Annotated in this window: 50 protein-coding genes and 1 tRNA gene (1 of these 51 cut by a window edge); 14 read left to right on the top strand and 37 right to left on the bottom strand. The window is 66.9% G+C overall.

Going from position 1 to position 53,646, the window contains the following annotated elements; genetic code table 11:
- Together mutL and ACCC97_RS06080 are read left to right on the top strand one after the other, a co-directional pair.
- Positions 1–1,870: DNA mismatch repair endonuclease MutL (mutL, locus tag ACCC97_RS06085; protein WP_413331870.1), on the top strand; the 1,870-nt coding region annotated here is incomplete at its 5' end.
- Between the two features lie 190 nt (positions 1,871–2,060).
- The gene (locus tag ACCC97_RS06080) at positions 2,061–3,011 is read left to right on the top strand and encodes an alpha/beta hydrolase (RefSeq protein WP_237726147.1); all 951 of its coding nucleotides are present in this window, start codon (positions 2,061–2,063) and stop codon (positions 3,009–3,011) included.
- Between the two features lie 48 nt (positions 3,012–3,059).
- On the opposite strand, the gene ACCC97_RS06075 is transcribed toward ACCC97_RS06080, so the two are convergent.
- Genes ACCC97_RS06075 through ACCC97_RS06065 form a run of 3 tightly spaced genes read right to left on the bottom strand, consistent with a single transcriptional unit; the run spans position 3,060 to position 6,220 of the window.
- Entirely contained in the window at positions 3,060–5,306 is a 2,247-nt protein-coding gene (locus ACCC97_RS06075) for a molybdopterin cofactor-binding domain-containing protein (protein ID WP_413312514.1), read from the bottom strand.
- Positions 5,307–5,316: 10 nt separating this feature from the next.
- On the bottom strand, positions 5,317–5,790 hold the full coding sequence (locus tag ACCC97_RS06070) for a (2Fe-2S)-binding protein (protein WP_007836578.1): 474 nt from the start codon (positions 5,788–5,790) through the stop codon (positions 5,317–5,319).
- Positions 5,791–5,824: 34 nt separating this feature from the next.
- The gene (locus ACCC97_RS06065; RefSeq protein WP_413331869.1) at positions 5,825–6,220 is read right to left on the bottom strand and encodes a c-type cytochrome; all 396 of its coding nucleotides are present in this window, start codon (positions 6,218–6,220) and stop codon (positions 5,825–5,827) included.
- A 245-nt stretch (positions 6,221–6,465) separates the two neighbouring features.
- Between ACCC97_RS06065 and miaA the strand changes: the two genes are divergently transcribed.
- A complete protein-coding gene (gene miaA, locus ACCC97_RS06060) occupies positions 6,466–7,500 on the top strand; it encodes a tRNA (adenosine(37)-N6)-dimethylallyltransferase MiaA (RefSeq protein WP_413331868.1) in 1,035 nt (344 codons plus the stop codon).
- Positions 7,497–8,150 (top strand): ABC transporter ATP-binding protein, encoded by a 654-nt coding sequence (locus ACCC97_RS06055; protein WP_413312522.1) that lies wholly within the window; start codon positions 7,497–7,499, stop codon positions 8,148–8,150. Before miaA ends, ACCC97_RS06055 begins: the two co-directional genes overlap by 4 nt.
- Position 8,151: 1 nt before the next feature.
- On the opposite strand, the gene ACCC97_RS06050 is transcribed toward ACCC97_RS06055, so the two are convergent.
- Positions 8,152–9,114 carry a threo-3-hydroxy-L-aspartate ammonia-lyase gene (locus ACCC97_RS06050; protein WP_413331867.1) on the bottom strand — a complete coding sequence of 321 codons (963 nt, stop codon included), beginning with the start codon at positions 9,112–9,114 and terminating at the stop codon, positions 8,152–8,154.
- A gap of 112 nt (positions 9,115–9,226) precedes the next feature.
- On the opposite strand from ACCC97_RS06050, the gene ACCC97_RS06045 reads away from it, so the two are divergent.
- From ACCC97_RS06045 to ACCC97_RS06020, 6 genes are all read left to right on the top strand, one after another.
- The gene (locus ACCC97_RS06045) at positions 9,227–9,931 is read left to right on the top strand and encodes a GntR family transcriptional regulator (RefSeq protein ID WP_413331866.1); all 705 of its coding nucleotides are present in this window, start codon (positions 9,227–9,229) and stop codon (positions 9,929–9,931) included.
- Positions 9,928–10,803 carry a phytanoyl-CoA dioxygenase family protein gene (locus tag ACCC97_RS06040; protein WP_413331865.1) on the top strand — a complete coding sequence of 292 codons (876 nt, stop codon included), beginning with the start codon at positions 9,928–9,930 and terminating at the stop codon, positions 10,801–10,803. Before ACCC97_RS06045 ends, ACCC97_RS06040 begins: the two co-directional genes overlap by 4 nt.
- Before the next feature lie 5 nt (positions 10,804–10,808).
- Positions 10,809–12,182 carry an NAD(P)H-dependent oxidoreductase gene (locus tag ACCC97_RS06035; RefSeq protein ID WP_413331864.1) on the top strand — a complete coding sequence of 458 codons (1,374 nt, stop codon included), beginning with the start codon at positions 10,809–10,811 and terminating at the stop codon, positions 12,180–12,182.
- A 105-nt stretch (positions 12,183–12,287) separates the two neighbouring features.
- Entirely contained in the window at positions 12,288–12,653 is a 366-nt protein-coding gene (locus ACCC97_RS06030; protein WP_007836593.1) for a YciI family protein, read from the top strand.
- 55 nt (positions 12,654–12,708) lie between these two features.
- The gene (locus ACCC97_RS06025) at positions 12,709–13,941 is read left to right on the top strand and encodes an RNA polymerase sigma factor (protein ID WP_413331863.1); all 1,233 of its coding nucleotides are present in this window, start codon (positions 12,709–12,711) and stop codon (positions 13,939–13,941) included.
- Positions 13,942–14,045: 104 nt separating this feature from the next.
- Positions 14,046–16,652 (top strand): FtsX-like permease family protein, encoded by a 2,607-nt coding sequence (locus tag ACCC97_RS06020; RefSeq protein WP_413331862.1) that lies wholly within the window; start codon positions 14,046–14,048, stop codon positions 16,650–16,652.
- Between the two features lie 27 nt (positions 16,653–16,679).
- Here the strand turns inward: ACCC97_RS06020 and ACCC97_RS06015 are convergent, their stop codons facing one another.
- Complete coding sequence (locus ACCC97_RS06015; protein ID WP_413331860.1) at positions 16,680–19,178, bottom strand: penicillin acylase family protein; 2,499 nt, start codon at positions 19,176–19,178, stop codon at positions 16,680–16,682.
- 97 nt (positions 19,179–19,275) lie between these two features.
- On the opposite strand from ACCC97_RS06015, the gene ACCC97_RS06010 reads away from it, so the two are divergent.
- From ACCC97_RS06010 to ACCC97_RS06000, 3 genes are all read left to right on the top strand, one after another.
- On the top strand, positions 19,276–20,352 hold the full coding sequence (locus tag ACCC97_RS06010) for a PLP-dependent cysteine synthase family protein (protein WP_413331859.1): 1,077 nt from the start codon (positions 19,276–19,278) through the stop codon (positions 20,350–20,352).
- Positions 20,349–21,428 (top strand): lipocalin-like domain-containing protein, encoded by a 1,080-nt coding sequence (locus ACCC97_RS06005; protein WP_413331858.1) that lies wholly within the window; start codon positions 20,349–20,351, stop codon positions 21,426–21,428. Before ACCC97_RS06010 ends, ACCC97_RS06005 begins: the two co-directional genes overlap by 4 nt.
- 90 nt (positions 21,429–21,518) lie before the next feature.
- Positions 21,519–21,977 carry a YXWGXW repeat-containing protein gene (locus ACCC97_RS06000; RefSeq protein WP_007836611.1) on the top strand — a complete coding sequence of 153 codons (459 nt, stop codon included), beginning with the start codon at positions 21,519–21,521 and terminating at the stop codon, positions 21,975–21,977.
- Positions 21,978–22,039: 62 nt separating this feature from the next.
- Here the strand turns inward: ACCC97_RS06000 and ACCC97_RS05995 are convergent, their stop codons facing one another.
- From ACCC97_RS05995 to ACCC97_RS05950, 10 genes are all read right to left on the bottom strand, one after another.
- Positions 22,040–23,026, bottom strand: a complete 987-nt coding sequence (locus ACCC97_RS05995) for a branched-chain amino acid ABC transporter permease (protein WP_413331857.1) — start codon at positions 23,024–23,026, stop codon at positions 22,040–22,042.
- 10 nt (positions 23,027–23,036) lie between these two features.
- Positions 23,037–23,912, bottom strand: coding sequence for a branched-chain amino acid ABC transporter permease (locus tag ACCC97_RS05990; protein WP_056596243.1), 876 nt, complete (start codon positions 23,910–23,912; stop codon positions 23,037–23,039).
- Positions 23,913–23,954: 42 nt separating this feature from the next.
- Positions 23,955–25,148 carry an ABC transporter substrate-binding protein gene (locus ACCC97_RS05985; RefSeq protein WP_413312542.1) on the bottom strand — a complete coding sequence of 398 codons (1,194 nt, stop codon included), beginning with the start codon at positions 25,146–25,148 and terminating at the stop codon, positions 23,955–23,957.
- 46 nt (positions 25,149–25,194) lie between these two features.
- Positions 25,195–26,391 carry an ABC transporter substrate-binding protein gene (locus ACCC97_RS05980; protein ID WP_007834406.1) on the bottom strand — a complete coding sequence of 399 codons (1,197 nt, stop codon included), beginning with the start codon at positions 26,389–26,391 and terminating at the stop codon, positions 25,195–25,197.
- Positions 26,392–26,431: 40 nt separating this feature from the next.
- A complete protein-coding gene (locus ACCC97_RS05975) occupies positions 26,432–27,139 on the bottom strand; it encodes an ABC transporter ATP-binding protein (RefSeq protein WP_413312543.1) in 708 nt (235 codons plus the stop codon).
- A complete protein-coding gene (locus ACCC97_RS05970; RefSeq protein WP_007837720.1) occupies positions 27,139–27,909 on the bottom strand; it encodes an ABC transporter ATP-binding protein in 771 nt (256 codons plus the stop codon). Before ACCC97_RS05970 ends, ACCC97_RS05975 begins: the two co-directional genes overlap by 1 nt.
- A 246-nt stretch (positions 27,910–28,155) precedes the next feature.
- Complete coding sequence (locus ACCC97_RS05965) at positions 28,156–29,718, bottom strand: DHA2 family efflux MFS transporter permease subunit (protein WP_007837722.1); 1,563 nt, start codon at positions 29,716–29,718, stop codon at positions 28,156–28,158.
- Positions 29,719–29,755: 37 nt separating this feature from the next.
- Positions 29,756–31,078, bottom strand: a complete 1,323-nt coding sequence (locus ACCC97_RS05960; RefSeq protein WP_413312545.1) for an efflux RND transporter periplasmic adaptor subunit — start codon at positions 31,076–31,078, stop codon at positions 29,756–29,758.
- A 48-nt stretch (positions 31,079–31,126) separates the two neighbouring features.
- Positions 31,127–32,602 carry an efflux transporter outer membrane subunit gene (locus ACCC97_RS05955; RefSeq protein WP_413331856.1) on the bottom strand — a complete coding sequence of 492 codons (1,476 nt, stop codon included), beginning with the start codon at positions 32,600–32,602 and terminating at the stop codon, positions 31,127–31,129.
- Positions 32,595–33,134, bottom strand: coding sequence for a MarR family winged helix-turn-helix transcriptional regulator (locus ACCC97_RS05950; RefSeq protein ID WP_042674198.1), 540 nt, complete (start codon positions 33,132–33,134; stop codon positions 32,595–32,597). The genes ACCC97_RS05955 and ACCC97_RS05950 overlap by 8 nt, the downstream gene beginning before the upstream one ends.
- Before the next feature lie 76 nt (positions 33,135–33,210).
- Here ACCC97_RS05950 and ACCC97_RS05945 point away from each other — a divergent pair, with 76 nt between their 5' ends.
- Positions 33,211–34,995: an ABC transporter transmembrane domain-containing protein gene (locus ACCC97_RS05945; protein ID WP_413331855.1), complete on the top strand. Its 1,785-nt coding sequence runs from the start codon at positions 33,211–33,213 to the stop codon at positions 34,993–34,995.
- Between the two features lie 22 nt (positions 34,996–35,017).
- On the opposite strand, the gene ACCC97_RS05940 is transcribed toward ACCC97_RS05945, so the two are convergent.
- From ACCC97_RS05940 to pnp, 22 genes are all read right to left on the bottom strand, one after another.
- Positions 35,018–35,470, bottom strand: coding sequence for a DUF1178 family protein (locus tag ACCC97_RS05940; RefSeq protein WP_007837732.1), 453 nt, complete (start codon positions 35,468–35,470; stop codon positions 35,018–35,020).
- Between the two features lie 7 nt (positions 35,471–35,477).
- Complete coding sequence (locus ACCC97_RS05935) at positions 35,478–36,089, bottom strand: NUDIX domain-containing protein (RefSeq protein ID WP_413331854.1); 612 nt, start codon at positions 36,087–36,089, stop codon at positions 35,478–35,480.
- Positions 36,090–36,093: 4 nt separating this feature from the next.
- Positions 36,094–36,399, bottom strand: coding sequence for a DUF2818 family protein (locus ACCC97_RS05930; RefSeq protein WP_007837735.1), 306 nt, complete (start codon positions 36,397–36,399; stop codon positions 36,094–36,096).
- Positions 36,400–36,414: 15 nt separating this feature from the next.
- The gene (gene nuoN / locus ACCC97_RS05925; RefSeq protein WP_413312550.1) at positions 36,415–37,902 is read right to left on the bottom strand and encodes an NADH-quinone oxidoreductase subunit NuoN; all 1,488 of its coding nucleotides are present in this window, start codon (positions 37,900–37,902) and stop codon (positions 36,415–36,417) included.
- Between the two features lie 24 nt (positions 37,903–37,926).
- The gene (locus ACCC97_RS05920) at positions 37,927–39,405 is read right to left on the bottom strand and encodes an NADH-quinone oxidoreductase subunit M (RefSeq protein WP_007837739.1); all 1,479 of its coding nucleotides are present in this window, start codon (positions 39,403–39,405) and stop codon (positions 37,927–37,929) included.
- Between the two features lie 24 nt (positions 39,406–39,429).
- The gene (gene nuoL, locus ACCC97_RS05915) at positions 39,430–41,460 is read right to left on the bottom strand and encodes an NADH-quinone oxidoreductase subunit L (protein WP_413331853.1); all 2,031 of its coding nucleotides are present in this window, start codon (positions 41,458–41,460) and stop codon (positions 39,430–39,432) included.
- Positions 41,461–41,467: 7 nt separating this feature from the next.
- Entirely contained in the window at positions 41,468–41,776 is a 309-nt protein-coding gene (nuoK, locus tag ACCC97_RS05910; RefSeq protein ID WP_007837741.1) for an NADH-quinone oxidoreductase subunit NuoK, read from the bottom strand.
- Positions 41,773–42,426 (bottom strand): NADH-quinone oxidoreductase subunit J, encoded by a 654-nt coding sequence (locus ACCC97_RS05905; protein WP_007837742.1) that lies wholly within the window; start codon positions 42,424–42,426, stop codon positions 41,773–41,775. Before ACCC97_RS05905 ends, nuoK begins: the two co-directional genes overlap by 4 nt.
- Before the next feature lie 29 nt (positions 42,427–42,455).
- Positions 42,456–43,001 carry an NADH-quinone oxidoreductase subunit NuoI gene (nuoI, locus tag ACCC97_RS05900; RefSeq protein WP_007837743.1) on the bottom strand — a complete coding sequence of 182 codons (546 nt, stop codon included), beginning with the start codon at positions 42,999–43,001 and terminating at the stop codon, positions 42,456–42,458.
- Positions 43,002–43,018: 17 nt separating this feature from the next.
- Positions 43,019–44,098 (bottom strand): NADH-quinone oxidoreductase subunit NuoH, encoded by a 1,080-nt coding sequence (gene nuoH, locus ACCC97_RS05895; RefSeq protein WP_007837745.1) that lies wholly within the window; start codon positions 44,096–44,098, stop codon positions 43,019–43,021.
- A complete protein-coding gene (gene nuoG / locus ACCC97_RS05890; protein WP_413331852.1) occupies positions 44,095–46,260 on the bottom strand; it encodes an NADH-quinone oxidoreductase subunit NuoG in 2,166 nt (721 codons plus the stop codon). The genes nuoH and nuoG overlap by 4 nt, the downstream gene beginning before the upstream one ends.
- Positions 46,261–46,280: 20 nt before the next feature.
- On the bottom strand, positions 46,281–47,621 hold the full coding sequence (gene nuoF, locus ACCC97_RS05885; protein ID WP_007837749.1) for an NADH-quinone oxidoreductase subunit NuoF: 1,341 nt from the start codon (positions 47,619–47,621) through the stop codon (positions 46,281–46,283).
- A complete protein-coding gene (nuoE, locus tag ACCC97_RS05880; RefSeq protein WP_007837751.1) occupies positions 47,621–48,163 on the bottom strand; it encodes an NADH-quinone oxidoreductase subunit NuoE in 543 nt (180 codons plus the stop codon). Before nuoE ends, nuoF begins: the two co-directional genes overlap by 1 nt.
- A 10-nt stretch (positions 48,164–48,173) precedes the next feature.
- The gene (locus ACCC97_RS05875) at positions 48,174–49,427 is read right to left on the bottom strand and encodes an NADH-quinone oxidoreductase subunit D (protein ID WP_007837753.1); all 1,254 of its coding nucleotides are present in this window, start codon (positions 49,425–49,427) and stop codon (positions 48,174–48,176) included.
- A 1-nt stretch (position 49,428) separates the two neighbouring features.
- Positions 49,429–50,040: an NADH-quinone oxidoreductase subunit C gene (locus tag ACCC97_RS05870; protein ID WP_007837755.1), complete on the bottom strand. Its 612-nt coding sequence runs from the start codon at positions 50,038–50,040 to the stop codon at positions 49,429–49,431.
- 13 nt (positions 50,041–50,053) lie between these two features.
- Positions 50,054–50,533 carry a NuoB/complex I 20 kDa subunit family protein gene (locus ACCC97_RS05865; RefSeq protein WP_007837763.1) on the bottom strand — a complete coding sequence of 160 codons (480 nt, stop codon included), beginning with the start codon at positions 50,531–50,533 and terminating at the stop codon, positions 50,054–50,056.
- 15 nt (positions 50,534–50,548) lie between these two features.
- A complete protein-coding gene (locus ACCC97_RS05860; RefSeq protein WP_042674206.1) occupies positions 50,549–50,908 on the bottom strand; it encodes an NADH-quinone oxidoreductase subunit A in 360 nt (119 codons plus the stop codon).
- 67 nt (positions 50,909–50,975) lie between these two features.
- Positions 50,976–51,060 (bottom strand) — tRNA-Leu (locus ACCC97_RS05855).
- A 120-nt stretch (positions 51,061–51,180) separates the two neighbouring features.
- A complete protein-coding gene (gene secG / locus ACCC97_RS05850) occupies positions 51,181–51,582 on the bottom strand; it encodes a preprotein translocase subunit SecG (protein WP_413312555.1) in 402 nt (133 codons plus the stop codon).
- A 36-nt stretch (positions 51,583–51,618) separates the two neighbouring features.
- On the bottom strand, positions 51,619–52,383 hold the full coding sequence (gene tpiA / locus ACCC97_RS05845; protein WP_413331851.1) for a triose-phosphate isomerase: 765 nt from the start codon (positions 52,381–52,383) through the stop codon (positions 51,619–51,621).
- Between the two features lie 13 nt (positions 52,384–52,396).
- The gene (locus tag ACCC97_RS05840; RefSeq protein ID WP_413312556.1) at positions 52,397–53,395 is read right to left on the bottom strand and encodes an NAD(P)H-quinone oxidoreductase; all 999 of its coding nucleotides are present in this window, start codon (positions 53,393–53,395) and stop codon (positions 52,397–52,399) included.
- A gap of 89 nt (positions 53,396–53,484) precedes the next feature.
- On the bottom strand, positions 53,485–53,646 hold the 3' end of the coding sequence (pnp, locus tag ACCC97_RS05835) for a polyribonucleotide nucleotidyltransferase (protein WP_413331850.1). Its footprint extends 2,139 nt past the window's final position; the window shows 162 of its 2,301 coding nt (coding positions 2,140–2,301); its start codon lies beyond the right edge, outside the window; it ends in the stop codon at positions 53,485–53,487.

The raw sequence follows: 53,646 nt of genomic DNA, 5'->3' as shown, positions 1-53,646 counted from the left end.
CCCCACCGAACGCCGCCCCATCCGCGAACTCCCCGACGAGCTGATCAGCCAGATCGCCGCTGGCGAAGTCGTCGAGCGCCCCGCCTCGGTGGTGCGCGAATTGCTGGACAACGCGCTCGACGCCGGCGCCGGCCAGATCACGGTGCGGCTGGCCTCGGGCGGCGTGCGGCTGATCTCGGTCGAGGACGACGGCCTGGGCATCCCGCGCGAGGAACTCACGGTGGCCCTGCGCCGCCACGCGACCAGCAAGATCGCGAGCCTCAACGACCTCGAAACGGTCGGCACCATGGGATTCCGGGGCGAAGCGCTGGCCGCCATCAATGCGATCGCCGAACTCAGCATCCTTTCGCGCTTCGCCGGTTCCGACGGTGCCTTCGCACTCGACGGCCGCACCGGCGAATTGCGGCCCGTGGCCCGCTCCACCGGCACCACGATCGAGGTGCGCGAGCTGTTCTTCGCAACCCCCGCGCGCCGCAAGTTCCTGAAGACCGACGCCACCGAACTGGCCCATTGCATCGAGGCGGTGCGCCGCCACGCGCTGGCACGGCCGGAGGTGGGCTTTTCGGTCTGGCATGACGGCAAGCTGGTCGAGCAGTGGCGCGCCGCCACCACGCGCGAGCAGCGGCTGGCCGATGCACTGAGCGACGATTTCGTGGCGCAGAGCGTGGCCGTCGAGCGCGAAGGCGGCCCGGTGCGCGTGATCGGCCGCGCCGGCATTCCCGATGCGGCGCGCTCGCGCGGCGACCAGCAGTTCTTCTACGTCAACGGCCGCTTCGTGCGCGACAAGGTGCTCTCGCACGCGGTGCGCAGCGCGTACGAAGACGTGCTGCACGGACAGCGCCAGCCGATCTATGCGCTGTACCTCGAAATCGATCCGGCGCGCGTCGACGTGAACGTGCATCCGACCAAGATCGAAGTGCGCTTTCGCGACGGGCGCGAGGTGCACCAGGCGGTGCGCCACGCCATCGAGGACGCGCTGGCGGCTCCACGCGCGGGCGACGCCGTGGTGGCCGCGGGCGCACCGCAGCCGTTCTTCAAGCAGGCCCCGCTGCCATCGAACGCCAGTTGGGCGCAGCCCGCCATCAATTTCACGGCGCGGGAACGCGGCGCCGGCGACTTCGAGGCCATGTGGCCCAGGCGCAGCGAGCAGTTGGCGCATACGGCGGAGCCCACCGCCTCGCTCCTTTGGCCTTCCGCCAGTGCGGTTGCGACGACGTTCCCGCCATCCGCAGGGCTGCCCGCGGACGACCGCGCCGACACCGCCCCCCTCGCCACCAACGAGGAGGCCTGGCCGCTGGGCCGCGCGCTGGCCCAACTGCAGGGCATCTACATCCTGGCCGAGAACAGCCAGGGCCTGGTGATCGTCGACATGCACGCTGCGCACGAGCGCATCGTCTACGAGCGACTCAAGACGCAGCTCGAAGGCGCAGCCATCGCCAGCCAGCCGCTGCTGATCCCGGCCACCTTCGCCGCCACGCCGCAGGAAGTGGCCACGGCCGAAGCCTGCGCCGAAGTGCTGCCGACGCTGGGCCTGGAAATCACCCCCTTCTCGGCGCGCACCCTCGCGGTGCGTGCCGTGCCCGGAACACTGGCCGACGGCGATCCGGTGGAACTGGCGCGCAGCGTGCTGGCCGAGCTGGGCCAGCACGACGCGAGCACCGTGGTGCAACGCGCCCAGAACGAACTGCTGTCCACCATGGCCTGCCACGGGGCAGTGCGGGCCAACCGAAAGCTCACCATCGACGAGATGAACGCACTGTTACGCCAGATGGAAGCAACAGAACGTTCGGACCAATGCAACCACGGCCGGCCGACCTGGCGCCAGCTGTCGATCCGCGAGCTCGATTCGCTGTTCATGCGTGGCCGATAGGCAGATCCGCGTTTTTAGGCCTTTTTTCTAGGGTTTTCCGCCGTCATCGGAATTGTGGGCACGTACGTTGCATAGGTTCGTCAAGACGCCAGCGAGCGTTGTTTCGGGGGGTTACCAAAGTGCAGTGTCGGCGCACCTCGGTGAAAGCAGATGAACTTTTCAGCCGGCTCTGCTGTCCTTCAACCCCATGATGAAACGCTGGACCCTCCTCGCGTCTGTCCTCTCGCTGTGTGCCCTGCTGGCCGCCGGCTGCTCGACGCTCGACGAGCGGCAGCGCGAATGGATCTTTCAGCCCAGCGATAGCAGCTGGGGCAATACCGCCACCATGGCCAAGGGCATGGAAGACGTGTGGATCGATTTCCAGTCGTCCACCACCGGTGAGCCCGCCCGCCTGCACGGCCTGTGGCTGGGCGGCGCGCCCGAGACCACCGACACGCCCGTGCTGCTGTACCTGCACGGTGCCCGCTACAACGTGGCCGGCTCGGCGCCGCGCATCCAGCGCATGCACGAGCTGGGCTTCTCGGTTCTGGCGATCGACTACCGCGGCTTCGGCAAGAGCTCCAAGGGCCTGCCCTCGGAAGAGTCGGCCCGCGAGGACGCCCGCGCCGCCTGGACCTGGCTGGCTGCGCGCCATCCCAGGCAGCACCGCTACATCTTCGGCCACTCGCTGGGCGGCGCCATCGGCATCGACCTGGCGGCGCATGTGAACGACGAAAGCGGCACCATCGTGGAGAGCACTTTCACTTCCATCGCCGACGTGGTCAGCGGCTTCAAATGGGGCTGGCTTCCCTTCGGGGCCCTCATCACGCAGCGCTTCGAGGCCATCAACACCGTCAAGGACATCGGTGCGCCGCTGCTGGTGGTGCATGGCACGGCCGACAGCCTGATCAACCCCACGCTGGGCCGCAAGCTCTACGACGCGGCCACCGTGCCCAAGCTGTTCGTGCTGGTCGAAGGCGGCTCGCACCACAACACCAACTCGGTCGGCGAGGCGCAGTACCGCGCGGCGCTGGCACAGCTGTTCCGCATGAAGCCCGAGGGCATGGTGGCGCGCAACCAGCCGAAGCTGTCGCCGCCCTCGCTGGCTCCGCAGGACGTGCACGGCGAGGCGCGCGCGAGCAGCGTGCCCGCGGCGATCTAGCCCGGGGCTGCGTTCGAAAGGACAACCCCCTTCGAACGCAATCCCGTATCAGGCCAGGTTGAAAGGCAGTTGCCGCAAAGGCTTGCCCGTCAGCTGCGCGACGGCATTGGCGAACGCGGGCGCCAGCGGCGGCAGGCCGGGCTCGCCCATCCCCTTGGGCGCATCGGCGCTGGGCACGATGTGGATGTCGAACTCCGGCACCTGCGTGATGCGCGCCACGGTGAAGTCGCCGAAGTTGCCCTGCTGCACCACGCCGTCCTTCAGCGTGATCGCGCTGCCTTGCAGGCAGGTCGACAGCCCCATCACCGCCGCGCCCTGCACCTGCGCCTCCACGCTGCGCGGGTTGACGGCGAGGTTGCAGTGCACGCCGCTGGTCACGCGGTGCAGCACCGGCTGGCCGTCCTTGACCGAGGCTTCCACCACGTAGGCCACCACAGATTCGAAGGACTCGTGCACCGCCACGCCCCAGGCGCGGCCATCCGCCAGCTTCTTCTTGCCGTAGCCGCTCTTGTCCACGGCCAGCTGCAGCGCGGCGCGATGGCGCGGGTGCTTGTCGCCGAACAGCTGCATGCGGTAGGCCACCGGGTCCTGCCTGGTGCTGCGGGCGATCTCGTCGATCAGTGTTTCCATCACGAAGGCGGTGTGGGTGGAACCCACGCTGCGCCACCACAGCACCGGCACGTTGACCTGCGGATGGTGTACCGTGAGGCGCATCGGCACCGGGTACGGATCGCGCATGCCCTCGACGGCCGTGGCGTCGATGCCATCCTTCACCATCATCCCGGCGAACACCGTGCCCGCGGTGATGGACTGGCCCACGATGACGTGGTCCCAAGCCAGGATCTTGCCTCGCTCGTCGAAGCCGATGCGCGCGCGGTGCAGGTGCATGGGGCGGTAGTAGCCGCCCTTGATGTCGTCCTCGCGGCTCCACAGCAGGCGCACGGGCGCGTCGAGGCCTGCCGCGCGCGTGGCCTTGGCGATCTCGCAGGCCTCGACCACGAAGTCGCTCGAGCCCACGAAGCGCCGGCCGAAACCGCCGCCCGCCATCTGCACGTTCACCTTCACCTGCGAGGGATCGAGCTTCAGCGTGCGTGCCGCAGCCTGGCCGTCGAGGTCGGCGCTCTGGGTGCCGACCCACAGTTCGGCGCGTCCGTCCGACAGCTTCACGGTGCAGTTCAGTGGCTCCATCGGCGCGTGCGCGAGGTACGGAAACACGAACTCGGCCTCGAGCTTGCGCGGCGCGGTGGCCAGCGGTGCCATGTCGGCGTCGAACTTGCGATTGCCGGGACGGCCGGCGAGGTCACGGTATTGGACCAGCTGCTTGTCGCTGTCCACCTTTTCCACGGCGGCCGTGTCCCATTGCAGCTTCAGCGCGTCGCGGCCCAGCTTGGCCGGCCAGTAGCCGTCGGCCACCACGGCCACGCCTTCGGCGCCGCGGTCCAGCGGGATGCGCACCACGGCCTTCACGCCCTTGACGGCGCGCGCGGCGCTGTCGTCCACCGAGGCCAGGCGGGCGCCGAACACCGGCGGATGCGCCACCACGGCCGTGAGCTGGCCCGGCTGCCGCACGTCGATGCCGAAGTCCTGCTTTCCGCTGCTCTTGGCGCGCGCGTCCAGGCGCGTCGTTGCGCGGCCGATGATCCGGAAGTCCTTGGGGTTCTTCAACGTGACCTTCTCGGGCACCGGCAGCGCCATGGCCGCCTCGGCCAGTTCGCCGTAGCCCAGTTTGCGGCCGCCCGGGCCCAGCACCGTGCCGGCCTGCGTGCGCAGCGTGGCCGGGTCGACCTTCCAGCGCGCCGCCGCAGCCGACAGCAGCATGGCCCGGGCGCGGGCGCCGAGTTCGCGGTACTGCGTGAAGCTGTTCTTGATCGAATTGGAGCCGCCGGTCAGGTGCATGCCGAACAGCGGGTCTGCGTATGCCGCATCGTTCGTGCCGTTGCGGCTGCGCACCAGCGCCCAGTCGGCGTCCAGTTCCTCGGCCAGGATCATCGGCAGGCCGGTCTGCACGCCCTGGCCGAATTCGAGCCGGTTGATGGTCACCGTGACTTCGCCGCTGGGCGCGATCTGCACGAAGGCCGAGGGTTGCTGCGTCGGCTTGAGGCCGCCGGCCGCTGGCTTTGCACCATCGGCCTGCGCCATGGCCAGGTGGGGAAAGGCGCCGAGCGCGAGGCCGCCGGCACCGGCCATCTTGAGGAAGCTGCGGCGAGGCAGCGTGGCGGGCTCTTCGGCCGAAGCCTGGGCCATCAGGCGCTGCAGGGCGCGCGGCAGGTCGTGGTAGTCGATGGAGGGCAGCATGAGGACTCCTTCAGGCGAGGGTTCGGGCCGCATCGGCCACGGCGGCGCGGATGCGCGCATAGGTGCCGCAGCGGCAGATGTTGCCGGCCATGGCCGAGTCGATCTCGTCGGCGCTGGGCTGCTTGCCCGCGGGGAGCGACTTCAGGAACGCGGTCGCGCTCATGATCTGGCCGCTCTGGCAGTAGCCGCACTGCGCGACGTCGTGCCGCACCCAGGCGGCGTGCACCGCGGCGCCGACCTTGTCGCTGCCGTCGGTGGCGGCCTCGATGGTGGTGATCTTCTTGCCTTCGGCCGCGGCGATGGGCGTGATGCACGAGCGGATGGCCTGGCCGTCCATGTGCACGGTGCAGGCACCGCACAGCGCGGCACCGCAGCCGAACTTGGTGCCGGTCATGCCCAGCGAGTCGCGCAGGGCCCAGAGGATGGGGGTGCCGGGATCGGCATCGACCGTGTGTTCACGGCCATTGACGTGGAGCGCACTCATGTTCTTTTTCTCCGTGGGTGGTTGAGGGTCGGATTCACTTGGCGCCGTCGAGCAGCCACTGGGCCAGCGACTGCAGGTCGGCATCGGGCACCTGGGCCTGCGGCGGCATCGGCATCGCGCCCCATTTGCCCGAGCTGCCTGCCTTGATGCTTGCGGCCAACTGTGCGGCCGTGCCCTTGCCGTCGCCGTATTTGGCGCCGATGTCTTTCCAGGACGGGCCCACCACCTTGGTCGCGGGCTGGTGGCATGCGACGCATGAATACTTTTGCGCCAGCGCCTGGCTCGCTGCGGCGTGCAGTGGCCACACGGCGCCCGCACCAAGGCCCAGGACCATTGCGAAGGAGGCGACAAGGGAGCCCGGCGCCCTCGCGGCGCGGTCCGTGCCGCATGGCTGAATCCGCTGGAGTTCGGTCGTTTCTGTTTTCGTCATGGCATCGTGAGAAAAAGGAATTGTCTGATTCGACGGATGGCCCTCTGCGCATGCCGCGGCATGCGGGCCGGCACGTCGCCGGCCAGTGTCGGGCGAAGACCCGTCGGCCGCTAGCCTGATTCGCGCGTGTTCTTGCCTGAAACTCCAAGACTGCGCCGTCAACGCGTGGGCCCGGGAAGCGCGGCCGCGGGCCATCCGCCCCGGTCCGCAAACCGGCACGCGCCATTTGCTACCCTCGGCGCATCATGTCTCCCAGCTTCGCACCGGCCGCCGAGGCCCCCTCTCCGGCTTCTCCGGCATCGCCCGCCGCTGCGCGCTCCGATCCGCCGCGCTACGTGGCGCTGGCCGGCCCCACCGCTTCGGGCAAGACGGCCGCCGCGCTGGCGCTCGCGCGCATCCAGCCGGTGGAAATCGTCTCGGTGGATTCGGCACTCGTCTACCGCGGCATGAACATCGGCACCGCCAAGCCCACGCCCGCCGAACAGGCCGCCGTGCCGCATCACCTGATCGACATCCTCGATCCGCGCGAGAGCTACAGCGCCGCCGCGTTCGTGGCCGACGCCACTCGGCTCATCGGCGAGATCCGCGCGCGCGGCGCGCTGCCGCTGCTGGTGGGCGGCACGATGCTTTATTTCAAGGCGCTGTTCGACGGCATCGACGCCATGCCCACGGCCAATGCCGCAGTGCGCGCGCGCATCGATGCGGAAGCCGCCACGCTCGGCTGGCCGGCCATGCACGCGCGGCTCGCGCAGGTCGACCCGGTCACGGCCGCGCGGCTCGCGCCGCAGGACAGCCAGCGCATCCAGCGCGCGCTCGAAGTGTGGGAGAGCAGCGGCCAGCCGCTGTCGAGCTTTCATGCGAGCGACAACAAGACCGCCAAGGCTGTCGAAGGCGGCGTGCTGTTCTCGCTCGAACCGGTCGACCGCGCCTGGCTGCACACGCGCATCGCCGAGCGCTTCGACGCGATGCTTGCGGCCGGCTTCCTCGACGAAGTGCGCTCGTTGCGCGCGCGCGGCGACCTGTCGACCGAGCTGCCCTCGATGCGCTGCGTTGGCTACCGGCAGGCGTGGGAAACGCTCGATGCCTGCGGCAACGCGGCGCCCTCCGCCAAGGCCATGGCCGAGCTGCGCGAACGCGGCATTGCCGTCACGCGCCAGCTTGCCAAGCGGCAGATCACCTGGCTGCGCAGCATGCCGCAGCGCACCGTGATCGCCTGCGACGCGCCCGACGCGGTGCAGGCCGCCGTTCAACTGATCGCCAAGACCACAAGCCCCGGATGACGCTGCGCATTTCCAACCTCGGCAAGCACTACGGCGATGCGCCTGTCTTCGAGAACGTGACGCTGGAGGTCCGGCCCGGCGAGTTCGTCGCCGTCGTAGGCGAATCGGGCGTCGGCAAGTCGACGCTGCTCAACTGCATGGCCGGCCTCGACAGCTGGGACCAGGGCACGGTCACGCACGAAGGCACCGACATCGGCGCGCTCGACGGCGAGGCCTGCGCGCTCTGGCGGCGGCGGCACGTCGGCTTCGTGTTCCAGGCCTTCCACGTGCTGCCGCACCTCGACGTGGCGCAGAACGTGTCGCTGCCGCTGATGCTGCTCGGCGCACAGCAGAAGGACGACGCCCGCGTCGCGCACATGCTCGAATCGGTGGGCCTGCCCGGCATGGGCGCTCGGCTGCCGCAGACGCTGTCGGGCGGCCAGTTGCAGCGCGTGGCGATTGCGCGCGCGCTGGTGCACCGCCCCGCCCTGCTGCTGGCCGACGAGCCCACGGGCAACCTCGATCCGTCCACCGCTGCAAAGGTGATGGAACTGCTGATCAGCCAGACCCGCGAGCACGGTGCATCGCTGGTGCTGGTGACGCACTCTGAGAGCGCGGCGGCCCGGGCCGACCGCCTGCTGCACCTGACGGCCGGCGGAATACGCGCCTGAACTACTGCGGCGCGATCAGCGCGGCGTAGCGCGACAGGTCGACGTTGCCGCCGCTGATTACGATGCCGACGCGCTGTCCGGCGACGGCCTTGCCGGCCGCAATGGCGCCTGCAAAGGCAAGGCAGCCGGTCGGCTCCACCACCATCTTCATGCGCTCGGCGAAGAAGCGCATCGCGTCGACGAGCTGCTCGTCGGTGACGGTGAAGATGTCGTCCACGTCACGGCGGATGATGCCGAAGGTGTACTCGCCCAGGTGCTGCGTCTGTGCACCGTCGGCAATGGTCTTCGGCGTTTCGATGTGCACGATCTTCCCCGCACGGAACGACTGCTGGCCGTCGTTGCCCGCCTCGGGCTCGACGCCATAGACCCTGCAGTTCGGCGCCAGCGCGCGCGCCGACAGCGCCGAACCCGACAGCAACCCGCCGCCGCCCAGGCACACGAACAGGTGGTCGAGCGGGCCGGTTTCCTCGATCAGTTCCTTCACCGCCGTGCCCTGCCCCGCGAGCACGTCGGGATGGTCGTAGGGCGGGATCATCGTCATGCCGCGCTCCTGCGCGAGCCGCTTCGTCAGCGCCTCGCGGTCTTCGGTGAAGCGGTCGTACATCACCACTTCCGCGCCGTAGCCCTTGGTGGCGGCGACCTTGGCGGCTGGCGCGTCCTTGGGCATGACGATCACCGCCGGCATCGCCAGCAGGCGCGCCGACAGCGCGATGGCCTGCGCATGGTTGCCCGACGAGAACGCGATCACGCCGCCCTTGCGCTGCGCGGCATCGAACTTCGACAGCGCGTTGAACGCGCCGCGGAACTTGAATGCGCCCATGCGCTGGAAGTTCTCGCACTTGAAGAAGAACTCGGCGCCCCAGCGTTCGTTGGCGGTGGCCGAGCGCAGCACCGGCGTGCGGTGGGCATGGCCTTCGAGCCGCGCGGCCGCGGCAATGACGTCGTCATAGGTAGGTAATTGCATGGGCCGAGCTTAGCGGGGGCTCGCGTTTTTTTGCAGCCCCGATGGGTAAAAACCCGGGATGCATGCTCGCGCAATTTCTGTACTCTGTATACAGAGTTCGAAGAAAGCCGACATGCCCGCCCAGCTCCTCAGCATCGAAGTCGCTCCCGACCTCGTCGACCAGGTCTACCGCGCCCTGCTCGGCGCCATCAGCAGCGGCACGCTCGCGCCGGGCGAACGCATCACGCAGGAAGACATCGCTCAGCGCCTCTCGGTGTCTCGCCAGCCCGTGCTCCAGGCGCTGCGGCTGCTCAAGAAAGACGGCTTCGTGCTCGACGCGCCCGGCCGCGGCGTGCTGGTGGCGCCGCTGGAAGCTGAGGCGATGCGCCAGGTCTACCAGGTGCGTGGCGCGCTCGACGTGCTGGCCGCACGGCTCGCGGCGCGCCAGCGTTTTCGCATCGACCTGAAGCTCATCGAACGCGGCCGGCGTGCCGCGCGCGGGCGCAATGTCGAAGCCATGATCGATGCGGACGTGGCCTTTCACCAGGCCATCTACGAGGCCTCGGGCAACCCGCTGATCGGCCAGAGCGCCGACCCGCATTGGCGTCACCTGCGCCGCGCGATGGGCGCGGTGCTGCAGGCGGAGCCGCAGCGCGAATCGCTGTGGGACGAGCACGAGGCGATCGCCGCGGCCATTGCCGCCGGCAACGCGGACCGCGCCGCACGCCTGAGCGAAGAACACGTCTCTCGGGCCAGCCAGGCATTGAGCGAACGGCTCGCGCAGCAACTGGCGCGCACCGCATCCACCACCACGCAGAAAAAAGGAGACAAGGCATGAAGCTGCCCCCCGAGCAACGCGCGCAGTTCGAGCGCGACGGCTATCTGTTCTTTCCCGGCCATTTCTCGGCTGAAGAAACCAGGGTGCTGACCGACGCGGTGCCCGATCTCTACAGCAGGCGCGAGGCCTTCAACGTGCGCGAGAAAGGCTCCGACGCCGTGCGCACGAACTTTGCCGCGCACCTCGTCAGCGAGCCCTTCGCCCGCCTGGCGCGCCATCCGCGCATGGTCGGCCCGGTGACCGACCTCTTCGACGAAGAGGTCTACATGCACCAGTTCAAGATCAACGGCAAGATGGCCTTCGAGGGCGACGTGTGGCAGTGGCACCAGGACTACGGCACCTGGCTCAACGATGACCTGATGCCCACCGAACGCGCGATGAACGTCGCGATCTTTCTCGACGAGGTGACCGAGCACAACGGCCCGCTGATGTTCATTCCGGGCAGCCACCGCAAGGGCGTGGTCGATGCGAAGCATGACCTCACGACCACCAGCTACCCGCTGTGGACCGTGGACAACGACCTGATCCGCCAGCTGGTCGATCGCGCGGGCGGCAAGCACGGCGGCATCGTCTCGCCCAAGGGCCCGGCCGGCTCGATGATCCTCTTTCACAGCTGCCTCGTACATGCATCGGGCAGCAACCTCTCGCCCTTCAACCGCGTGGCGGTGTACCTGAGCCTGTGCGCCGTCAGCAATCACATCCGGCGCCACAAGCGGCCCGAGTACATCGCGCACCGAAACTTCACGCCCATCGAGATGCTGCCCGACGACTGCCTGCTGAAGCCCTACCCCGTCGAGGTGCCGTGGAAGAACGGCCTGCCAGAGAGCGCATTGCGCACCTCGCTCGACGTGCTCGACACCGTGGAGGCCTGAACGACATGAGTCTGCACGCCCGCCTGCAGCAGCGCGCCGCAGAAGGCCGCCCCGTCCGCATCGGCCTGATTGGCGCCGGCAAGTTCGGCGCGATGTACCTCGCGCAGATTCCGCGCACGCCCGGCGTGCAACTGGTCGCCATTGCCGACCTCTCGCCCGACGCGGCCCGTGTCAACCTCGAACGCGTGGGCTGGAAGGCGGGGCGCGCCGCCGCGGCTTCGGCGCAGGAAGCGCTGAAGCAAGGCACCACCTGGATCACCGACGACTGGCAGGCCGTGACGCGCGAGCCATCGATCGACATCGTGGTCGAGTGCACGGGCAACCCGATCGCCGCGGTCGACCACTGCCTGGACGCATTCGCGCACGGCAAGCACGTGGTGAACGTGACGGTCGAGGCCGATGCCTTCTGCGGCCCGCTGCTCGCCCGCCGGGCACAGCAGGCCGGCGTGGTGTATTCGCTCGCCTTCGGCGACCAGCCCGCGCTGATCTGCGACCTGGTCGACTGGGCGCGCACCTGCGGCTTTCCGGTGGTGGCGGCCGGGCGCGGCCACAAGTGGCTGCCGCACTTCACCGAATCGACTCCCGAGACGGTGTGGGGCAACTACGGCCTCACGCCCGAGCAGGCCAGGCGCGGCGGTCTCAACCCGAAGATGTTCAACAGCTTTCTCGACGGCTCCAAGCCTTCCATCGAAAGCTCGGCGGTCGCCAACGCCACCGGCCTCACCGTGCCGTCGGACGGCCTGCTCTACCCGCCCGCGAGCGTGGAGGACATTCCCTTCGTCACGCGGCCGAAGAGCGAGGGCGGCGTGCTGGAGCGCAAGGGCATGGTCGAGGTGGTGTCCTCGCTGGAGGCCGACGGGCGGAAGATCCCGTACGACATCCGCATGGGCGTGTGGGTCACGGTCGAGGCCGAGACCGACTACATCCGGAACTGCTTCGAGGAATACAACGCCCACACCGACCCCAGCGGGCGCTACTTCACGCTCTACAAGCGCTGGCATCTGATCGGCCTCGAAGTCGGCATGTCGGTGGCCAGCGTAGCGCTGCGCGGCGAGCCCACCGGTGTCGCCACCTGCTGGAACGCCGACGTGGTCGCCACCGCCAAGCGCGACCTGCCGGCAGGCGAAATGCTCGACGGCGAAGGCGGCTACACGGTGTGGGGCAAGCTGCTGCCGGCCGAGCGCTCTCTGCGCCTGGGCGGCCTGCCGCTCGGGCTGGCGCACAACGTCAAGCTGGTGCGCCCGGTGAAGAAGGGCCAGAGCCTGAGCTGGGCCGACGTGGCGATCGACAGGACGACCGCAGCCTACAAGCTGCGCAGCGAGATGGAGGCGATGTTCGCGCCTTCGGGGCGGGCATTGCACCCGACGGCAATCGCGTAAAAAATCTTCTGCTCGGCACGCCCTGCGTGTCGAAATGACCGCCGGCGGGCCGTCATTGTGGTGAGCGATCCTGCTCGACAGCCTTTTCCATGACGGAGAGACACCATGCAGTACATGTTGATGTTCTATCAGCCCGCGGCCGAATTCGAACAACGCGAAGATGCGTCCTCGCAGGCCTACCGGGCCAGCTGGGTCGCGTACGCCGACGCCGTGCGCCAGGCCGGCATTTCGCTCGGCGGCCACGGCCTTTTCCCGCCCATGACCGGCACCACGCTGCGCGTGCGCGGCGACAAGCGCCAGGTGCAGGACGGCCCCTTCGCCGACACCAAGGAGCAGCTCGGCGGCTACTTCGTGGTCGACGTGCCCAACCTCGACGTGGCACTCGAGTGGGCGGCGCGTGCCCCCTGCGCCACCAGCGGTGGAGTGGAGGTCCGGCCCGTCTTCACGGCCACGGCTGTAGCAACGGCATGAGCCGCCGGGCCGCTCCCAAGGCGAATACCGCAGCGCGGAGCGCGGAGGTTCTCGGGTGAGCAATCCGGCAGCTCGCCAGGCCGCCGAGCGTGCGGCGCGCGATTCGTATGGCCGGCTGCTGGCCATCCTGTCGGCGCGCACGCACGACATCGCCGCATCGGAAGACGCATTGGCCGACGCCTTCGCGCGAGCACTCGAGCGCTGGCCGGCCGATGGCATTCCCGCACAGCCCGACGCATGGCTGCTGAGCGTGGCGCGGCACCGCAAGCTCGACGCCTGGCGCCACACCCGCGTACAGGACGCGGCCACGCAAAGCCTGATGTTGCTGGCCGGCGAGGTCGACGAAGGCACCACCGACGGCACGGCCGTGCCCGACGAGCGGCTGCGCCTGCTTTTCGTGTGTGCGCATCCGGCCATCGACGCGGCCGCGCGCGCACCGCTCATGCTGCAGACCGTGCTCGGGCTCGACGCCGCGCGCATGGCCGGCGCCTTCCTCACCGCGCCGGCCACGCTGGGCCAGCGGCTGGTGCGCGCCAAGGCCCGCATCCGCGCGGCCGGCATTCCCTTCGAATATCCGCGAGCGCGCGACCTGCCGCAGCGGCTGCAGGACGTGCTCGACGGCATCTACGCCGCCTACGGCACCGGCTGGGACGACGTGGACGGCGCCGACGCCCTGCCCCGCGGCCTCACGGCCGAGGCCATCGACCTCTGCCGCATCCTCTGTGGCCTGATGCCGAACGAACCCGAGCCGCTCGGCCTGCTCGCGCTGATGCTGTTCTGCGAGGCCCGCACGGCCGCGCGCCGCAGCGATGCCGGCGCTTATGTGCCGCTCGATCAGCAGGACATCACGCGCTGGGACCATGAACTGCTCACGCAAGCTGAACACCATCTGCGGCGAGCCTGCGCCATGCAGTCGCTCGGCGCCTACCAGCTGGAGGCGGCGATCCAGTCGGCACACTGCGAGCGCCGCGCCGGCGCACCGGTGCCGCCCGAAACACTGGTGGCCCTGTACGAGGGCCTGCTGGCGCTGCGGCCGAGCGTCGGGGCACAGGTCAGCCGCGCCTGCGCGCTCGCCAATGCGCGCGGATCTGAAACCGGCCTGCGGGCGCTCGATGCCATTGCGGCCAATGAGGTGACGAACTACCAGCCCTTCTGGGCGGCGCGCGCCCATCTGCTCGCGGCCGGCGGTGCACGGGCGGCGGCACGGCAGGCCTACGACCGGGCCATCGGGCTCAGCGCCAGCGCGGTGGTGCGTGCGTATCTGCATGCGATGTCGGACCGGCTCTGAGCGGCCGACTCTTCATCAACGCCGCCGTCACTCCCGCGGCGCGGCCACCGGCTCAGTCTCGCGCACCAGCAGCTTCGATCCGCGCACATCGCGACAATCGGCCCATGCGCGCATTGCTCACCACCTTCTCCTGGCAGGAACTCCGCCATCACCCCTGGCGCAATGCGGCGGCCGTGCTGGCGGTGATGCTGGGTGTGGCGCTGGCCTTCTCGGTGCAGCTGATCAATGCGTCGGCGCTCGACGAGTTCGCGAGCGCGGTGCGCTCGGTCAACGGCCAGCCCGACCTGGAAGTGCGCGCCGTGCAGGGTGGCTTCGACGAGGCCGTGTTCGCGCGGCTGGCCCGTCATCCGCAGGTGACGCTGGCGAGCCCCGTGGTCGAGCTCCAGGGCCTGGCGCTGGCGGGCGAGCGCCAGGTTCCGATGCGCGTGATCGGCGTCGATGCGCTGGTGCTGCCTGCCATCGCCCCGGCGCTGATGCCACAGGCCGCAGCCGGTGCCGATCGCTTTGCGCTGTTCGCACCGGGCCATGTGTTTCTCAACACCGCGGCGCGCACCGCGCTGGGCCTGCCCGCGCAAGCGCCCGGCGGTGGCGTCGTGGAGACGATGCAGCTGCGCAGCGGCGATGCCTGGCAGCGGCTCGACGTGTCCGGCCACGTCGCCGCCAGCGGCTCGGCGCTCGCGGTGATGGACATCGCGGCCGCGCAGGAGCTGTTCGGCCAGGTCGGCCGGCTCAGCCGCATCGACCTTCGGCTGGCACCCGGTACCGACAGGGCCGCCTTCATGGCCTCGCTGCAGCAGTCGCCGGGCTGGCCCGCAGGCGTGCAGTTCGCCGAGCCCGGCGATGCGGCCGAGCGCGTGAGCAACCTGTCGCGCGCCTACCGCGTCAACCTGACGGTACTGGCGCTGGTGGCGCTCTTCACGGGCGCGTTCCTGGTGTTCTCGGTGCTGGCGCTCAGCGTGGCCAAGCGCGCGCAGCAGTTCGCGCTGCTCGGCGTGCTGGGCCTGACGCCGCGCGAACGGCTGCGGCTGGTGCTGACCGAATCGCTGGTGCTGGGTCTGATCGGCAGCACGGCCGGGCTCGTGCTCGGCACCGCGCTCGCGGCCTTTGCGCTGCGGGTGCTCGGCGGCGACCTGGGCGGCGGGTATTTCGAAGGCGTCGCGCCCAAGCTGCACTGGAGCAGCGGCGCGGCGGCGCTCTACGGCGGACTCGGCGTGGTGGCCGCATTGGTTGGCGGCTGGTGGCCCGCGCGCGCGGCGCAGGCGCTGCCCGAAGCGCAAACACTCAAGGGGCTGGGCGCGGCGCCTACCCAGGGCAACAGCCACTGGCTGGCGCTGGGGCTGATCGCGCTCGGCGCGGTGCTGGCCAACGTGCCGGCCATCGGCGGCATTCCAGTGGCCGCGTATTTGTCGGTGGCCTGCCTGCTGGTGGGCGGCATCACCGCCCTGCCCTGGCTCATCGCGCTGCTGTACGACCGCATCGCGCCCGCGTTCGCGCAACGCGTGCTGCCGATGCTGGCCATCGAGCGCGCGCGCCGCATGCGGGGCACGGCGGCCGTGGCAGTGAGCGGCGTGGTCGCGAGCCTGAGCCTCGCGGTCGCGCTCACGGTGATGGTCGCCAGCTTTCGCGATTCGGTCACGCACTGGCTCGACGTGGTCCTGCCGGCCGACCTGTACCTGCGCGCCACTGCGGGTGGGCGCGGCGGCAACGCCGGCAACAGCAGCAGCACCGACACCGCGACCTTCCCGCCCGCCTTCGTGCAGGCGCTGGCGCAGTTGCCCGGCGTGGCGCGCACGGGCACGCTGCGCACGAAGACACTGCAGCTCGACGCGACCCGGCCCGCGGTCACGCTGATCGCGCGCAGCCTCGAAGGCGGCGCCACGCAGTCGCTGCCGCTGGTGGGCGTCGCGCTGCCGGTGCCCGAGGGGCAGGTCGGCATCTACGTGAGCGAGCCGATGGTCGAGCTGTACGGCGCGAAGCCGGGCACCGCGTTCGCGCCGCTGTCGGCCGCAATGGGCGTGGCAGCCGGCACGAAGAAGCCGCAGGTGTTCTTCGTGGCGGGCGTGTGGCGCGACTATGCGCGGCAGTTCGGCACGGTCACGATGGACGCGCGCGATTTCGAACGCATCACCGGCGAACGCAACGTGAGCGACGTGGCGCTGTGGCTCGCGCCCGGTGCGTCGGAAGGCGCGGTGCAGGCACAGATGCGCGCACTGGCGGCGCGCCAGGAAGGCGGCTCTGCGGAGTCCGTCGAGATCGCCTCGGTCGGCCAGATCCGCACGACCTCGCTGCGCATCTTCGACCGCAGCTTTGCCGTGACCTACTGGCTGCAGGCGGTGGCCATCGCCATCGGCCTGTTCGGCATCGCCGCGAGCTTCAGCGCGCAGGTGCTGGCACGGCGCAAGGAGTTCGGCCTGCTCGCACACCTGGGCTTCACACGGCGGCAGGTGCTGGCGGTAGTGGCGGGCGAAGGCGCCGCGTGGACGGCCATCGGCGCGGTCGCGGGGCTGCTGCTCGGGCTGGCCGTGTCGGTGGTGTTGGTGAAGGTGGTGAACCCGCAGAGCTTCCACTGGAGCATGGACCTGCTGGTGCCGTGGCTGCGGCTGCTGGCGCTGTGCGGCGCGGTGGTGGTGGCGGGCACCGTCACCGCCTGGCTGGCAGGGCGGGCGGCGGCCGGCAGGGATGTGGTGTTGGCGGTGAAGGAAGACTGGTAGGCAGGTGCTTCGCCTGCCGCCCCGGCCTCAGCGGCCTGGCGTCAGCTGGATGCGCTCCACGGTTTCCTTCTCGACCGCGGCGCGGGTATAGACCAGCGGCACGTACTTGCCCTCCAACCACAGTGGCGCCAGGTCGCGGTAGTTGGGGCTGTCGGGGTTGCCCGACTGGCCCGGCGTGTTGATGACACGCGACGCGTCCCAGTTGCCCACGTCGAGCACCATGCGGAACGAGGCGCCCGCTGTCAACTTGTAGTCGCTCGGCCGATAGGTGGCGGCCATCGGCGTGAAGGCCGAGCCGGACATGGGCCAGTCGCCCACGTCGAGCTTCTTGCGCGTGGCCGCATCGACCACGCCACCCAGCGGATGGCGGAACTCGGCGCGATGCAGCGTGCCCCACTTCCATGCGGCGGCATCGGGGCCGAGCCTGGCGCTGAGTTCCTGCATGGCGAGCGGCAGGGTCTCGAGCAACAGCGCGTCGCGTTGCTCGTTCGTGACCCAGCCGGACGGGATCTCGAGCAGCAGCACCATGCGCGTGTTGTCGCCGGGCCCGGCCAGCGCGGCGCCCGCATCGCCCGCGCCGGCTTTGAGCACGGCCGCGCGCAAGGGCTTGCTGCTCCAGACTTCGTACAGCGCGGCGGCGGCGCTGTCGCGGTCCATGGCGCCGTCCCAGCCCTGGAGCATGCGCAGCGCCGAAGCGGTCTGCGGATCGTCGCTGCGCAAGCCGGCCAGCAGCTTGAGCAGCCGCTGCGCGGGCGTGGCGACGATGTCGTTCTGCATGCGCTGCGAGTCCTCGACGGTAAAGCGCGAACCCGCCGCCACCTTGGCCGCGAACAGCGCCTTGAGGCGGCGTGCGCGGGCCGCGTCGCTCCACTCGTAGCCGACGCCCTTCTTCGCGGCGGGGTGGTCGGGCGGAATGTTGTTCTCGTTGGCCGTCACGACATAGCCGCGCGCGGGGTTGAACTCCGAAGGCAACTCGTCGCCGTTGCGAAAGCCCGACCACTCGTAGCGCCCGTCGCCGGGCACCGGCATCAGGCCGTCCCAGTTGGGCCGGATGGGCGTGAGGCCGCCGGGAATCCAGCCGACGTTGCCGCTGGTGTCGGCGTAGACCTGGTTTTCGCCTGGCGCGCCCCAGCGGTTCATGGCCGCGCGAAACTGGTCCCAGTTGCGCGCGCGCATGTAGTCCATCGAACCGAAATACGGCGCCATGCCAGGCTCCAGCCACGCGGCGCGCAACGCATACGCGCGCTGCTTGCCGGGCTCGGCCAGCAGCACGGGGCCGTGGCGGGTGAAGGTGTTGACCACCTCGCGCGGCGCGCTCTCGCCCTTCACCTCGATGCGCTCCGTGACGCGCGTCATCGGCTCCCAGCGGCCCTGGTAGCGGTACTCGCCGGGGTCGCTCGGGTTGAGCTGGTACACGTACAGGTCTTCCTGGTCCATGTAGAAGCGCGTGAGGCCGAAGGCGATGGTGCCGTTGTGGCCGATCGACAGGCCCGGCAGGAAAGGCTCGCCTGCGCCGATGGCGTCCATGCCAGGCGCGCTCAGGTGCGTCATGTAGCGCAGGCTCGGCGCGCCGTGCAAGCGGTGCGGGTCGTTGGCCAGGATGGGCCGGCCGGTGGCGGTGAGCTTCGGCGAGATCACCCAGTTGTTGCTGCCGTAGGCGCCAGTCGGGTCGCCCTGCGACGCTTGCTGCTGCTCTTCTCCCAGCTGCGCCGTGGCTTCCGCGCTGCCGGGCAGCAGGGCCACGGGCACGACAGTCGCGCCCGCGTTCACGCCCAACCGCGTATTGGCCTTGGTGAACTGCGGCGGCTCGGTGGCGCGCAGGTAGGCCGCGCGCAATTCGGTGGCCGGAATGCCGCACGGGTCGAGCCCCGGCGGCACGCGCGGCGTGACGGGCGGATCGAGCTCGCGGCGCAGCCAGTCGGCCTTGACGCCGGCAGCGCCCCCGCAGAACGCGCGGGCGCGTTCGATCTCGGAAGTGAAGTTGAGCGTGAGGCCGTGGTGGCGGATGCGCACCACGTCCTCGGGCGACCATGTCGCGGGCTGGTAGCCGAGCAGCGCGAATTCTGCGGGCAGCAGTGCGGGCTGTGCGCGCACCTGCGCCACGTAGGCGTTGACACCCGCGGTGAAGGCTTCAGCCACGCGCTTGGCGTCGGAGCCGTAGGCGAGCCATTCGCGGTACATGTCGCCGCGGTAGAGCACGGCGCGCGCGGCGCGATCGCTCTCGACCCAGGCCGGGCCGAAGTCCCTGGCCATTTCGCCGAGGCCGCGTTTGCGCCACAGGTCCATCTGCCAGAGCCTGTCGCGCGCGGCGATGTAGCCCTGCGCCACGAAGGCGTCGTAGAGCGTGCCCGCATAGAGATGCGGCACGCCCCAGCGGTCGATCAGCACCTCGGCGGGCTTCTCGAGCCCCGGCACTGCGAACGACGAGGAGGGCCGCGTCGGCATGCCGTTGCCGGAGGGGCTGCTGGCGCAGCCGGACAACGCGAGGGCCGCGAGCGCAACGGCGCCCAGGTTCGTTTTTTTCATGTGTCTCCGTCTCCTCTGCCTTGTGAGCGGCAGCGCACAGTATCCCGATTTACGGCCGCGCCGGGTTACAAACCATGACTTGTAGACTGAGGCCGATATGCAGCAAATACTTTCTTCTTCGTCCTGCAACGCCTGGCTCGACAGCGCCATCCGCCGCATCGAGGCCGACTACCAGCGCAGCGCCGACACGCACCTGATCCCGCTGCCCCTGCCCTCGCTCGCGGCGCACGGCATCGACCTCTACCTGAAGGACGAATCGACGCACCCGACCGGCAGCCTCAAGCACCGGCTCGCGCGTTCGCTCTTTCTCTACGCGCTGTGCAACGGCTGGGTGCGCGAGGGCACCACCATCGTCGAGGCCTCGAGCGGCTCCACGGCCGTGAGCGAGGCCTACTTCGCGCGGCTGCTGGGCCTGCCCTTCATCGCCGTGATGCCGCGTACCACCTCGCCCGAGAAGGTCGCGCAGATCGCCTTCTACGGCGCGAGCTGCCACTTCGTGGACCATGCCGCCCAGGTGTACGAAGAGGCGCGCGCGCTGGCCGAGCGCAGCGGCGGCTACTACATGGACCAGTTCACGTATGCCGAGCGCGCGACCGACTGGCGCGGCAACAACAACATCGCAGAGAGCATGTTCCAGCAGATGGCGCGCGAGCGGCATCCGGTGCCGAAGTGGATCGTGGTGGGCGCGGGTACGGGCGGCACCAGCGCGACCATCGGGCGCTACCTGCGCTATCGCTGCCACGACACGCAGGTGTGCGTGCCCGACCCCGAGGGCTCCGTGTTCTCGGCCTACCACCGCACGGGCGATGCCTCGCTGACGGACGCGGGCTCACGCATCGAAGGCATCGGCCGGCCGCGCGTGGAGCCCAGCTTCATCCGCACGCTGGTCGACCGGATGATCGAAGTGCCGAACCTCGACTCGGTGGCGGCGATGCATGCACTGTCGGCACTGCTGGGCCGCAAGGTCGGGCCGTCGACGGGCACCAACTTCATCGGCATGCTGGCCGTGGCGCACGAAATGCGCGCGGCGGGACAGCAGGGCTCCATTCTTTCGCTGCTGTGCGATGCGGGCGAGCGCTATCTGCCGAGCTACCACGATGCGGCCTGGGTGCGGAATGCCTTCGGCGACATCGCGCCGGCGCAGCGGCGCATCGATGCGCTGGTGGCGGCATGAGGCCTCCTCCTTCGCCGCTGTTCGGCCTCTCGCGGCGCGGCCTGCTGCTGGCGGCGCTCGCGGCCGGGCCGCTGACGGCGTGGGCACTGCCCGAGCGCCGGATGGAGTTCCCGCGCGACTTCGGCAGCCACCCCGACCTGCACACCGAATGGTGGTACGTCACCGGCCACGCGAAGACTCCGGGCGGACGAGAGTTCGGCTTCCAGGTGACCTTCTTCCGCTCGCGCGTCGACGCCACGCAGGGCATGCGCTCGGCCTTCGCCGCGAAGCATCTCGTGTTCGCGCACGCGGCCGTCACCGACCTCGAAGGCCGCGTGCTGCTGCACGACCAGCGCATCGCACGCGCGGGCTTTGGCGTGGCCGAAGCCCGCACCAACGACACCGACGTGCGCATCCGCGACTGGTCGCTGGTGCGGGAGAACGGGCTCTACGTTGCGCGCGTTCCGGCCGGCGAATTCACGCTCGAGCTGCGCTTCACGCCGACGCAGCCGGTGCTTCTGCAAGGCAACGCCGGCCTCTCGCGCAAGGGCCCCGAGGCATCGCAGGCGAGCTACTACTACAGCGAGCCGCAGCTCAAGGCCCAGGGCAGGCTCACGCTCAAGGGACAAGCCTTCGATATCGCCGGCGCCGCGTGGCTCGACCACGAATGGAGCGAAGCGCTGATGCACCCCGAGGCCGTGGGCTGGGACTGGATCGGCATGAACCTCGACGACGGCAGCGCCCTCACCGCCTTCCGCCTGCGGCGCAGCGACGGCAGCGCGCTGTGGACCGGTGGCTCGTTCCGCCAGCGCGATGGCGCGGCACGAACCTTCAGGAATGACGAAGTGCGCTTCGAAGCCCTCAAGACCTGGAACAGTCCGCGCACGCAGGCGAAGTACCCGACGCAATGGCGCGTGCAAACGCCCGCCGGCAACTTCGAAGTGCGCGCCTTGCTCGACGACCAGGAACTCGACAGCCGCGGTTCGACCGGCGGCGTGTACTGGGAAGGCGTGAGCGAACTGCTCGATGTCCAAGGCCACCGCGTGGGCCGCGGCTATCTGGAAATGACCGGCTACGCCGCACCGCTGAAGCTGTAACTGTTGTAGCCGCGCACAAGGCCTGACAACCGATTCCTTGCCGCCTGCGTTGGGAATCGTGCCCCACTCATTTAAAACGGAGGATCATCCATGAAGATTCGAATCGCAGTGCTGGCCGCGGCCGGCGCCCTTTCCATCCTTGCAAGCCCCATTGCCGCCAACGCGCAAGTCTCGGTCAACATCAACGTGCCCGGACTGGTGATGACGGCACCGCCGCCGCCGCGCTACGAGCCTCTGCCCCCGCCACGCGGCGGCTTCGTCTGGGTACCGGGCCGCTGGGCCTGGGACGGCCGCGCCTACGGATGGCGCCCGGGCGGCTGGCAGCCCGAGCGCGCGGGATACGCCTATGCCCCAGGCCGCTGGGTCGAAGACCGCGGCGGCTGGCGCTGGACCGAAGGCGACTGGCGCCGGCAAGAAGCCCGCCGTGAAGCCCGCCGCGAGCGCGAATGGGAAGACGACCACCGCCACCACGACGGCGGCCATCGGCACGGCCATGACCGCGATCGCGATTTCTGCCCGCCCGGCCAGGCGAAAAAAGGCAACTGCTAATTACCGATTGCTGATCCGCAAACACAAAGGGAGCCCAGGCTCCCTTTTTTGTTGGCCGCGCATTACTTCGCCCGCCGCCTGTCGATGAACGCGATGATCTCGCCCATGATCCCCTTGCGGAAGGCCAGCACGCAGATCACGAAGATCAGGCCCGTGACCATGGTCACCGACTCGCCCAGCGTGTTGAACCAGTCCACCGTCGTGATGCGCGCAAGCAGGTTGCCGAGTTCGCCGATCTTGTTCTCGAGCAGCACCACCACGGCCGAGCCCACCAGCGGACCCGAGAGCGTGCCCAGGCCGCCCACCAGCGTCATCAGGATGACCTGGCCCGAAGCGGTCCAGTGCACGTCCGACAGCGTGGCGAAGCCCAGCACCAGCGTCTTGAGCGAACCGGCCAGTCCCGACAGCGCCGCCGAGATCACGAAAGCCAGCAGCTTGAAGCGGCTCACGTCGTAGCCCAGCGACAGCGCGCGCGGCTCGTTCTCCTTGATGCCCTTGAGCACCTGCCCGAAGGGCGAGTGGATGGTGCGCACGATCAGCAGGAAGGCCGCGACCACGATGACCAGTGCCACGTAGTACATCGTGAGGTCGTTGGACAGGTCGACCAGGCCGAACAGCTTGCCGCGCGGCACGCCCTGCAGGCCGTCTTCGCCGCCGGTGAACTTGGCCTGCAGGGCGACGAAGAACATCATCTGCGCGAGCGCCAGCGTGATCATCGCGAAGTAGATGCCCTGGCGGCGAATGGCCAGCACGCCGAAGATCCAGCCGAGGAAAGCGCCGCTGAGCGTGCCCGCGATCAGGCCCAGTTCAGGCGTGAGCCCCCAGACCTTGATGGCATGGCCCGCCACGTACGCGGAGCCGCCGAGGAAGGCCGCGTGGCCGAACGACAGCAGGCCCGTGAAGCCCAGCAGCAGGTTGAAGGCCGCGGCGAACAGCGCGAAGCACATGAGCTTCATCACGAACACCGGGTAGGCGCCGAAGAACGGCGCCGCGACGAGCGCCACCAGCAGAAGTGCGTAGACGATGAGGGAGATTTTTTTCGTGTTCATGCCACTCGCCTTATTTTTCTTTGCCGAACAGGCCGGCGGGGCGAATCAACAGCACGATGACCATGATCACGAACACAACCGTAGACGATGCCTCGGGATAGAAAACCTTGGTGAACCCTTCGATCACGCCGAGCCCGAGACCCGTGAGGATGGCGCCCATGATCGAACCCATGCCGCCGATCACGACCACCGCGAACACCACGATGATGAGGTTCTGCCCCATCAGCGGCGACACCTGCATCACCGGTGCAGCGAGCACGCCGGCGAAGGCCGCGAGCGCGCAGCCGAAGGCATAGGTCAGCGTGATCATCAGCGGCACGTTGACGCCGAAGGCCTCCACCAGCCGCGGGTTCTCGGTGCCGGCGCGCAGGTAGGCGCCCAGGCGGGTCTTCTCGATCACGAACCAGGTCGCAAAGCAGATCACCAGCGATGCAACGACCACCCAGGCGCGATAGTTCGGCAGCACCATGAAGCCCAGGTCGGTGGAACTCGACAGCGCATCGGGCGCGTCGTAGGGCAGCCCCGACACGCCGTAGACCGAGCGGAACACGCCCTCGATCAGCAGCGTGAGGCCCAGCGTGAGCAAGAGGCCGTAGAGGTGGTCGAGCTTGTAGATCCAGCGCAGCAGCAGGCGCTCGATGAGCACGCCGAAGATGCCGATGACGATGGGCGCCGCGATCAGCATCACCCAGTAGTTGACGCCGAGATACTCCATCGCCATCCATGTCAGGACGGCGCCCAGCATGAACAGCGCGCCATGCGCGAAGTTGATGACGTTGAGCAGGCCGAAGATCACCGCCAGCCCGAGGCTCAGGATGGCGTAGAACGAGCCGTTGACCAGCCCCAGGAGGAGCTGGCTCAACAACGCAGGAAGGGAAATGGTCATAAGTGTTTCAACGAACCCGGGCGGCTGCGCGCCCGCGGGAGATCACTTCCAGAGGGCACACTTGCTCTCGGCCTTCGTCGTGAAGACCTCTTCGCCCTTCAGCTTCTGGACCACCTTGTAGTAGTCCCACGGCTGCTTGGATTCGGCCGGCGACTTGACCTGCACAAGGTACATGTCGTGCACGAAACGGCCGTCGGCGCGGATGCTGCCCTTGGCATAGAAGTCGTCGACGGGGGTCTTCTTGAGCGCCTCCATCACCTTGTCGGCATCGACCGTCTTGGCGGCCTGCACGGCCTTCAGGTAGGTCATGGTGGCCGAATAGTCGGCGGCCTGGATGTCGGTGGGCATTCGCTTGGTCTTCTCGAAGAAGCGCTTGCCAAAGGCGCGCGTCTTGTCGTCGAGGTTCCAGTCCCAGCTGGTGGTGAGCAGCAGGCCTTCGGTGTTCTTCAGGCCCAGGCTGTGCACGTCGGTCACGAACACCAGCAGGCCGACCATCTTCATGGTCTTGGTGATGCCGAATTCCTTGGCGGCCTTGATCGAGTTGATGGTGTCGCCGCCCGCATTGGCCAGCGCCAGCACCTGGGCCTTGGAGTTCTGCGCCTGCAGCAGGAACGAGGAGAAGTCGGAGGTGTTGAGCGGATGCTTCACGCTGCCCACCACGGTGCCGCCCTTCTCCTTCACGACCTTGGACGCGTCGGCTTCCAGTGCCTGGCCAAAGGCATAGTCGGCCGTCAGGAAGTACCAGCTCTTGTCGCCGCGTGCGATCACGGCGCTGCCCGTGCCCTTGGCCAGCGCCACGGTGTCGTAGGCGTAGTGCACGGTGTAGGGGCTGCACTGCTCATTGGTGAGCGCCGAACTGCCGGCACCGTTCACGACGAACACGCGCTTCTTCTCCTGCGCCACCTTGGCCATGGCCAGCGCCGTGCCCGAGCTGGTGCCGCCGAACAGCATCGTCAGGCCCTGCGTGTCGATCCATTCGCGCGCCTTGGAAGCCGCGATGTCGGCCTTGTTCTGGTGGTCGGCCTGCAGCAGCTCGATGGGCATGCCGTTGACCTTGCCGCCGAAGTCGTCGATGGCCATCTGGATCGCGAGGGCGCCGTTCTTGCCCTCCACGTCCGCGTAGAGGCTCGACATGTCGGTGATGAAGCCGATCTTGACCTTGTCCTGGGCCTGGACGGCGCCCGCGGCAAGCGCCATGGCAAGGGACAGGCCGGAAAGCACGAACGTCTTTTTCATGGTCGGGAACTCCTGGAGAAGGAACGGAAAGTCGTGAGGGCGAGCATCACTTCCAGCTGGCGCACTTGGTTTCTGCCTTGGCCGTGAAGACCTGGTCGCCCGGCAGGGTCTTGAGCACCTTCAGGTAGTCCCAAGGCTTCTTCGATTCGGCGGGCGACTTCACTTCGACCAGGTACATGTCGTGGATGAAGCTGCCGTCGGCGCGGATCTGACCCTTGGCGTAGAAGTCGTCAACCTTCATGCTCTTGAGTTGCGCCATCACCTTGTCGGAGTCGGTCGTCTTGGCGGCGGCCACGGCCTTCAGGTAGGTGGTGGTGGCCGAGTAGTCGGCAGCCTGCACGTCGGTGGGCATGCGCTTGGTCTTCTCGAAGAAGCGGTTGGCGAACTTGCGCGTGTCGTCGTTCAGGTCCCAATACCAGCTGGTGGTGTGCAGCAGGCCTTCGGTGTTCCTCAGGCCCAGGCTGTGGATGTCGCTCAGGAAGACCAGCAGGCCGGCGGTCTTCATGGTCTTGTTGATGCCGAACTCCTTGGCGGCCTTGATCGAATTGATGGTGTCGCCGCCGGCGTTGGCCAGGCCGAGGATCTGCGCCTTGGAGTTCTGCGCCTGCAGCAGGAACGACGAGAAGTCGGATGCGTTCAGCGGATGGCGCACCGCGCCCACCACCGTGCCGCCCTTCTCTTTCACCACCTTGGTGGTGTCGGCTTCGAGTGCGTGGCCGAAGGCGTAGTCGGCCGTCAGGAAGAACCAGCTCTTGCCGCCGCGATCGACCACGGCCGCGCCGGTGCCCTTGGCCAGCGCCACGGTGTCGTAGGCATAGTGGACGGTGTAGGGGCTGCACTGCTCGTTGGTGAGCACCGAGCTGCCGGCGCCGTTGTTGAAGTACACGCGCTTTTTCTCTTCCGCCACCTTGGCGGTGGCCAGCGCGGTGCCGGAGTTGGTGCCGCCGAAAACCATGGTCACGCCAGCGGTGTCGATCCATTCGCGCGCCTTGGAAGCGGCGATGTCGGCCTTGTTCTGGTGGTCGGCCGTCAGCAGTTCGATGGGTTGGCCCAGCACCTTGCCGCCGAAGTCGTCGATGGCCATCTGGATGGCGGTGGCGCCGCCCTTGCCTTCTAGGTCGGCGTAGAGACTCGACATATCGGTGACGAAACCGATCTTCACTTTTTCCTGCGCCTGCACAGCGCCTGCGCTCAAGGCGAGGATGGCGACGGCGGTGGCGATGAGTCCGAGTTTCTTGTTCATGGTGTTGGGTCTCCTGAAAAATCTTGTTGGGTGTTCGAGTTCAGACGCCGAGCAGTTCGGTGAGCACCGGCATCTTGGCTTCAAGTTCGGCCGCGCCGAATTTTTCGACGATGCGGCCATGCTCCATCACATAGAAGCGGTCCGCCAACGGCGCCGCGAAGCGGAAGTTCTGCTCCACCATGACGATGGTGTAGCCCTTGGCGCGCAGCATGGTGATCATTCGGGCCAGCGCCTGCACGATGACTGGCGCGAGGCCCTCGGAGATTTCGTCGAGCAGCAGCAGCTTGGCGCCGGTGCGCAGGATGCGCGCCACGGCCAGCATCTGCTGCTCGCCGCCCGACAGGCGCGTGCCCTGGCTGTGGCGGCGCTCGGCGAGGTTGGGGAACATGGCGTAGATCTCTTCGACCGACATGCCCTGCCCCGCGCCTTTCAGCTCGGGCGGCAGCAAGAGGTTTTCTTCACACGAAAGGCTCGCGAAGATGCCGCGCTCCTCCGGGCAATAGCCGATGCCGAGGTGCGCGATGCGGTGCGTCGGCATGCCGATGGTCTCCTTGCCGTTGACCTCGATGCTGCCCTTGCGCGCGCCGGTGAGCCCCATGATGGCGCGCAGCGTGGTGGTGCGGCCCGCGCCGTTGCGGCCCAGCAGCGTGACGACTTCGCCCGGCTGCACGACCATGTCGACGCCATGCAGCACGTGCGATTCGCCGTACCAGGCTTGCAGGCCCTTGATCTGAAGTGCCGCGGTCATCAGTGGGCCCCTTGCAGCTGGCCGTCGGTGGTGCCCATGTAGGCCTCCATGACCTGGGGATTCGCGGAGACTTCGGCGTAAGGTCCTTCGGCCAGCACGGCGCCGCGCTGCAGCACGGTGATGGTGTCGGCGATGGTGGAGACCACGCTCATGTTGTGTTCGACCATCAGGATGGTGCGTCCGGCCGACACGCGCTTGATGAGTTCGGCCACGCGGTGCACGTCTTCATGGCCCATGCCCTGCGTGGGCTCGTCGAGCAGCATCAGCTCGGGCTCCATGGCCAGCGTGGTCGCGATCTCGAGCGCGCGCTTGCGGCCGTACGGCAGGTTCACGGTCTGTTCGTCGGCGAGTGCCTCGAGGCCCACTTCGGCGAGCAGTTCGCGGGCGCGCGCGTCGAGCGGCTTGAGCGACTTCTCGCTCTTCCAGAAGTGGTACGAAGTGCCCAGCCGGCGCTGCAGGCCCAGGCGCACGTTCTCGAGCAGCGTGAGGTGCGGGAACACGGCAGAGATCTGGAACGAGCGGATGATGCCGCGCCGCGCGATCTGCGCGGGCCGCTCGCCGGTGATGTCCTGTCCGTTGAAGAGGATCGTGCCGGTGGTCGGCTCGAGGAACTTGGTGAGCAGGTTGAAGCAGGTCGTCTTGCCGGCGCCGTTCGGGCCGATCAGCGCATGGATCGAGCCGCGCACCACCGAGAGATTGACCTTGCTGACGGCAGTGAACCCCTTGAATTCCTTGGTGAGCTCGCGTGTTTCGAGGATGACGTCGCTCATCTCGCGAGGTCGCCCGGATTCGGAAAAAGAAAGTCGGTCATGCGGTCCATCCCAATGCGCCACCATTGAGCGCGGACCGATTGTTCGTGCGTGCCACTCGCTTGGATACTGGGGCAAATGCCTATGCTGCAGTGCAACCTGCACGGACCTGTGCGGCATCCGAATCGGGACTGTCGTCGCAGCGACAAAGAAAACCCCCAGGCTCCTTGCGGAGGCTGGGGGTCGATGAGGCGATGGTGTGCGCGCTCAGTGCGCGCCGGCTGCGGCGTCGCTGCCGGCACCGCCGCGCTGCGGCCGCGCCAACCACACCAGCGGGATCAGCAGCAGGAACAGGATCGCCGACGCATAGAAGATGTCGTTGGTCGCCAGCATGAACGACTGCTGGTCGACGATGCGGTTCAGCTGCCCCAGCACCTGCTCGCTGCTGAAGCCGCTGCCCGCGAGGCCCGACATCGCGCTGGTCGCCGCGTTGTTGCCCTGGTTCACGGTCTCCGCCAATTGCGAGTGATGCAGCGCCGCGCGGTTCTCCCACAACGTGGTGGTGATCGACGTGCCCATCGCGCCCGCGGTGATCCGCAGGAAGTTCGACAGTCCCGACGCGGCCGGAATGCGGTCGGGCGTGAGGCCCGACAACGTGATGGTCACGAGCGGAATGAAGAAGAACGCCATCGCGATGCCCTGGATGATCGTCGGGATGATGATCGTCACGAAATCGGCCTGCGTGTTGAAGTGCGAGCGCATCCACAGCACCAGCGCGAACACCAGGAACGAGAAGGTCGCATAGCGGCGCGGGTCGATCTTGGCCACCGTGAGCCCCACCACCGGAGAGAAGAAGATCGCCAGCAGCCCGACAGGCGCCATGATCATGCCCGCCTGCGTCGCGGTGTAGCCCATCCACTGCTGCAGCCACAGCGGCAGAAGCACCACGTTGCCGAAGAACAGGCCATAGGCCACGGCCGTTGCCACGGCGCCCGACCAGAAATTGCGGCGCTTGAACAGCGACAGGTCGACCACCGGATGCTTGTCGGTCAGCTCCCACACCAGGAAGAACGCGAAGCCGACCACGGCCACCACCGCCAGCGTGATGATCTGCGCCGAGTGGAACCAGTCGAGTTCCTTGCCCTTGTCGAGCATCAGCTGCAGCGAGCCCACCCACAGCACCAGCAGCGCAAGGCCGATGGCGTCGATCGGCACTTTGTGCGTGGCGCTCTCGCGGTGACGGTACAGCGCCCAAGTGATGGCCGCGGCGACGATGCCCACGGGGATGTTGATGTAGAAGATCCACGGCCACGAGATGTTGTCGGTGATCCAGCCGCCGAGCAGCGGCCCCATCACCGGCGCGACCAGCGTGGTCATCGACCACATCGCCATCGCGAGGCCCGCCTTGGCGCGCGGATAGCTCGACAGCAGCAGCGTCTGCGACAGCGGGATCATCGGGCCCGCAACGAAGCCCTGCAGGGCGCGAAAGGCGATCAGCGTCGTCATGTTCGGCGCCAGGCCGCACATCAGCGAGGTGATCATGAACAGGATCACGCTGGCCATGAACAGGCGCACCTGTCCGAAGCGCTGCGTCATGAAGCCAGTGAGCGGCACCGCGATGGCGTTGGCCACCGCGAAGCTGGTGATGACCCAGGTACCCTGCGTGGTGCTCACGCCCAGGTCACCGGAGATGGCAGGCAGCGACACGTTCGCGATCGACGAGTCGAGCACGTTCATGAAGGTTGCCGCAGACAGCGCGACCGTGCCCCAGAGGCGGGCTGCGCCCTCGAGCGGCGGATGCGCGACGTAAGCAGGAGCAGCGGTGGCCATGGGCGAACTGTTTACCTGAGGAAGAAACTCCGGGCGATCAGCCCGGTTGCCCCTGCGCGGCCACCGACGTGGCAGGCGCTGTCGGGTTCTTCGCCGGTGCGGCAGCTGCCGTGGCCGACGCGCTGCGGCCGAGGTTGGCCGCGACGATGCGCTCCACTTCGGCGTCGGCGCCGCGGTCGAGCTGGCTGTAGACCTGCGTCTGCGTGAGCGCAGCGGCGCGCGGCGCGTCGGCGAGCATCTTGCCGCTCTTCGAGGAGATGTCGATCTCGGCATCCATCGACAGGCCGATGCGCAGCGGGTTGGACTTGAGCTGCTCCGGGTCGAGCGCGATGCGCACGGGCACGCGCTGCACCACCTTGATCCAGTTGCCGGTGGCGTTCTGCGCGGGCAGCAGCGCAAACGCGCTGCCCGTGCCCACGCCGAGGCCCGCGACCTTGCCGCTGTATTCGATCTTCTTGCCGTAGACGTCGGCCGTGAGCTTCACGGGCTGGTCGATGCGGATGTTGCGCAACTGCACTTCCTTGAAGTTGGCGTCGACCCACAGCTGGTTGAGCGGCACGATCGACATCATCGGCGTGCCGGCGGCCACGCGCTGGCCGAGCTGCACGGTGCGCTTGGCGACGTAGCCGTCGACCGGCGCGGGCATGGCCACGCGCTGCGTGGCGAGGTAGGCCTCGCGCACCTTGGCGGCAGCGGCCAGCACGCTGGGGTGCTGGGCCACGCTGGTGCCTTCGGTCAGCGACTGGTTGCTGACCAGGGCTTCCTTCGCGGCGACCACGCCGGCCTGCGCCGCTGCGAGCTGGCTCTTGGCGGTGTCGAGCTGCGTTTCGGCATGGTTGAGCTCTTCCTTCGACACGGCGCCGTTGCCCGACAGCGCGCGGCGGCGCTGCAGGTCGTCCTGCGCCTTGGCGATGTCGCTCTGCGCCTTGACGATGTCGGCCTGGCGCAGCGTGACCTGCGCGGCCAGCGAGCCGTTGTTGGCGTACAGCGTGCGCACCTGGCGCACGGCCTGCGCGAGCGCGGCTTCGGCCTGTTCGAGCGACACCTTGGCATCGGCCGGGTCGAGTTGCACCAGCGGCTGGCCGGCCTTCACGAAGTCGGTGTCATCGGCGTTGATGGCCATCACGGTGCCGCCGATCTGCGGCGTGATCTGGATCACGTTGCCCTGCACGTAGGCGTTGTCGGTGTCCTCGTAGTGGCTGGCGACCAGCCATTCGTAGACACCCCAGCCGCCGCCGGCGACGATCACCACCGCGGCGAGCGCGGTGAGCGCGCGGCGGCGCTTGCCATTGCCGGCGGGCGCCTCGGGGGCTGCGGAAGCTGCGGCTGCAGCGGACGTCGGAGTGTTGTTGTCGCTCATGATGAAGTTCTTTCCGAAGACGAAAAAATCGGACTGGTTCGGGTGATGTCAGTTCATTGCGGCTGATGGCGCCGCTGCCGTGGCGGTGGCCGGGGGCTGCCAGCCGCCGCCCAGCGCGCGCGCCAGACCTACCTGTGTGTCGAGCGCGCGGGCGGCCAGGTCGACCGCCAGCCGGCGCTGCGCCAGCACGGAGGTTTCCGCCGTCAGCACGTTGAGGTAGTTGCCGAGGCCCGCGCGGTAACGCTGCACGGCGATGTCGTAGGCGCCCTCGGCAGCGGCCTGCGCGGCGCGTTGTTCAGCTTGCTGGCGCGCGATCGACTGCGCGCTGGTGGCCTGGTCAGCCGCGTCGCGCACCGCGTCGAGCACGGTGGCGTTGTAGCTTTCGATGGCCACGTCGAGGTCGGCCGACTTGCCGCGCAGGTTGGCCCGCAGCTTGCCGCCTTCGAAGATCGGCAGCGTGATGGCGGGGCCCACGCCCCATTGCTCGCTGCCCGACTTCAGCAGTTTGCCGAAGCCCAGGCTCTGGAAGCCGGCGAAGGCCGTGAGATTCACGTTGGGATAGAACAGGGTCTTGGCATTGGCCACGTCACTCGTGGCGGCCTCGACGCGCCAGCGCGCGGCGGCGATGTCGGCGCGGCGGCCCAGCAGGTCGGCCGGAATGTTCGCCTGCAGCGCCATCGGTTTGACGTTCGCCAGCACCGGCGGCTTGAGCGATGCCGACACGTTCGGCTGGCCGACCAGCGCATCGAGTGCGTGCTGCTGCAGCGCGATCTGCTCGTTGAGCGATTCGATCTGCTGGCGTGCCTCGGGCAGGCCGCCTTCGCTCTGGCGCAGTTCGAGACGGGTGTCGAGGCCGGCGGACACGCGGTCGCGCACGAGCTTGAGCGTTTCGTCGCGCTGCGCCAGCGTGCGCCCGGCAACGGTGAGCTGGTCGTTCAGGCGCGCCCACTGGAAGTAGCTGCGCGCCACGTTGCTCGCGAGCAGCACGCGTGCGGCATCCGCATCGGCGGCCGCGGCGTTGGCCGCGCCGATGGCGGTGTCGAGCGCGCTGCGGTTCTTGCCGAAGAAGTCGAGTTCCCAGCTGGCGCTGAGCTGCAGCAGGCCGATGTTCTGCGTCGAGCCGCCCAGCGGTGCGGGGTAGATGTAGTTGGTGTTGAACTTCTGGCGCTTCAGGTCGAGGTCGCCCTTGACCTGCGGCTTGAGCGCCGCGCCGGCAATGTCCGCCGAGGCCTGCGCACGCGCAAGGCGGGCTTGAGCGACCTGCAAGTTCGGGTTGCCGGCCACGGCCTGATCGATCAGCGAATCGAGCTGCGTATCGCCAAAGGCCAGCCACCATTGGCTGTCGAGCCGGGACGCCGGCGCCGCGGCGCTGTCGGGCGCGATGCCCAGCGACGAGGCGTCGCGCAGTTTGGCCTGCGAGCCGATGCCTGACATGTCGGCACAGCCGGCCAATGCCACCGCCAGCAGTGCGGCGGCCACGATGGGTGTGCGACGCACGGCGCGCACGGCGAGGGACTCAGTCATTTTTATCTCCACGGGCCGCGAGGGCCTGGGCGTTGTCGAGGATGCGGCGCAAGTACCCCTTGAGCTGCTCCCATTCTTCGGTGCTGAAGCCGGCAAGGTGTTCGTTCTGCACACGGCTCAGCACGTAGGGCACTTCCTTGGCGGCGGCACGGCCTTCGTCGGTGAGCTCGATATTGACCACGCGGCGGTCTTCGAGCGATCGCACGCGGCGGCACAGGCCCTTGGCCTCGAGGCGGTCGAGCAGGCGCGTCATGGCGCCGGTGTCGAGTTCGCAGGCACGGGCCAGTTCGGCCACGGTGGTAGCGGCGCCTACATGCAATTTATAGAGAGGCACCCACTGCGGATAGGTCGGGCTGCCCGGCTCGCACATGCGGTTTTCGACCGACTGGCCGACCGCCGTGACGATGCGGCGCATCAGGTAGCCGATGCTTTCTTCGGTACGGTAGGTTTCCGGGCTGTAGAAGGCTGCAGGCGCGCGACGCTCGGCGTCGGCAGGCGCCGACGGGGCTTGGGGGGTAGTTGCATCGCTCATGGGTCGAATATTAGTTGCCGAGGCAGTTATTGTCAAGGCTGCCTTTGTAGTAGCAATGTTTCTGTAGAATCCTTCCATGGCTTCTCCCCCACCGTCTTCCATGGCCAAGGGCTCGCCCCGATCGCTCTCGGGCCTGAGCCCTTTTCTCCGTCCCTACCGGGTGCAAATCGTCCTGGCAGGCATCTTTCTGGTGATGGCGGCGCTCACCACACTGGTTTTCCCTATCGCATTGCGCAGCCTGATTGACGGTGGCTTGATCAGCGCCGACAAGGGCGCCCAGACGATGGCGCTGCGCGAGCACTTCGGCGCCCTCTTCGCGGTGGCAGTGGCGCTCGGTCTTTTCTCGGCGGCGCGCTTCTATACGGTGAGCTGGCTGGGCGAGCGCGTGACGGCCGACATCCGCAACGCGGTCTATGGCCACGTGCTGAAGCAGAGCCCGGCCTTCTTCGAAACCACGCAGACCGGCGAGGTGCTCTCGCGCCTGACAGCCGACACCACGCTGGTGCAGACGGTCGTCGGCTCCTCGCTGAGCATGGGCCTGCGCAACGCGGTGATGGGCATCGGCGCGCTGGCCGTGCTGGTGTGGACCAATCCCTATGTGATGGTGCAGGTGCTGGGCATCCTCGTGCTGGTGGTGCTGCCGAGCATGTGGTTCGGCCGCCGCGTGCGCAAGCTGTCGCGCGCCAGCCAGGACCGCGTGGCCGATTCGAGCGCCATCGCCGCCGAGGTGCTGAACGCGATTCCGGTGGTGCAGAGCTACACGGCCGAAGGCCGCGAGGCCGCTCGCTTCAGCGGTTCGACGGAGAACGCTTTCCGCACCGCCGTGCGCCGAACCAAGGCCCGCTCGGTGCTGGTGGCGTTCATCATCATCGCGACCTCCGCGGCGCTGCTCTGGGGCCTGTACCAAGGCACGCAGGCAGTGCTGCGCGGCGACATCACGGCCGGCCACCTGGGCCAGACCGTCGTCTACGTCGCCATCCTGGCCAGTGCGACCGCCGTGCTCGGCGAGGTGTACGGCGACTTGCTCCGCGCAGCCGGCGCAACCGAGCGGCTGATGGAACTGCTGCATGCGCCCGCGGCCATCTTTTCACCGTCAAATCCGACGGTCGCGCCCGTTCCCGTGGCGGGCAGCGCGATCAGGTTCGATGCGGTGACCTTCCATTACCCGTCCCGGCCGGACACGCCGGCATTGCGCGGCTTCAGCCTCGACGTCGCGCCCGGCGAAACCGTGGCGCTGGTGGGGTCGAGCGGCGCGGGCAAGAGCACAGTGTTCCAGTTGCTGCTGCGCTACTACGACCCGCAATCGGGCCGCCTGCTGCTCGATGGCACTCCGCTGGCTTCGCTCGCCCTGCCCGACCTGCGCACCCGCATCGGCCTGGTGCCACAGGATGCGGTGATCTTCTCGGCCAGCGCGTTCGAGAACATCCGCTACGGCCGGCCCGACGCAACGGCCGAAGAGGTGCATGCCGCCGCCCGCGCCGCCTTCGCCCACGACTTCCTGCAGGCGCTGCCCGAGGGCTACGACACCTTCCTCGGCGAGCGCGGCGTGCGCCTGTCGGGCGGACAGCGCCAGCGCATCGCGATCGCGCGTGCGATCCTCAAGAACCCGCCGCTGCTGCTGCTCGACGAGGCCACGAGCGCACTGGACGCGGAGAGCGAACGCATGGTGCAGGCGGCACTGGAATCGGCGATGGAAAACCGCACGACAGTCGTGATCGCACACCGCTTGGCGACGGTGCAGAAGGCCGACCGTATCGTGGTGCTGGACCACGGCGGGATCGTCGAGCAGGGAACGCACGCGACGCTGGTGGCGCAGGGCGGCGTTTATGCGCGCCTCGCTGCGCTCCAATTCACGGCATGAGCAACAGCCGCGGCCCGGTTGGCTACTGCAGGGTTTCCTTGAGCGCAGCCGGTATCGGCAGCGCCATCACCGCAATGCCCTCGTCGAGCAGCGCCTCGGTCTGCTCGAGCGTGGCCTGTCCGCGGATGCCCCGTTCCTGGGCCTCGCCGTAGTGCATCTTCCGGGCTTCGTCGGCAAAGCGCTCGCCGACGTCTTCGGTCTTCGCCAGCACCTCGCGCACGGCTCGCATCCAGCGGGCCTCGGGCGAGAGTTCGGCGGGAACAACATTTGAAGCGGCAGTTGCAACGGCTTCCTGCGGCGCCTTGGCATTGCCGAGGTTGAGGCGCGGCGCGCTCAGCAACTTGACGATCGCGGTGTCGCCGCAGACCGGGCACTCGACCAGTCCACTCGCCAACTGGCTGTCGAAGGCCTCGTTGGACGCAAACCAGCCCTCGAAGCCGTGGCCGTGTGCGCAGCGGAGATTCAGAACCTTCATGCGCGGATTATCCCGCGCTGCCTTCTGCCGGCACGGCCTGCCAGTCCAGAGCCCATGCGCCCGAAAGGACGTTCTGCAGCCAGAGCGTGCAGGTCAGCGTCTTGGCATCGGTCACGGTGCCGTCACGGCACCAGTCGGCCAGCTCTTCGGGCGTGGCCGTGAACACGTCGAGGAACTCGCCATGGTCGAGCTGCCGCTCGCCCAGCCAAAGACCGCGCGCGAAGTAGATGTGGATGATCTCGGTCGAGTACGCCACCGCCAGGTGCATCGCACCCGCATGCGCCCATTCGCGCGCGGTATAGCCGGTTTCCTCGAGCAGCTCGCGCCGGCCGCAGACGAACGGGTCTTCACCCGCGTCGAGCTTGCCCGCGGGGAATTCGATCATCACGTGGCCCACGGGGTAGCGGAACTGGCGTTCCAGCACCACGCGGCCATCGTCCAGCAACGGAATGACCACCACGGCACCCGGATGCACCACGTACTCGCGCGTGGCGGTGTGGCCGTCGGGCAGGCGCACGGTGTCGCGCTTGGCGTGCAGGAAGTTGCCCTTGAAGAGCTCCACGCTCTGCGTGAATTCTTCCTTCAGGTGCGAATCGGTGGTCGTGGTGGTCGAGGTCATGTCGTCAGTGCCTGTGTTTCATCAGGTAGCGCCAGGTGAACCCGGGAAAGGCCAGCACGATGAACAGCGCGCCGGTCACCGCATAGAACTCCCAGCCCTGCGAGGCGATCTGCCCTGCCCTGCGCTCGAACAGCAGCCCGACGCCGCCCGCCAGAAAGTACAAGACCACCAGCTCGGCGAGCCGCACCGCGAGCGACTTGGGTGTTGTCGCCAGAGGCACGACGCCGAACAGGCGATTGTTGAAGAACGGCAGGTTGGCGGCCACCAGGGCCACCAGCAGAACGACCCAGACCGACGCGGTTTGCGACACCCGAGGTCGGCCGCGTCAGTGGGCCAGCGTGGCCACGATCGCGTCGTAGCAAAGCGTCATCAGGCCGCCGGGCACGATGCCTAGGATCAGGATCAGCGCGCCGTTGATCGTGAGCACGGTGCGCACGTCGCGCGGTGCCGACACCGTGGTGGCCGTGACGGGCGCATCGAAGTACATGACCTTGACCACGCGCAGGTAGTAGAACGCACCGATCAGCGACATCATCACCGCGAACACGGCCAACCCGATGTAGATCGCCTGGCCCGAGGCGATCAGCGCCTGCAGCACGGCCAGCTTGGCGTAGAAGCCGACCAGCGGCGGCAGGCCGGCCAGCGAGAACATCGCGATGGCCATCACACCGGCATACAGCGGGCTGCGCTGGTTCAGGCCTGCGAGGTCGGTAATCTCTTCGCTTTCGAAGCCTTCGCGCGCCAGCAGCAGGATGATGCCGAAGCTCGCGAGCGTGGTCAGCACGTAGGTCACGATGTAGAACATCGAGGCGCTGTAGGCGAACTGGGCGTTATAAGTGCCCTGCTGGTCCGAACCCGCCACCAGGCCGAGGAGCATGAAGCCCATCTGCGAGATCGTCGAATACGCCAGCATCCGCTTCAGGTTGCTCTGGGCGATGGCGGCCAGGTTGCCGACCAGCAGCGAGGCGATGGCGAGCACGGCAAGCATCTGCTGCCAGTCGATGGCCAGCGGCTGCAGCGCGTCGACCAGCAGGCGGATGATGATGGCGAAGGCCGCCAGTTCGGGCGCGGCGCCGATCAGCAGCGTGACCGCCGTCGGTGCGCCCTGGTAGACGTCGGGCACCCACATGTGGAACGGCGCGGCGCCCACCTTGAAGGCCAGGCCGGCCACGATGAACACCAGGCCGAACACCAGCACCTGGTGGTTCACCTTGCCGCTCGCGATGGACTTGAACACTTCGTTGACGTCGAGCGAACCGGTCGCGCCGTACATCATCGACAGGCCGTACAGCAGGAAACCGCTGGCCATGGCGCCGAGCACGAAGTACTTCATGGCGGCTTCGCTGGCCACCGCGTTGTCGCGGCGCAGCGCCACCAGCGCATAGCTCGACAGCGTGAGCAGTTCCAGGCCCAGGTAGATCAGCAGGAAGTTGCTGCCCGAGATCATCACGAACATGCCCAGCAGCGCGAACATGCTGATGGTGAACAGTTCGCCGCCGCGCAGCATCTCGCGGTCGGCCGCATAAGGACGGCCATAGACCAGCGTGACCATCAGGGCAACGGTGGCAAAGCATTTGAGCCAATTGCCCATCGGATCGCTGACGACCATGCCGCCGAAGCCGTAGGCAGTCTTGCCACCGAGGGCGGCGAGGCCCGACAACACCGCGACCACGGCGAGCGTGGCCAACGTCAGTACATAGGTGCGGGTACGGCGCGGGCTCGCGTCCGACAGGTCGACCAGCGCAATGATGCAGGCCATGACCAGCAACACGATTTCGGGGTAGATCGTGACCCAGCTGAGTTTGTCAATCATCTCGTTCTCTTGTTCAGCGTGGCATCAGGAGGGCAACTTGGAAATCGCCACGTGGCGCAGGAGCTCGGTCACCGAAGCGTTCATCGAGTCGGTGAAAGGCTTCGGATAGAGGCCCATCCACAGCACGGCGATCGCCAGCAGCGCCAGCATCAGGAACTCGCGGGCATTGATGTCGCTGACTTCCTTGACGTGGTCGTTGCCGACCGGGCCGAGGTACACGCGCTTGTACATCCACAGGGTGTAGGCGGCACCGAAGATCAGCGCGGTCGCTGCCGCCATTCCGATCCAGAAGTTGGCCTTCACGGCACCCAGAATCACCATCCACTCGCCCACGAAACCGGCGGTGCCCGGCAGGCCGCAATTGGCCATGGCGAACAGCAGCGCGAACGCGGCGAACTTGGGCATGGTGTTGACCACGCCGCCGTAGTCGGCGATCTGGCGCGAGTGCACGCGGTCGTACAGCACGCCGATGCCCAGGAACATGGCGCCCGACACGAAGCCGTGCGCAATCATCTGCACGATGCCGCCGGACACGCCAAGCTCGTTGAAGATGAAGAAGCCGAGCGTCACGAAGCCCATGTGGGCCACCGACGAGTAAGCCACCAGCTTCTTCATGTCCTGCTGCACCAGCGCGACCAGGCCCACGTAGATCACCGCGATCAGCGACAGCGCGATCATGAGCCAGGCCCATTCGTGCGAGGCATCGGGCGCGATGGGCATCGAGAAGCGCAGGAAACCGTAGGCGCCCAGCTTCAGCATGATCGCGGCCAGCACGGCGGAACCGCCGGTGGGCGCCTCGACGTGCACGTCGGGCAGCCAGGTGTGCACCGGCCACATCGGCACCTTCACCGCGAAGGCCGCGAAGAAGGCGAAGAACAGGAAGGTCTGCGCGCTCGCACCCAGCGGCAGCTTGTGCCAGCTCAGGATGTCGAAGCTGCCGCCCGACTTGTTGTACAGGTAGATCAGCGCCACCAGCATCAGCAGCGAGCCGAGCAAGGTGTAGATGAAGAACTTGAAAGCCGCGTAGATCTTGTTCGGGCCGCCCCAGATGCCGATGATCAGGTACATCGGGATCAGCGTGGCTTCGAAGAACACGTAGAACAGCACGCCGTCGAGTGCAGCGAACACGCCGATCATGAAGCCCGACAGGATCAGGAACGCGCCCATGTATTGGTTCACGCGCTCGGTGATCACTTCCCAGGCCGAGATCACGACGACGACCGTGATGAACGACGTCAGCAGCACCAGCCAGAGCGACATGCCGTCGATCCCGAGGTGGTAGTTGACGTTGAAGCGCGAGATCCAGCCCGTCTTCTCGACGAACTGCATCGCGGCGCTACTGTTCTGGAAACGCGTGACCAGCGGCACCGTGACCAGGAAGCTCACGATGGAACCGACGAGCGCGACCCAGCGTACGCCTCTGGCGTGCTCGTCACGGCCAAACGCCAGCAGCACGGCGCCGAATGCGATCGGCACCCAGATGGCAAGGCTCAACAAACCCATTTTTCTTTTTCTCCAGCGCTAGGCTCAGCGTTTGAACCAGACGAAGTACGTCATCAGGATGAAGATGCCGAGCAGCATCGCGAAGGCATAGTGATAGATGTAGCCGGACTGCATCCAGCGAACCACGCCTGAAACCCGGCCGACCACCTTCCACGAGCCGTTCACGACGGCACCGTCGATCAGGGCCTGGTCGCCCCCCTTCCACAGGCCGGTACCGAGCGCGCGCGTGGCGCGGGCGATGACGTTCTCGTTGAACCAGTCCATGTAGTACTTGTTCTCGAGCAGGCGGTAGATCGGGCCGAAGGCGCGCTTGATCGCGGCCGGCAGCGCCGGGTTGATCATGTACATATACCAGGACAGGACCACGCCGGCCAGCGCCAGCCAGAACGGCGGCGCCGTCAGGCCGTGGATGGCCATGGCCACCGGGCCGTGGAAGGCTTCTTCCAGTTCCTTCATGGCGTGGTGCCTGGTGCCGTCCACGATGATCGCGTTCTTGAAGAACTCGCCGAACAGCATCGGCTCGATCGTCATGAAGCCGATCACCACCGAGGGAATGGCCAGCAGCACCAGCGGCAGCCACACCACCCAGGGCGATTCGTGCGGCTTGTGGCCGTGGCCATGATCGTCGTCGTGCTCCGCATGCTCGTCGTGGTGGTGCGCGTCGGGGTTTTGGTCGTAGCGTTCCTCGCCGTGGAAGACCAGGAAGTACATGCGGAACGAATAGAACGCCGTGATGAACACGCCGGCCAGCACCGCGTAGTACGCGAAGTTCGCGCCCCACAGGTGGCTTTCGTGCACCGCTTCGATGATGCTGTCCTTCGAGTAGAACCCGGCGAAGAACGGCGTGCCGATCAGCGCGAGGGAACCCAGCAGCGAGGTGATCCAGGTGATCGGCATGTACTTGCGCACGCCGCCCATCCAGCGGATGTCCTGGTTGTGGTGCATTCCGATGATCACCGAGCCCGCGCCGAGGAACAGCAGCGCCTTGAAGAACGCGTGCGTCATCAGGTGGAACACCGCGACCGAGTAGGCCGAGGCACCGAGCGCCACCGTCATGTAGCCGAGCTGCGAGAGCGTCGAGTACGCAACCACGCGCTTGATGTCGTTCTGGATGATGCCCAGGAAGCCCATGAACAGCGCGGTGATGGCGCCGATCACGAGGATGAAGCTCAGTGCCGTGTCGCTCAGTTCGAACAGCGGCGACATGCGCGCCACCATGAAGATGCCGGCCGTCACCATGGTCGCGGCGTGGATCAGCGCGGAGATGGGCGTCGGGCCTTCCATCGAGTCGGGCAGCCACACGTGCAGCGGGAACTGCGCGCTCTTGCCCATTGCGCCGATGAACAGGCAGATGCAGATCACGGTGATCAGCATCCATTCAGTGCCCGGGAAGGTGATGCCGGCCAGCGTGTTGGCCTTGGCGAAGGCTTCGCCGTAGTTCAGCGTGCCGGCATAGGCCGCGATCAGGCCGATGCCGAGGATGAAGCCGAAGTCGCCCACGCGGTTGACCAGGAAGGCCTTCATGTTCGCGAAGATCGCGGTCGGCCGGTTGAACCAGAAACCGATCAGCAGGTACGACACCAGGCCCACCGCCTCCCAGCCGAAGAACAGCTGGAGCATGTTGTTGCTCATGACGAGCATCAGCATCGAGAAGGTGAACAGCGAGATGTACGCGAAGAAACGGTTGTAGCCGTCGTCTTCCTCCATGTAGCCGATGGTGTAGATGTGCACCATCAGCGACACGAAGGTCACCACGCACATCATCATGGCGGTGAGGCCGTCGATCAGGAAGCCGACTTCCATCTTCAGGCCGCCAACGGTCATCCATTCATAGATGGTTTCGTTGAAGCGGGCGCCGTCGGCCACCACGCTCTTGAGCGTCATGGCCGAGATGATGAAGGCGACCAGCACGCCCAGGATGGTCAGCGAATGCGTGACCTTGCGGCCGAGGTGATCGCCGCCGAACTTGGTGCCGAACAGGCCGGCGACGACGGCGCCGACCAGGGGTGCCAGCGGCACGGCCAGCAGGGTGGATGCGGAAAGGGTTGCGCTCATGTTGCGTTCAACCCTTGAGTGAGTTGAGTTCGTCGACGTTGATGTTCGACTTGTTGCGGAACAGCAGGACCAGCAGCGCCAGGCCGATGGCCGACTCGGCTGCGGCCACCGTCAGGATGAAGAACACGAAGATCTGGCCGTGCATATCGCCCAGATAGTGCGAGAACGCCACAAAGTTCATGTTGACCGCGAGCAGCATCAGCTCAATGGCCATCAGCAGCACGATGAGGTTCTTGCGGTTCAGGAAGATGCCGATCACGGACAGCGCGAAGAGCATCGCGCCGAGCGAGAGGAAGTGTCCGAGCGTGAGCGTCATGCCTTGTTTTCCTTTGCAGCGTCCGCAACTTCAACCACAGGCTCCGCAGCACGCGTTGCCGGCATCTGCACGATGCGCACGCGGTCGCGCGCCTTCACGCGGACCTGGTCGGCCGGATTGACGTACTTGCTGTCCTTGCGGGTGCGCAGCGTCAGTGCGATGGCCGCCACGATGGCCACCAGCAGGATGACCGCGGCGATTTCCAGCGGGTAGAGGTATTCGGAGTAAAGCAGCTTGCCGAGTTCGAGCGTATTGGAAGTGTTGGCACCCATCGCACCGGCAGCAGCGCGCGGTGCCTCGCCCAGGCGGAAGCCGCCCATGAGCACGGCCGCCATTTCGAGCGCGATGAGTGCGCCGACACCGGCGGCCAGCGGGAAGTGCTTCCAGAAGCCCTCCCGCAAGCTGTCGACGTTGATGTCCAGCATCATCACGACGAACAGGAACAGCACCATCACGGCGCCGACATACACCAGCACCAGAGAGATCGCGAGGAACTCGGCGCGCAGCAGCAGCCAGATGGCCGATGCCTGGAAGAAGGCCAGCACCAGATACAGCGCGGCATACACGGGATTGCGGGCGGTGATGACGCGGAACGCTGCGAACAGCAGCACCACGGCAAACAGATAGAACAGACCGGTCTTGACGTCCATGGAATTCGAATGGGTTCGGGCTGGTCGGATCAGCGGTACTTGGCGTCGGCCGCCTTGTTCGCTGCAATTTCTTTTTCGTAGCGGTCGCCCACGGCCAGCAGCATGTCCTTGGTGAAGTACAGGTCGCCGCGCTTTTCGCCGTGGTATTCGAAGATGTGCGTCTCGACGATCGAGTCGACCGGGCAGCTTTCTTCGCAGAAGCCGCAGAAGATGCACTTGGTCAGGTCGATGTCGTAGCGCGTGGTGCGGCGCGAGCCGTCGTCGCGCACATCCGACTCGATGGTGATGGCCAGCGCCGGGCAGACGGCTTCGCAGAGCTTGCAGGCAATGCAGCGCTCTTCGCCGTTCTCATAGCGGCGCAGCGCGTGCAGGCCGCGGAAACGCGGCGACAGCGGCGTCTTCTCTTCGGGGAACTGCACCGTGATCTTGCGGGCGAAGGCGTACTTGCCGGTGATGGCCAGGCCCTTGAACAGTTCGAACAGCATGAAGCTGCTCAGGAAGTCCTTGAGCGAAAAAGGCGCAGACGCGAGTTTGGAAGGGCGCGCCAGCGCGCCGGCGGTGTGTGAAGCAGTCATGATGTTGGCGCTTCCTGTTATTTCCAGATGTTGAACGGCGTCTGCATCCAGCCACCGACCACGACCAGCCACACGAGAGTGACGGGAATGAAGATCTTCCAGCCCAGACGCATGATCTGGTCATAGCGGAAGCGCGGGAACGTCGAGCGCACCCACAGGAACATGGTGACCACGCAGAAGGTCTTGGCGCCCAGCCAGATCCAGCCGGGGATGAAGCTCAGGAACTCGAACGGCGGCAGCCATCCGCCCAGGAACAGCACCACGGTCAGGATCGAGACGAGCCACATGTTGGCGTACTCGGCCAGGAAGAACATCGCGAAGCTCATGCCCGAGTACTCGATCATGTGGCCGGCCACGATTTCAGACTCGCCTTCCACCACGTCGAACGGGTGGCGGTTGGTTTCGGCGAGGCCCGAGATGAAGTAGACGACGAAGATCGGCAGCAGCGGCAGCCAGTTCCATGACAGCAAGCCCACGCCCATGTTGGCGAACATGCCCTTGCCCTGGACGTTCACGATCTCGCTCATGTTCAGGCTGCCCGTGACCATCAGCACCACGACGAAGCAGAAGCCCATCGCGATTTCGTAGCTCACCATCTGTGCCGAGGCGCGCAGCGCGCCCAGGAAGGCGTACTTCGAGTTCGAAGCCCAGCCGGCGATGATCACGCCGTACACCTCGAGCGAGGTGATGGCCATCACGAACAGCAGTCCGGCGTTGATGTTGGCCAGCGCCACGTCGGGACCGAAGGGAATCACTGCCCATGCGGCCAGCGCCGGCATGATGGTCATGATCGGGCCCAGCAGGAACAGGCCCTTGTTGGCGACCGTCGGAAGAATGATTTCCTTGGTCATCAGCTTGAGCGCGTCGGCGATCGGCTGGAGCAGGCCCAGTGGTCCGATGCGGTTCGGGCCGATGCGAATCTGCGTGAAGCCGATGGCCTTGCGCTCCCACAGCGTGAGGTAGGCCACGGCCAGCATCAGGGGGATCACCACGATGATGATCTTCAGCAGCGTCCAGACCACGGGCCAGACCACGCCGGTCCACCAGCCTGCGGCCACCAGGCCCTGGCCGAAGCCGTGAATGGTGTCGACGATCATGCCAGTGCCTCCTCGGCACGCGCCGGTGCGGTCGACGACGCGTTGCGCGCGTCGGCGGTCAGTTGCAGCGACGGCGCACGGCGCACGATCGAATCCAGCTGGTAGATGCTCGCGACCACGGGTGCAGCAGCTGCCCCGCCGGAGGCGACGGCCTTCGCGGACGTGGCGTTGCTCAGCGCATTCGCCGGCACCGAGCCCTTGTCACCGATGGTGGCCAGCACCTCGGCGGTTGATTCGAACGCGAAGCCCGGCAGGCCCAGCAGGTTGGCCAGCACACGCAGCACCTTCCATGCCGGACGCGTTTCGCCTTGCGGCTTCACGACGGCATGGAATCCTTGCAGGCGGCCTTCGGCATTGCCGAAGGTGCCCGGGGTCTCGGTGAACGGCGCGATGGGCAACAGCACGTCGCTGAACTCGAGGTTGGCCTTGAAGGGGCTCAGCGTGACGACCATCTGCGCATTGCCGATGACATCGGCGGCGGCGGCGCCAGCGGCCGAATCGAACACCGGCTCGGTGTTCAGCAGCAGCATGGCCTTCAGGCCGGAGCCTGCGGCGAGCATGCGGCCGGCATCGAGGCCGCCGTTCTTCGGGAACGCGCCGACGATCTGCGCGCCCACGGTGTTGGCGGCTTCGGTCAGGTAGCCGACGGTGGCGCCGGTTTGCGCGCCGATCCAGTTCGCCAGGGCCAGCAAGCTGCTGGCTTGGGCGTGATGGGCGGCGGCGTTGCCGAGCAGGATGGCCTTGCGTTCGCCACTCAGCAGCGAGGCTGCGATGGCCTTGGCGGCGGCATCCGGTGCATTCTTCGGTGCCAGTGGCGCGGCTGCGCCGTTGGTTTCACCGACCGCAGCGGCCACGGCGGCCAGCGCTTCGACCCACTGGTCGGCTTCGACGATGGACGATTGCGCCACGTCGATGGCCCAAGCGTCGCGGGCGGCCATCAGGCTCGCCGAGGTGATCACCGACAGTGCGGCGCCCTTGCGCACGGCCTGGCGGATGCGCTGCGCGAACAGCGGGTGTTCCTTGCGCAGGTTCGAGCCGACGACGAGCGCGCGCTGCACTTGCGTGAGCGATGCGATCGAGGTGCCGAGCCAGCGCACGCCCTCGAATGCCGTGAATTCGGCGTTGCGCAGGCGGTAGTCGATGTTGTCGCTGCCCAGTTCACGCGTGAGCATGGCGGCGAGCTGCAGCTCTTCGAGCGTGCTGTGCGGGCTGACCAGCGTGCCGATGCTTTGCGCACCGTGGTCGGCCTTGATCTGCTTGAGGCCGTTGGCGACGTACTCGAGCGCCGTCTGCCAATCGACCTGCTGCCATTGGCCGCCCTGCTTCAGCATGGGCTGCGTCAGGCGCTCGGGGCCGTTGAGCGCTTCGTACGAGAAACGGTCGCGGTCGGCGATCCAGCATTCGTTGACGTCTTCGTTCTCGAGCGGCACCACGCGCATCACGCGGTTGTTCTTGACCTGGACGATCAGGTTGGCACCGGTGGAATCGTGGGGGCTTACCGACTTGCGGCGCGACAGCTCCCAGGTGCGGGCACTGTAGCGGAACGGCTTGCTCGTGAGCGCGCCGACCGGGCAGATGTCGATCATGTTGCCCGACAGTTCGGAGTCGACCGAGTCGCCGAGGAAAGTTTCGATTTCGGAGTGCTCGCCGCGGTGCGACATGCCGAGCTCCATCACGCCGGCCACTTCCTGGCCGAAACGGACGCAGCGCGTGCAGTGGATGCAGCGGCTCATCTCCTCCATGCTGATCAGCGGGCCGACGTCCTTGTGGAACACGACGCGCTTTTCTTCCTCGTAGCGCGAGGAAGAACCGCCGTAGCCCACGGCCAGGTCCTGCAGCTGGCATTCGCCGCCCTGGTCGCAGATCGGGCAGTCCAGCGGGTGGTTGATCAGGAGGAACTCCATGACCGACTGCTGCGCCTTGATGGCCTTTTCGCTCTTGGTGCGAACGATCATGCCCTGCGTGACGGGCGTGGCGCAGGCCGGCATCGGCTTGGGCGCTTTTTCCACGTCGACCAGGCACATGCGGCAGTTGGCCGCGATGCTGAGTTTCTTGTGATAGCAGAAGTGCGGGATGTACGTGCCCGCCTTGTCGGCCGCATGCATCACCATGCTGCCTTCGGTCACTTCGACCTTCTTGCCGTCGAGTTCGATTTCGATCATGAGTATGTTTCTTCTCGCGCTCAGGCCTTGACAGGCGCCGTCGGGACGTGGCCCGGAATCAGGGCTTCGAACTCGTGACGGAAGTGCTTGATCATGGCGCGCACGGGCATTGCCGCCGCATCGCCGAGCGCACAGATGGTGCGGCCCATGATGTCCCCGGCAACGGAGTCCAGCAGTTGCATGTCGCTGGGCTTGCCCTTCCCGTTGTGGATGCGGTCCACCACGCGATAGAGCCAGCCGGTGCCTTCACGGCACGGCGTGCACTGGCCACAGGACTCGTGCATGTAGAAGTACGAGAGGCGCTTGAGCGACTCGACCATCGAGCGGCTGTCGTCCATGACGATCACCGCGCCCGAGCCCAGCATGGAGCCGGCCTTGGCGATGGAGTCGTAGTCCATGGTGCAGGCCATCATGATGTCGGCCGGCAGCACCGGCGACGACGAGCCACCGGGGATCACCGCCTTGAGCGTGCGGCCCTTGCGCACGCCGCCGGCCAGTTCGAGCAGCTTGGAGAACGGCGTTCCCATGGGCACTTCGTAGTTGCCGGGCAACTCGACGTCGCCGCTGACCGAGTAGATCTTGGTGCCGCCGTTGTTCGGCTTGCCGCATTCGAGGTAGGCCGGACCGCCGTTGTTGATGATCCAGGGCACCGCCGCGAAGGTCTCGGTGTTGTTGATGGTGGTCGGCTTGCCGTAGAGGCCGAAGCTCGCCGGGAACGGCGGCTTGAAGCGCGGCTGGCCCTTCTTGCCTTCGAGCGATTCGAGCAGCGCGGTTTCCTCGCCGCAGATGTAGGCGCCGAAACCGTGGGCGGCGTGCAACTGGAAGTTGTACGTGCTGCCCATGATCTTGTCGCCGAGGTAGCCGGCGGCGCGCGCCTCTTCGAGGGCTTCCTCGAAGCGGTCGTAGCTCTGGAAGATCTCGCCGTGGATGTAGTTGTAGCCCACGCTGATGCCCATCGCATACGCGGCGATGGCCATGCCTTCGATCACGATGTGCGGGTTGAACTGCAGGATGTCGCGGTCCTTGCAGGTACCGGGCTCGCCTTCGTCCGAATTGCAGACGAGATACTTCTGGCCCGGAAACTGGCGGGGCATGAAGCTCCACTTCAGGCCGGTCGGGAAACCCGCGCCGCCACGGCCGCGCAGGCCCGAGGCTTTCACCTCGGCGATCACCTGGTCGGGCGTGAGGCCCTCGGTGAGGATCTTGCGCAGCGCCTTGTAGCCGCCGCGTGCCTCGTAGTCGGCCAGCCGCCAGTTGGTGCCATTCAGGCCGGCATAGATCTGCGGCTCGATGTGGCGATCATGGAAACAGGTCTGGACGCCCGTGGCCTGGAACTGCTGGAGTACTTGCTCGGGCGACATCAGGCGGCCTCCCCTTTGACGGAGCCACGCAGGCCCTCGATGAGCTGGTCGAGCTTGTCGTTGCTCATGAAACTGCACATGGTGCGATCGTTGACCAGCATCACGGGCGAATCGGCACAAGCGCCCAGGCATTCGCTCTGCTGCAGCGTGAACAGGCCGTCGGCCGTGGTCTCGCCCATCTTGATGCCGAGCTTCTTCTCGAGGTGCACGAGGGCCGTGACGCCGTCACGCAACTGGCAAGGCAGGTTGGTGCACACGTTGAGCTTGAACTTGCCCACCGGATGCTGGTTGTACATGTTGTAGAAGGTCGTCACTTCATGCACGGCGATGGGCGCCATGCCGAGGTATTCGGCAATCTCGCGCTCACGCTGCAGGCTGACGTAGCCCTCGTCCTGCTGGACGATGGCGAGGCAGGCCATCACGGCGGATTGCTTGCCCGCTTCGGGGTACTTGGCGACCTCGCGCGCAAAGCGCTCGAGGATCTCGGCCTTCAACGGGGCCGAAGGGGCCGCGTCATGGTGATGGGTTGAGGAAGTCGTCATTCGCTCTTTCTCACCTGTCGATTTCACCGAACACGATGTCCATCGTGCCGATCACCGCGACAGCGTCGGCGATCATGTGACCGCGCGACATTTCGTCGAGGGCGGCGAGGTGCGGGAAACCAGGGGCGCGGATCTTCAGGCGGTACGGCTTGTTGGCGCCGTCGCTCACGAGATAGATGCCGAACTCGCCCTTCGGATGCTCGACGGCGGCATACGCTTCGCCTTCGGGCACATGGAAGCCTTCGGTGAAGAGCTTGAAATGGTGGATCAGTTCCTCCATGTTCGCCTTCATCGATTCACGCGCGGGCGCGGCGACCTTGTGGTTGTCGGTGATCACCGGGCCGGGATTGGCGCGCAGCCATGCCGAGCACTGCTGGATGATCTTGTTGGCCTGGCGCATTTCTTCCACGCGCACGAGGTAGCGGTCGTAGCAGTCGCCAGTCTTGCCCACGGGCACGTCGAACTGCATCTGGCCGTAGACGTCGTAGGGCTGCTTCTTGCGCAGATCCCATTCGACGCCCGAGCCACGCAGCATCGGGCCTGTGAAGCCGAGGTTCAGCGCGCGCTCCGGCGTGACCACGCCGATGCCCACGGTGCGCTGCTTCCAGATGCGGTTGTCGGTGAGCAGCGTCTCGTACTCGTCGACCATCTTCGGGAAGCGCTTGCAGAAGGCGTCGATGAAGTCGAGCAGCGACCCTTGGCGATCTTCGTTCAGGCGCTCGATGGCCTTCGCGTTCTTGATCTTGCTGACCTTGTACTGCGGCATCGCGTCCGGCAGGTCGCGATAGACGCCACCCGGACGGAAGTACGCCGCATGCATGCGCGCGCCGGACACGGCCTCGTACATGTCGAACAGGTCTTCACGCTCGCGGAAGCAGTAGATGAGCATGTTCATCGCACCACAGTCGAGACCGTGCGCGCCGAGCCACAGCAGGTGGTTCAGCAGGCGGGTGATCTCGGCGAACATCACACGGATGTATTGCGCACGGATCGGCACCTCGAGGCCCATCATCCGTTCGATGGCAAGGCAGTAGGCGTGCTCGTTGGACATCATCGACACGTAGTCGAGGCGGTCCATGTAAGGCAGCGACTGAATGAAGGTGCGCGACTCGGCGAGCTTCTCGGTGGCGCGGTGAAGCAGGCCGATGTGGGGGTCGGCGCGCTGGATCACTTCGCCGTCGAGCTCTAGCACCAGGCGCAGCACGCCGTGAGCGGCCGGATGCTGGGGGCCGAAGTTGAGGGTGTAGTTCTTGATTTCGGCCATATCAGTGCAAACCGCCGCCGTAGTTGTCTTCGCGGATCACGCGCGGCGTGATTTCCCGCGGCTCGATCGATACCGGCTGGTAGACCACGCGCTTCTGTTCTTCGTCGTAACGCATCTCGACGTGACCCGACACCGGGAAGTCCTTGCGGAACGGGTGGCCGATGAAGCCGTAGTCGGTCAGGATGCGGCGCAGGTCGTCGTGGCCATCGAACACGATGCCGTACAGGTCGAAGGCTTCGCGCTCGAACCAGGTGGCGGCGCTCCAGACGGGCTGGAGCGAATCGACCACGGGCAGGTCTTCGCTCGGCGCAAACACCTTGAGGCGCACGCGCTGATTGAGGCTCACCGACAGCAGGTGCGTGACGACGCCGTAACGCTCGCCCTGCCACTCGCCCTCGCGGTAGTCGGAATAGTCCATGCCGCAAAGGTCGATCAATTGCTCGAAGCGGCAGCCGGGCGCGTCGCGCAGCAGCAAGGCGGCTTCGATGTAGTCGGCGGCACCAACCACCACGGTCACCTCTTCCAAGGCAAGCGTCACGCTCCTGGCCTTGGCGCCAAGCGTCTCGGCAATGGTGGCGCGCAGCACCTCCGGCGAAATTGCAAAGTCAGTCATCGTCGGCAATCTCTCAGGCGCGGGCAATGGTGTTGGTGCGGCGAATCTTCTGCTGCAACTGGATCACGCCGTAGAGCAATGCTTCGGCGGTGGGCGGGCAACCCGGAACGTACACGTCGACGGGCACGATGCGGTCGCAGCCGCGCACGACCGAATAGCTGTAGTGGTAGTAGCCACCGCCATTCGCGCACGACCCCATCGACAGCACCCAGCGCGGCTCGGGCATCTGGTCATAGACCTTGCGCAGGGCCGGCGCCATCTTGTTGCACAGCGTGCCCGCCACGATCATCAGATCGGACTGGCGCGGACTCGGACGAAACAGCATGCCGAAACGGTCGATGTCGTAGCGGGCAGCACCCGCGTGCATCATTTCGACCGCACAACATGCGAGGCCGAATGTCATCGGCCAGAGAGATCCGGTCTTCGCCCAGTTCACCACCGAGTCGTAGGTGGTGGTGACGAAACCTTCTTTGAGAACGCCTTCAATGGCCATCGTGTGCTTTCCTTGTCATTCCCAGTCGAGCGCGCCTTTTTTCCACTCGTAGGCGAAGCCCACGACAAGGATGGCGAGAAAGATCATCATGGCCCAGAAGCCGATAGCGCCAATCTCCTTGAGCGCGATGGCCCAGGGGAAGAGAAAGGCAATTTCGAGATCGAACAGGATGAAGAGAATCGCGACGAGGTAGTAGCGCACGTCGAACTTCATGCGCGCGTCCTCGAAGGCCTCGAAGCCACACTCGTAGGGAGCATTCTTCGCGGCGTCCGGCCGATTGGGGCCGAGGATGTATCCGATGACCTGAGGGGCGACGCCTACGCCGACTCCGACCAGAATGAACAAAAGGACGGGGAGGTAGGAGTCGAGATTCATCGAGAGTTTTTCACCGCTTGCCACCGGCAAGAAGAACCCCTGGATGAGGTTTTCTGCCGATGAGATTTGGTGCGGTCGGCGAGACTCGAACTCGCACAGCTTTCGCCACTACCCCCTCAAGATAGCGTGTCTACCAATTTCACCACGACCGCGGTTTTTTGCTGTTCGGATGGCATGAGGTACCTGCAAGAGGCATTTGGCTTTCCGAACAGATTTAGAGTTTACCCTGAAATGAAGCCATTTCTCACGGGCAACTCATGAAAACGAGTTGATTACTTGCCGGGGATCTGGCCCGCACCCGAAACCGGGGCTACAGGAGCCGAAGCGGGGGCGCTGGGAGCTGCCGCGCCAGGAATTTCACCAGCCGCACCGGAAGCCGGCGCAGCAGGTGCACCCACCGCGGCGCGCTCCAGAAGACTGCCGCCGCCTGCGGGACGTGCATGGCTGAAATAGGCCAGCAGCAGCGTGCAGGCGAAGAACACGGCAGCAAGCACGGCCGTTGTGCGCGAGAGAAAGTTGGCACTGCCGCTGGCGCCGAACAGGCTGCCGGCGCTGCCGCTGCCGAAGGCTGCGCCCATGTCGGCGCCCTTGCCATGCTGGACCAGGATCAGGCCGATCATTGCGAGGGCTGCCAGCATCTGCACGCCGACCAGAAGGTTGAGGACCACGTTCATTCGTTCTTACTCCTAAGTGATACAGCCGTTGCGCATTCAGCGCGCAGCGGCAGAAATGATCTGCAGAAAATCGGGCGCCTTGAGCGACGCGCCACCGATAAGGCCGCCGTCGATGTCGGCCTGCGCCAGCAGTTCGGCGGCATTGGCCGCATTCATGCTGCCGCCATAAAGAATCTGGATGCCCGCTGCATGCTCGCTCGCCGCGTGATGCAGTTGCGCGCGCAGCACGGCATGCACCGCTTGCGCCTGCTCCGGCGTGGCCGTCTTGCCGGTGCCGATGGCCCAGACGGGCTCATACGCCACGACGATCTCGCTGATGCAATGGCCGTTCACGTGAATCACTGCAGCCAGCTGGCGCTTGACGACCTCTTCGGTCCGCCCCGCTTCGCGCTGCGCCAGCGTTTCGCCGACACAGACGATCGGCGTGATGCCATTGGCCAATGCCGCAGCGGTTTTCGCCGCCACGGCCTCATCGGTCTCGCCATGGTATTGCCGGCGCTCCGAGTGACCGACGATCGCATAGCGCACGCCGAAATCCTTCAGCATCGCCGCCGATTGCTCGCCGGTGAATGCACCTTGCGGATGCGCCGAGATGTCCTGCGCACCGAGCGCCAGTGCCGGCGAGCCCGCCAGCAGCGATTGCAGCTGGGCGAAGTACGGCGCGGGCGCGCACAGCGCCACGTCGCACGCGGCCGGGCTTGCGGCCAGGCCTTGCTGCAAGGCTTTCACCAGCGCCTCGTTGGCAGCGAGGCTGCCGTTCATCTTCCAGTTGCCGGCGATCAGCTTCTTCTTGGTTGTCATCGCGTTCTTCCCGTCACCATGTCAGCACGATCTTGCCGATGTGCTGGTTCGATTCCATCAGCGCATGAGCCTGGGCTGCGCCGCTAGGCTCGCCCGCTGCTGCAAAGGTGCTGTGGATCACGGGCTTGATGGCACCGCTTTCCAGCAGCGGCCACACCTTTTCGCGCAGGGCCTTGGCAATGGCGCCCTTGAAGGCCACCGGCCGAGGCCGCAGCGTCGAGCCGGTGATCGTGAGGCGCCTGCGCAGCACGAGGCCCGCATTGATCTGGCTCTTCACGCCGCCCTGCACCGCGATGATCACGAGCCGGCCGTCTTCGGCCAGGCACTCGATCTCGCGCGCCACGTAGTCGCCTGCAACCATGTCGAGGATCACGTCCACGCCCTTGCCGCCGGTGAGCTTCTTCGCCTCTTCGACGAAATCGCTCGTGCGGTAGTTGATGGCGTGGTCAGCCCCCAGCTTCTTGCAGGCTTCGCACTTGTCGTCGCTGCCGGCCGTGACGATCACCGTCGCACCCAGCGCCTTGGCGATCTGGATCGCCGTGACGCCGATGCCGCTCGAGCCGCCCTGGATCAGCAGCGTCTCGCCTTTTTGCAGACGGCCGCGTTCGAACACATTGCTCCACACGGTGAAGAAGGTTTCGGGCAGCGAGGCCGCATCGACATCGCTCCAACCCTTCGGCACCGGCAGGCATTGCGCCACGGGCGCCACGCACAGCTGCGCATAGCCACCGCCAGCGATCAACGCACAGACACGATCACCAACCTTGAACCCCGCCTCGGCCAGCGCCGCGGCATCGCCAGAGACGATCTCGCCGGCCACCTCGAGGCCCGGCAGATCGGATGCACCCGGCGGCACCGGATAGTGGCCCATCCGCTGCAGCACGTCGGGCCGGTTGACACCACTGGCCGCAACGCGAATCAGCAGCTCGCCCACACCCGCCACCGGATCGGGACGATCGGCCACGCGCAGCACCTCAGGGGCGCCGTACGAAGTGATTTCAATGGCTTTCATGGTCTTTCGGCCTCCAACGCCCGCAGATGGGGCGAAGCTTGACGTTCAAAAGATTGCAACGGCGGCAGTGAACCGCCGTTGCGCCCTTCTTACTCCTGAGGCTCGCGCGGGGCCTGCGACTGCTCGCTGGCCGGAGCCTGCTGCTGGTCGTTGAAGCGCGGTGCGCGCTCGCCACGATCGCCGCCGCGGTCACCACCACGGTCGCCACGGTCCGAGCGCTCGCGGCGGTCGCCGCCACGGTCGCCGCGATC

It is taken from the genome of Variovorax sp. Varisp85, from assembly GCF_047304045.1.
GTDB lineage: Bacteria > Pseudomonadota > Gammaproteobacteria > Burkholderiales > Burkholderiaceae_C > Variovorax.
This window is presented reverse-complemented; position numbering and strand designations above follow the sequence as displayed.

What these genes read in the sequence shown, in the direction of transcription:
- ACCC97_RS06080 (WP_237726147.1), top strand. Translation starts at nt 2,061, where the DNA reads ATGAAACGCTGGACCCTCCTCGCGTCTGTCCTCTCGCTGTGTGCCCTG.
- ACCC97_RS06075 (WP_413312514.1), bottom strand. Translation starts at nt 5,306, where the DNA reads ATGCTGCCCTCCATCGACTACCACGACCTGCCGCGCGCCCTGCAGCGC.
- ACCC97_RS06070 (WP_007836578.1), bottom strand. Translation starts at nt 5,790, where the DNA reads ATGAGTGCGCTCCACGTCAATGGCCGTGAACACACGGTCGATGCCGAT.
- ACCC97_RS06065 (WP_413331869.1), bottom strand. Translation starts at nt 6,220, where the DNA reads ATGACGAAAACAGAAACGACCGAACTCCAGCGGATTCAGCCATGCGGC.
- miaA (WP_413331868.1), top strand. Translation starts at nt 6,466, where the DNA reads ATGTCTCCCAGCTTCGCACCGGCCGCCGAGGCCCCCTCTCCGGCTTCT.
- ACCC97_RS06055 (WP_413312522.1), top strand. Translation starts at nt 7,497, where the DNA reads ATGACGCTGCGCATTTCCAACCTCGGCAAGCACTACGGCGATGCGCCT.
- ACCC97_RS06050 (WP_413331867.1), bottom strand. Translation starts at nt 9,114, where the DNA reads ATGCAATTACCTACCTATGACGACGTCATTGCCGCGGCCGCGCGGCTC.
- ACCC97_RS06045 (WP_413331866.1), top strand. Translation starts at nt 9,227, where the DNA reads ATGCCCGCCCAGCTCCTCAGCATCGAAGTCGCTCCCGACCTCGTCGAC.
- ACCC97_RS06040 (WP_413331865.1), top strand. Translation starts at nt 9,928, where the DNA reads ATGAAGCTGCCCCCCGAGCAACGCGCGCAGTTCGAGCGCGACGGCTAT.
- ACCC97_RS06035 (WP_413331864.1), top strand. Translation starts at nt 10,809, where the DNA reads ATGAGTCTGCACGCCCGCCTGCAGCAGCGCGCCGCAGAAGGCCGCCCC.
- ACCC97_RS06030 (WP_007836593.1), top strand. Translation starts at nt 12,288, where the DNA reads ATGCAGTACATGTTGATGTTCTATCAGCCCGCGGCCGAATTCGAACAA.
- ACCC97_RS06020 (WP_413331862.1), top strand. Translation starts at nt 14,046, where the DNA reads ATGCGCGCATTGCTCACCACCTTCTCCTGGCAGGAACTCCGCCATCAC.
- ACCC97_RS06015 (WP_413331860.1), bottom strand. Translation starts at nt 19,178, where the DNA reads ATGAAAAAAACGAACCTGGGCGCCGTTGCGCTCGCGGCCCTCGCGTTG.
- ACCC97_RS06010 (WP_413331859.1), top strand. Translation starts at nt 19,276, where the DNA reads ATGCAGCAAATACTTTCTTCTTCGTCCTGCAACGCCTGGCTCGACAGC.
- ACCC97_RS06005 (WP_413331858.1), top strand. Translation starts at nt 20,349, where the DNA reads ATGAGGCCTCCTCCTTCGCCGCTGTTCGGCCTCTCGCGGCGCGGCCTG.
- ACCC97_RS06000 (WP_007836611.1), top strand. Translation starts at nt 21,519, where the DNA reads ATGAAGATTCGAATCGCAGTGCTGGCCGCGGCCGGCGCCCTTTCCATC.
- ACCC97_RS05995 (WP_413331857.1), bottom strand. Translation starts at nt 23,026, where the DNA reads ATGAACACGAAAAAAATCTCCCTCATCGTCTACGCACTTCTGCTGGTG.
- ACCC97_RS05990 (WP_056596243.1), bottom strand. Translation starts at nt 23,912, where the DNA reads ATGACCATTTCCCTTCCTGCGTTGTTGAGCCAGCTCCTCCTGGGGCTG.
- ACCC97_RS05985 (WP_413312542.1), bottom strand. Translation starts at nt 25,148, where the DNA reads ATGAAAAAGACGTTCGTGCTTTCCGGCCTGTCCCTTGCCATGGCGCTT.
- ACCC97_RS05980 (WP_007834406.1), bottom strand. Translation starts at nt 26,391, where the DNA reads ATGAACAAGAAACTCGGACTCATCGCCACCGCCGTCGCCATCCTCGCC.
- ACCC97_RS05975 (WP_413312543.1), bottom strand. Translation starts at nt 27,139, where the DNA reads ATGACCGCGGCACTTCAGATCAAGGGCCTGCAAGCCTGGTACGGCGAA.
- ACCC97_RS05970 (WP_007837720.1), bottom strand. Translation starts at nt 27,909, where the DNA reads ATGAGCGACGTCATCCTCGAAACACGCGAGCTCACCAAGGAATTCAAG.
- ACCC97_RS05965 (WP_007837722.1), bottom strand. Translation starts at nt 29,718, where the DNA reads ATGGCCACCGCTGCTCCTGCTTACGTCGCGCATCCGCCGCTCGAGGGC.
- ACCC97_RS05960 (WP_413312545.1), bottom strand. Translation starts at nt 31,078, where the DNA reads ATGAGCGACAACAACACTCCGACGTCCGCTGCAGCCGCAGCTTCCGCA.
- ACCC97_RS05955 (WP_413331856.1), bottom strand. Translation starts at nt 32,602, where the DNA reads ATGACTGAGTCCCTCGCCGTGCGCGCCGTGCGTCGCACACCCATCGTG.
- ACCC97_RS05950 (WP_042674198.1), bottom strand. Translation starts at nt 33,134, where the DNA reads ATGAGCGATGCAACTACCCCCCAAGCCCCGTCGGCGCCTGCCGACGCC.
- ACCC97_RS05945 (WP_413331855.1), top strand. Translation starts at nt 33,211, where the DNA reads ATGGCTTCTCCCCCACCGTCTTCCATGGCCAAGGGCTCGCCCCGATCG.
- ACCC97_RS05940 (WP_007837732.1), bottom strand. Translation starts at nt 35,470, where the DNA reads ATGAAGGTTCTGAATCTCCGCTGCGCACACGGCCACGGCTTCGAGGGC.
- ACCC97_RS05935 (WP_413331854.1), bottom strand. Translation starts at nt 36,089, where the DNA reads ATGACCTCGACCACCACGACCACCGATTCGCACCTGAAGGAAGAATTC.
- nuoN (WP_413312550.1), bottom strand. Translation starts at nt 37,902, where the DNA reads ATGATTGACAAACTCAGCTGGGTCACGATCTACCCCGAAATCGTGTTG.
- ACCC97_RS05920 (WP_007837739.1), bottom strand. Translation starts at nt 39,405, where the DNA reads ATGGGTTTGTTGAGCCTTGCCATCTGGGTGCCGATCGCATTCGGCGCC.
- nuoL (WP_413331853.1), bottom strand. Translation starts at nt 41,460, where the DNA reads ATGAGCGCAACCCTTTCCGCATCCACCCTGCTGGCCGTGCCGCTGGCA.
- nuoK (WP_007837741.1), bottom strand. Translation starts at nt 41,776, where the DNA reads ATGACGCTCACGCTCGGACACTTCCTCTCGCTCGGCGCGATGCTCTTC.
- ACCC97_RS05905 (WP_007837742.1), bottom strand. Translation starts at nt 42,426, where the DNA reads ATGGACGTCAAGACCGGTCTGTTCTATCTGTTTGCCGTGGTGCTGCTG.
- nuoI (WP_007837743.1), bottom strand. Translation starts at nt 43,001, where the DNA reads ATGACTGCTTCACACACCGCCGGCGCGCTGGCGCGCCCTTCCAAACTC.
- nuoH (WP_007837745.1), bottom strand. Translation starts at nt 44,098, where the DNA reads ATGATCGTCGACACCATTCACGGCTTCGGCCAGGGCCTGGTGGCCGCA.
- nuoG (WP_413331852.1), bottom strand. Translation starts at nt 46,260, where the DNA reads ATGATCGAAATCGAACTCGACGGCAAGAAGGTCGAAGTGACCGAAGGC.
- nuoF (WP_007837749.1), bottom strand. Translation starts at nt 47,621, where the DNA reads ATGTCGCCCGAGCAAGTACTCCAGCAGTTCCAGGCCACGGGCGTCCAG.
- nuoE (WP_007837751.1), bottom strand. Translation starts at nt 48,163, where the DNA reads ATGACGACTTCCTCAACCCATCACCATGACGCGGCCCCTTCGGCCCCG.
- ACCC97_RS05875 (WP_007837753.1), bottom strand. Translation starts at nt 49,427, where the DNA reads ATGGCCGAAATCAAGAACTACACCCTCAACTTCGGCCCCCAGCATCCG.
- ACCC97_RS05870 (WP_007837755.1), bottom strand. Translation starts at nt 50,040, where the DNA reads ATGACTGACTTTGCAATTTCGCCGGAGGTGCTGCGCGCCACCATTGCC.
- ACCC97_RS05865 (WP_007837763.1), bottom strand. Translation starts at nt 50,533, where the DNA reads ATGGCCATTGAAGGCGTTCTCAAAGAAGGTTTCGTCACCACCACCTAC.
- ACCC97_RS05860 (WP_042674206.1), bottom strand. Translation starts at nt 50,908, where the DNA reads ATGAATCTCGACTCCTACCTCCCCGTCCTTTTGTTCATTCTGGTCGGA.
- secG (WP_413312555.1), bottom strand. Translation starts at nt 51,582, where the DNA reads ATGAACGTGGTCCTCAACCTTCTGGTCGGCGTGCAGATGCTGGCAGCC.
- tpiA (WP_413331851.1), bottom strand. Translation starts at nt 52,383, where the DNA reads ATGACAACCAAGAAGAAGCTGATCGCCGGCAACTGGAAGATGAACGGC.
- ACCC97_RS05840 (WP_413312556.1), bottom strand. Translation starts at nt 53,395, where the DNA reads ATGAAAGCCATTGAAATCACTTCGTACGGCGCCCCTGAGGTGCTGCGC.